Origin of the sequence: Pseudomonas sp. GM102 (assembly GCF_000282555.1) — a bacterium.
Classification (GTDB): domain Bacteria; phylum Pseudomonadota; class Gammaproteobacteria; order Pseudomonadales; family Pseudomonadaceae; genus Aquipseudomonas.
The window spans coordinates 1-54,005 of sequence record NZ_AKJB01000054.1 but is presented as its reverse complement, the minus strand read 5'-3'; the positions used below and the strand labels follow the sequence as shown (position 1 = coordinate 54,005).

53 protein-coding genes, 1 tRNA gene and 1 pseudogene are annotated in these 54,005 nt (G+C 59.8%); 9 read left to right on the top strand and 46 right to left on the bottom strand.

Translation table 11 applies throughout. The features are described from left to right. Window positions 1–84: 84 nt before the first annotated feature. The 3 genes from PMI18_RS17125 to PMI18_RS17135 form a co-directional block, all read right to left on the bottom strand. The gene (locus tag PMI18_RS17125) at window positions 85–1,017 is read right to left on the bottom strand and encodes a sigma 54-interacting transcriptional regulator (protein WP_007899652.1); all 933 of its coding nucleotides are present in this window, start codon (window positions 1,015–1,017) and stop codon (window positions 85–87) included. 59 nt (window positions 1,018–1,076) lie between these two features. Further along, complete coding sequence (locus PMI18_RS17130) at window positions 1,077–1,658, bottom strand: alpha/beta hydrolase (protein ID WP_007899650.1); 582 nt, start codon at window positions 1,656–1,658, stop codon at window positions 1,077–1,079. Between the two features lie 453 nt (window positions 1,659–2,111). After that, entirely contained in the window at window positions 2,112–3,185 is a 1,074-nt protein-coding gene (locus PMI18_RS17135) for a fatty acid desaturase (RefSeq protein ID WP_007899649.1), read from the bottom strand. A 100-nt stretch (window positions 3,186–3,285) separates the two neighbouring features. On the opposite strand from PMI18_RS17135, the gene PMI18_RS17140 reads away from it, so the two are divergent. Next, window positions 3,286–4,290, top strand: a complete 1,005-nt coding sequence (locus tag PMI18_RS17140; RefSeq protein WP_007899648.1) for an AraC family transcriptional regulator — start codon at window positions 3,286–3,288, stop codon at window positions 4,288–4,290. 119 nt (window positions 4,291–4,409) lie between these two features. Here the strand turns inward: PMI18_RS17140 and PMI18_RS17145 are convergent, their stop codons facing one another. The 4 genes from PMI18_RS17145 to PMI18_RS17160 all read right to left on the bottom strand — a co-directional run bounded on the left by PMI18_RS17145 (window position 4,410) and on the right by PMI18_RS17160 (window position 7,111). Then, window positions 4,410–5,642 carry a type II toxin-antitoxin system HipA family toxin gene (locus tag PMI18_RS17145; protein ID WP_007899647.1) on the bottom strand — a complete coding sequence of 411 codons (1,233 nt, stop codon included), beginning with the start codon at window positions 5,640–5,642 and terminating at the stop codon, window positions 4,410–4,412. Continuing rightward, window positions 5,635–5,883: a helix-turn-helix domain-containing protein gene (locus tag PMI18_RS17150; RefSeq protein WP_007899646.1), complete on the bottom strand. Its 249-nt coding sequence runs from the start codon at window positions 5,881–5,883 to the stop codon at window positions 5,635–5,637. Before PMI18_RS17150 ends, PMI18_RS17145 begins: the two co-directional genes overlap by 8 nt. Window positions 5,884–5,994: 111 nt before the next feature. Further along, window positions 5,995–6,360, bottom strand: coding sequence for a response regulator (locus tag PMI18_RS17155; protein ID WP_007899645.1), 366 nt, complete (start codon window positions 6,358–6,360; stop codon window positions 5,995–5,997). 64 nt (window positions 6,361–6,424) lie between these two features. Further along, window positions 6,425–7,111 carry a Crp/Fnr family transcriptional regulator gene (locus tag PMI18_RS17160; protein ID WP_007899643.1) on the bottom strand — a complete coding sequence of 229 codons (687 nt, stop codon included), beginning with the start codon at window positions 7,109–7,111 and terminating at the stop codon, window positions 6,425–6,427. 85 nt (window positions 7,112–7,196) lie between these two features. Between PMI18_RS17160 and PMI18_RS17165 the strand changes: the two genes are divergently transcribed. Beyond that, complete coding sequence (locus tag PMI18_RS17165) at window positions 7,197–7,715, top strand: Mpo1 family 2-hydroxy fatty acid dioxygenase (protein ID WP_007899642.1); 519 nt, start codon at window positions 7,197–7,199, stop codon at window positions 7,713–7,715. Between the two features lie 90 nt (window positions 7,716–7,805). Here the strand turns inward: PMI18_RS17165 and PMI18_RS17170 are convergent, their stop codons facing one another. The 6 genes from PMI18_RS17170 to dibA form a co-directional block, all read right to left on the bottom strand. Beyond that, a complete protein-coding gene (locus PMI18_RS17170) occupies window positions 7,806–8,795 on the bottom strand; it encodes a sulfate/molybdate ABC transporter ATP-binding protein (protein WP_007899637.1) in 990 nt (329 codons plus the stop codon). A 3-nt stretch (window positions 8,796–8,798) separates the two neighbouring features. Continuing rightward, a complete protein-coding gene (gene cysW, locus PMI18_RS17175) occupies window positions 8,799–9,668 on the bottom strand; it encodes a sulfate ABC transporter permease subunit CysW (RefSeq protein ID WP_007899636.1) in 870 nt (289 codons plus the stop codon). 12 nt (window positions 9,669–9,680) lie between these two features. Then, complete coding sequence (gene cysT / locus PMI18_RS17180) at window positions 9,681–10,499, bottom strand: sulfate ABC transporter permease subunit CysT (protein ID WP_007899634.1); 819 nt, start codon at window positions 10,497–10,499, stop codon at window positions 9,681–9,683. Window positions 10,500–10,723: 224 nt separating this feature from the next. Then, the gene (locus PMI18_RS17185; protein WP_007899632.1) at window positions 10,724–11,737 is read right to left on the bottom strand and encodes a sulfate ABC transporter substrate-binding protein; all 1,014 of its coding nucleotides are present in this window, start codon (window positions 11,735–11,737) and stop codon (window positions 10,724–10,726) included. A gap of 140 nt (window positions 11,738–11,877) precedes the next feature. Beyond that, window positions 11,878–12,060 carry a sulfur starvation response protein OscA gene (gene oscA / locus PMI18_RS17190; protein ID WP_007899630.1) on the bottom strand — a complete coding sequence of 61 codons (183 nt, stop codon included), beginning with the start codon at window positions 12,058–12,060 and terminating at the stop codon, window positions 11,878–11,880. Window positions 12,061–12,307: 247 nt separating this feature from the next. After that, window positions 12,308–14,227, bottom strand: a complete 1,920-nt coding sequence (dibA, locus tag PMI18_RS17195) for a phosphodiesterase DibA (protein ID WP_007899629.1) — start codon at window positions 14,225–14,227, stop codon at window positions 12,308–12,310. A 147-nt stretch (window positions 14,228–14,374) separates the two neighbouring features. Here dibA and desA point away from each other — a divergent pair, with 147 nt between their 5' ends. Further along, complete coding sequence (desA, locus tag PMI18_RS17200) at window positions 14,375–15,559, top strand: delta-9 fatty acid desaturase DesA (RefSeq protein WP_007899628.1); 1,185 nt, start codon at window positions 14,375–14,377, stop codon at window positions 15,557–15,559. Window positions 15,560–15,867: 308 nt separating this feature from the next. After that, window positions 15,868–16,857, top strand: coding sequence for a GGDEF domain-containing protein (locus PMI18_RS17205; RefSeq protein WP_007899627.1), 990 nt, complete (start codon window positions 15,868–15,870; stop codon window positions 16,855–16,857). A gap of 113 nt (window positions 16,858–16,970) precedes the next feature. Here PMI18_RS17205 and PMI18_RS17210 read toward each other — a convergent pair whose 3' ends face one another. The 3 genes from PMI18_RS17210 to gabD form a co-directional block, all read right to left on the bottom strand. Then, a complete protein-coding gene (locus PMI18_RS17210) occupies window positions 16,971–18,185 on the bottom strand; it encodes a response regulator (protein ID WP_007899626.1) in 1,215 nt (404 codons plus the stop codon). A gap of 149 nt (window positions 18,186–18,334) precedes the next feature. Further along, complete coding sequence (gabT, locus tag PMI18_RS17215) at window positions 18,335–19,612, bottom strand: 4-aminobutyrate--2-oxoglutarate transaminase (RefSeq protein ID WP_007899625.1); 1,278 nt, start codon at window positions 19,610–19,612, stop codon at window positions 18,335–18,337. A gap of 179 nt (window positions 19,613–19,791) precedes the next feature. Beyond that, window positions 19,792–21,234 (bottom strand): NADP-dependent succinate-semialdehyde dehydrogenase, encoded by a 1,443-nt coding sequence (gene gabD / locus PMI18_RS17220; RefSeq protein WP_007899623.1) that lies wholly within the window; start codon window positions 21,232–21,234, stop codon window positions 19,792–19,794. A gap of 347 nt (window positions 21,235–21,581) precedes the next feature. Here gabD and PMI18_RS17225 point away from each other — a divergent pair. Beyond that, a tRNA-Arg gene (locus PMI18_RS17225) sits at window positions 21,582–21,658 on the top strand. Window positions 21,659–21,732: 74 nt separating this feature from the next. On the opposite strand, the gene PMI18_RS30240 is transcribed toward PMI18_RS17225, so the two are convergent. The 3 genes from PMI18_RS30240 to PMI18_RS31050 form a co-directional block, all read right to left on the bottom strand. Beyond that, on the bottom strand, window positions 21,733–22,041 hold the full coding sequence (locus tag PMI18_RS30240; RefSeq protein ID WP_081499842.1) for a type II toxin-antitoxin system RelE/ParE family toxin: 309 nt from the start codon (window positions 22,039–22,041) through the stop codon (window positions 21,733–21,735). Then, complete coding sequence (locus tag PMI18_RS17230; protein WP_007899614.1) at window positions 22,038–22,337, bottom strand: type II toxin-antitoxin system prevent-host-death family antitoxin; 300 nt, start codon at window positions 22,335–22,337, stop codon at window positions 22,038–22,040. The genes PMI18_RS30240 and PMI18_RS17230 overlap by 4 nt, the downstream gene beginning before the upstream one ends. Before the next feature lie 107 nt (window positions 22,338–22,444). Continuing rightward, on the bottom strand, window positions 22,445–22,762 hold the full coding sequence (locus tag PMI18_RS31050; RefSeq protein ID WP_157221670.1) for a hypothetical protein: 318 nt from the start codon (window positions 22,760–22,762) through the stop codon (window positions 22,445–22,447). A 275-nt stretch (window positions 22,763–23,037) separates the two neighbouring features. Here PMI18_RS31050 and PMI18_RS17235 point away from each other — a divergent pair, with 275 nt between their 5' ends. Then, a complete protein-coding gene (locus tag PMI18_RS17235; RefSeq protein ID WP_007899610.1) occupies window positions 23,038–23,331 on the top strand; it encodes a DUF3077 domain-containing protein in 294 nt (97 codons plus the stop codon). A gap of 157 nt (window positions 23,332–23,488) precedes the next feature. On the opposite strand, the pseudogene PMI18_RS17240 reads toward PMI18_RS17235, so the two are convergent. The 7 genes and pseudogenes from PMI18_RS17240 to PMI18_RS17265 form a co-directional block, all read right to left on the bottom strand. Next, window positions 23,489–23,671 (bottom strand): annotated as a pseudogene (locus PMI18_RS17240) (type II toxin-antitoxin system HicB family antitoxin); the annotation flags it as partial. Window positions 23,672–23,852: 181 nt separating this feature from the next. Further along, window positions 23,853–24,224, bottom strand: coding sequence for a hypothetical protein (locus PMI18_RS0129485; RefSeq protein WP_033036316.1), 372 nt, complete (start codon window positions 24,222–24,224; stop codon window positions 23,853–23,855). Beyond that, window positions 24,221–24,490, bottom strand: a complete 270-nt coding sequence (locus PMI18_RS17245) for a hypothetical protein (RefSeq protein WP_238542600.1) — start codon at window positions 24,488–24,490, stop codon at window positions 24,221–24,223. Before PMI18_RS17245 ends, PMI18_RS0129485 begins: the two co-directional genes overlap by 4 nt. A gap of 21 nt (window positions 24,491–24,511) precedes the next feature. Further along, window positions 24,512–25,150: a hypothetical protein gene (locus tag PMI18_RS17250; RefSeq protein WP_007899607.1), complete on the bottom strand. Its 639-nt coding sequence runs from the start codon at window positions 25,148–25,150 to the stop codon at window positions 24,512–24,514. Beyond that, on the bottom strand, window positions 25,147–25,728 hold the full coding sequence (locus PMI18_RS17255) for an RNA polymerase sigma factor (protein ID WP_007899606.1): 582 nt from the start codon (window positions 25,726–25,728) through the stop codon (window positions 25,147–25,149). The genes PMI18_RS17250 and PMI18_RS17255 overlap by 4 nt, the downstream gene beginning before the upstream one ends. Before the next feature lie 17 nt (window positions 25,729–25,745). Next, window positions 25,746–27,482 carry a vWA domain-containing protein gene (locus PMI18_RS17260; RefSeq protein ID WP_007899605.1) on the bottom strand — a complete coding sequence of 579 codons (1,737 nt, stop codon included), beginning with the start codon at window positions 27,480–27,482 and terminating at the stop codon, window positions 25,746–25,748. A gap of 87 nt (window positions 27,483–27,569) precedes the next feature. After that, window positions 27,570–28,130, bottom strand: coding sequence for a YbhB/YbcL family Raf kinase inhibitor-like protein (locus tag PMI18_RS17265; RefSeq protein WP_007899603.1), 561 nt, complete (start codon window positions 28,128–28,130; stop codon window positions 27,570–27,572). A gap of 138 nt (window positions 28,131–28,268) precedes the next feature. Between PMI18_RS17265 and PMI18_RS17270 the strand changes: the two genes are divergently transcribed. Further along, the gene (locus PMI18_RS17270; protein ID WP_007899598.1) at window positions 28,269–29,798 is read left to right on the top strand and encodes an apoptosis inducing factor family protein; all 1,530 of its coding nucleotides are present in this window, start codon (window positions 28,269–28,271) and stop codon (window positions 29,796–29,798) included. 177 nt (window positions 29,799–29,975) lie between these two features. Here the strand turns inward: PMI18_RS17270 and pgaD are convergent, their stop codons facing one another. From pgaD to PMI18_RS17345, 15 genes are all read right to left on the bottom strand, one after another. Then, window positions 29,976–30,503, bottom strand: a complete 528-nt coding sequence (gene pgaD / locus PMI18_RS17275) for a poly-beta-1,6-N-acetyl-D-glucosamine biosynthesis protein PgaD (protein ID WP_007899597.1) — start codon at window positions 30,501–30,503, stop codon at window positions 29,976–29,978. Continuing rightward, window positions 30,500–31,855 carry a poly-beta-1,6-N-acetyl-D-glucosamine synthase gene (gene pgaC, locus PMI18_RS17280; RefSeq protein WP_007899596.1) on the bottom strand — a complete coding sequence of 452 codons (1,356 nt, stop codon included), beginning with the start codon at window positions 31,853–31,855 and terminating at the stop codon, window positions 30,500–30,502. The genes pgaD and pgaC overlap by 4 nt, the downstream gene beginning before the upstream one ends. Window position 31,856: 1 nt before the next feature. Further along, on the bottom strand, window positions 31,857–33,854 hold the full coding sequence (gene pgaB / locus PMI18_RS17285; RefSeq protein WP_007899594.1) for a poly-beta-1,6-N-acetyl-D-glucosamine N-deacetylase PgaB: 1,998 nt from the start codon (window positions 33,852–33,854) through the stop codon (window positions 31,857–31,859). A 12-nt stretch (window positions 33,855–33,866) separates the two neighbouring features. Further along, complete coding sequence (gene pgaA, locus PMI18_RS17290) at window positions 33,867–36,347, bottom strand: poly-beta-1,6 N-acetyl-D-glucosamine export porin PgaA (RefSeq protein WP_007899592.1); 2,481 nt, start codon at window positions 36,345–36,347, stop codon at window positions 33,867–33,869. A 414-nt stretch (window positions 36,348–36,761) separates the two neighbouring features. Continuing rightward, window positions 36,762–38,273 carry a YdgA family protein gene (locus PMI18_RS17295; protein WP_033036313.1) on the bottom strand — a complete coding sequence of 504 codons (1,512 nt, stop codon included), beginning with the start codon at window positions 38,271–38,273 and terminating at the stop codon, window positions 36,762–36,764. A gap of 308 nt (window positions 38,274–38,581) precedes the next feature. Then, window positions 38,582–39,217: a hypothetical protein gene (locus PMI18_RS17300; RefSeq protein ID WP_007899588.1), complete on the bottom strand. Its 636-nt coding sequence runs from the start codon at window positions 39,215–39,217 to the stop codon at window positions 38,582–38,584. Window positions 39,218–39,298: 81 nt separating this feature from the next. Further along, window positions 39,299–40,747 (bottom strand): efflux transporter outer membrane subunit, encoded by a 1,449-nt coding sequence (locus PMI18_RS17305; RefSeq protein WP_007899586.1) that lies wholly within the window; start codon window positions 40,745–40,747, stop codon window positions 39,299–39,301. Continuing rightward, a complete protein-coding gene (locus PMI18_RS17310; RefSeq protein ID WP_007899584.1) occupies window positions 40,744–41,631 on the bottom strand; it encodes an efflux RND transporter periplasmic adaptor subunit in 888 nt (295 codons plus the stop codon). Before PMI18_RS17310 ends, PMI18_RS17305 begins: the two co-directional genes overlap by 4 nt. Continuing rightward, the gene (locus PMI18_RS17315; protein ID WP_007899582.1) at window positions 41,628–41,837 is read right to left on the bottom strand and encodes a DUF1656 domain-containing protein; all 210 of its coding nucleotides are present in this window, start codon (window positions 41,835–41,837) and stop codon (window positions 41,628–41,630) included. Before PMI18_RS17315 ends, PMI18_RS17310 begins: the two co-directional genes overlap by 4 nt. Then, window positions 41,834–43,906, bottom strand: coding sequence for an FUSC family protein (locus tag PMI18_RS17320; RefSeq protein WP_007899580.1), 2,073 nt, complete (start codon window positions 43,904–43,906; stop codon window positions 41,834–41,836). The genes PMI18_RS17315 and PMI18_RS17320 overlap by 4 nt, the downstream gene beginning before the upstream one ends. Further along, entirely contained in the window at window positions 43,903–44,331 is a 429-nt protein-coding gene (locus PMI18_RS17325) for a MarR family winged helix-turn-helix transcriptional regulator (protein WP_007899573.1), read from the bottom strand. Before PMI18_RS17325 ends, PMI18_RS17320 begins: the two co-directional genes overlap by 4 nt. Window positions 44,332–44,724: 393 nt before the next feature. After that, the gene (locus PMI18_RS17330; protein ID WP_007899567.1) at window positions 44,725–45,006 is read right to left on the bottom strand and encodes a type II toxin-antitoxin system RelE family toxin; all 282 of its coding nucleotides are present in this window, start codon (window positions 45,004–45,006) and stop codon (window positions 44,725–44,727) included. Beyond that, window positions 44,996–45,241 (bottom strand): type II toxin-antitoxin system Phd/YefM family antitoxin, encoded by a 246-nt coding sequence (locus tag PMI18_RS17335; protein ID WP_007899564.1) that lies wholly within the window; start codon window positions 45,239–45,241, stop codon window positions 44,996–44,998. Before PMI18_RS17335 ends, PMI18_RS17330 begins: the two co-directional genes overlap by 11 nt. Window positions 45,242–45,386: 145 nt before the next feature. Continuing rightward, window positions 45,387–45,632, bottom strand: coding sequence for a DUF2789 domain-containing protein (locus PMI18_RS17340; RefSeq protein ID WP_007899563.1), 246 nt, complete (start codon window positions 45,630–45,632; stop codon window positions 45,387–45,389). Between the two features lie 110 nt (window positions 45,633–45,742). Beyond that, window positions 45,743–46,210, bottom strand: coding sequence for an aminoacyl-tRNA deacylase (locus PMI18_RS17345; protein WP_007899556.1), 468 nt, complete (start codon window positions 46,208–46,210; stop codon window positions 45,743–45,745). A gap of 210 nt (window positions 46,211–46,420) precedes the next feature. Here PMI18_RS17345 and PMI18_RS17350 point away from each other — a divergent pair, with 210 nt between their 5' ends. Together PMI18_RS17350 and PMI18_RS17355 are read left to right on the top strand one after the other, a co-directional pair. After that, complete coding sequence (locus PMI18_RS17350; RefSeq protein WP_007899549.1) at window positions 46,421–46,948, top strand: NfeD family protein; 528 nt, start codon at window positions 46,421–46,423, stop codon at window positions 46,946–46,948. A 22-nt stretch (window positions 46,949–46,970) separates the two neighbouring features. Next, complete coding sequence (locus PMI18_RS17355) at window positions 46,971–47,729, top strand: slipin family protein (protein WP_007899545.1); 759 nt, start codon at window positions 46,971–46,973, stop codon at window positions 47,727–47,729. A gap of 120 nt (window positions 47,730–47,849) precedes the next feature. On the opposite strand, the gene PMI18_RS17360 is transcribed toward PMI18_RS17355, so the two are convergent. The 5 genes from PMI18_RS17360 to PMI18_RS17380 all read right to left on the bottom strand — a co-directional run. Continuing rightward, complete coding sequence (locus PMI18_RS17360; RefSeq protein WP_007899543.1) at window positions 47,850–48,794, bottom strand: sulfotransferase family protein; 945 nt, start codon at window positions 48,792–48,794, stop codon at window positions 47,850–47,852. Beyond that, on the bottom strand, window positions 48,782–49,567 hold the full coding sequence (locus PMI18_RS17365) for an aspartyl/asparaginyl beta-hydroxylase domain-containing protein (protein ID WP_007899540.1): 786 nt from the start codon (window positions 49,565–49,567) through the stop codon (window positions 48,782–48,784). Before PMI18_RS17365 ends, PMI18_RS17360 begins: the two co-directional genes overlap by 13 nt. Then, window positions 49,564–50,169 carry an adenylyl-sulfate kinase gene (gene cysC, locus PMI18_RS17370; RefSeq protein WP_007899535.1) on the bottom strand — a complete coding sequence of 202 codons (606 nt, stop codon included), beginning with the start codon at window positions 50,167–50,169 and terminating at the stop codon, window positions 49,564–49,566. Before cysC ends, PMI18_RS17365 begins: the two co-directional genes overlap by 4 nt. Then, window positions 50,153–51,667, bottom strand: coding sequence for a TolC family protein (locus PMI18_RS17375; RefSeq protein WP_007899531.1), 1,515 nt, complete (start codon window positions 51,665–51,667; stop codon window positions 50,153–50,155). The genes cysC and PMI18_RS17375 overlap by 17 nt, the downstream gene beginning before the upstream one ends. 40 nt (window positions 51,668–51,707) lie before the next feature. Continuing rightward, window positions 51,708–54,005 (bottom strand): Ig-like domain-containing protein (locus PMI18_RS17380; RefSeq protein ID WP_007899528.1); only part of this gene is annotated, 2,298 nt, incomplete at its 5' end.

Here is a 54,005-nt window from a genome sequence, read left to right as displayed (position 1 = left end):
ATGACCTCTGTAGGAGCGAGGCTTGCCCGCGAAGGCGTCCTCGCAGACAGACCGAGTCGTCTGCTTCGCGAGCAAGCTTCGCTCCTACAGAAGCCCGGTGGCTTTGAGCAGTTGTTTCAAGGCCTCTTTCTCGGCGGCGGAACCGTTGCCGAGGATTTTTTTGAGTTGCTGTTCGATCTGAAGCAGCGATACCGATGCCTCGGGCAAATTCAAATGCTCCGGCAAAATCTCATCACCCGTACTCACCAACAACGCAAAGTGGATGACGTTCTCCAACTCCCGCGTGTTGCCCGGCCAACTGTGCTGCTCCAGCAGCTGCTGCGCGGTTTCGCTGATCAATGGCACCGGCAGATCAAGGCGCTGGCTGTAGATGCCGAGGAAGTATTCGGCCAGCGACAAAATATCGCCCACCCGCTCACGCAAGGCCGGCAGTTCGAGCTGGCCTTCGCTGAGGTAGTGATAGAGCCGTTCATGGAATTTTCCGGCAGCCACGGCCTGAGCCAGATCGATGCTGGTGGCGGCCACCAGACGTACGTCCACCGGGCTTGGCTGCTGAGCACCAACGCGAGTGACTTCGTGGTTTTCCAGGGCTGCGAGCAGCTTGATCTGGATTGGCAACGGCAAGTCGCCGATCTCGTCCAGATAGAGCGTGCCGCCATTGGCCGAACCGAACCAGCCAGCGCGACTGCTGGCCGAACCGCTGTAGCTGCCGGCGGCATAGCCGAACAGTTCAGCGTCGGCGTAGGTCGGGCTGATCGCCCCGCAATTGACTGACACGAACAACCCGCCGCGGTCACTGGCACGATGGATGTGTCGCGCCAAAAGTTCTTTACCGCTGCCGGTTTCACCGCGGATCAACACCGAAATCGAACGTGGCGCCAGTTGTTCCAGCTCCTGGCGCAACTGCCGGGAACGCGGATCGACGAACACCAACGCCTTGGCGCGAATGCTCAGCGGGCTTTTTTCCGCATCGGGAAAGGTCAGCAGCGGCTGACCGAATGTTTCATGCAAGCTCATGGCAGACTCCCGCCCAAAACCGCCGGCAGACGGGGGCGTTTTTTAAAAAAATAAAGGGCTCAAGCGCGACGCAGGGCGTGTTGTTCCATGCGGTTTTGCAGACGATAGAGGTACGCAAAACCCTGCTCCCAACGCTGGTGACCCGACTTCACGTTGATGTGCCCGGCCCCCGATAAAATCCCCGCCTCGGCGCCCCAGTTACGTGCCAGTTCCAGAGCACGCGATGCACTCACGGCACTGTCGTTGTCGGAACTCACGACCTGACTCGGGAAGGGCAGCAAATGGCTCGGGATCGGTGCGAAGTTGCGCAGGGCCGGTGCGCAGGCCGGCCGTTCGACGTCCGCTGGCGCGACCAGCAAGGCGCCGCGCACCTGGCGTAGAAAATTCAGCGGTGCCGTGGCCGCCCAATGCGCAACCGTGATGCAGCCCAAGCTATGGGCGATCAGAATCACGGGCGTGCTGTCGGCGGCAATCGCCTCGGCCAGTGCCGCGACCCAGTCTTCGCGACGAGGCGTCAGCCAGTCGGCCTGCTCCACCCGCGCGCTGTTTGGCAGGCTGTTCTGCCAATGGGTTTGCCAATGATCTTCTGGCGATCCTTGCCAGCCCGGCACAATCAGGTAGCGAATTGATTCGTTGCGCATGGGGGAGCTCTCCTGCTGCGTGTCTGTTCCTGATCGAGTATAGGGAGGAGAGTTATATTCGTTAAGGAATAAGAAGCTATTTATTAAGACCTATAAAGAATATATAACAAATTCCCGTGGGAGCGGGCTTGCCCGCGATATCGGTGGATCAGTCCCCACAATGTTGGAGCTAATGACGCTATCGCGGGCAAGCCCGCTCCCACAGGGTTTGTATTGGCTCGGGATAAAAAAAGGGGCCGCACCCTGCCAAGGAGACGGCCCCGGAAACTCGAAATCTGTTAGCGCTGATCAACATCGCTGTGACGCGATAATTGGCTGAAACGGTTATCCGATAAAGGAATATTTAATTACTTTAATAGACCTTAATCGCATATGCGAATCACTGCTTGCGTCACACCGTATCGTCCCTTTGGGTCAAATTGATGACCAGCATTTGAGTTTCCGGTTACATCATCAAACCTGAGCGGCACGCACCTCCTGCGTCTCGGTGGTGTCCTTGCGCACAAACCGGTTCGCCCGCCCGAACGTCCCGAAATCATTGAACCGCACCCCCATCTCGCGCATCACCTTGTGCGCCACCGGGACGGTCATCTGCCGGATGTAAAACGGCTCCTTCACCACAAAATGATGGATCCCGTGGCTGCTGCCAAAGTTGAAGCAGAATGCTTGCAACGGCCACATCCACCAAGGGTTCAACACCTGAGTCTGCTGAATCACATTCCCCGGCTCCACGTCACCGTAGTAGTGCATGTTCGAGCTGACAAAGTGCAGGCAGAAGGTACGCAACACGTTCGGGCCGATGATCACTACGGCCGCGATGTCGATCACCTGCATCACCGACAAAGTAGTCGCTGACCATTCGATGGGCGCCCCCAGCAGATGTGCGATGCCGTTGGCGGTGTGAAAACCGAGGAACACGTACCACGCCCCCCAATGCACCAGCGCCAGTGGCGCATAAACTTTCAGAGAACGCTTGATGATGCTGAACTTGTGCGCCCGGGTCTTGGCCCGCAGCATGCGGATGAACGCCGACATCACGTTGTCGCCGACCATCAACAGCCGCGCGATCCCCCAGGGCTCACCGTTGGTGATCGCCCGCTCTTCCATGTCGCTTTCGGTGCCAGACACCTTGTGGTGATTGAGGTGCAAATGGCGGCGAATCCAGGGGTTGATGGTGCTCGGCCGCGCCAGCCAAACCAGGCCCATCATCAGGTGGTGCGGCACCCGCTGTTTGCGGAAATACATGCTGTGGATCAGGTCATGCTCCAGCTCGTGGGTCAGCGAGGCGAAAAATGCGTTGAGCAACAGGCATACCCACCAGGCCATGTACCCGGTGATGTACAGCGCTGCGGAACCGATCATCCCGGCCAACGCGAAGGCCAGAATGCCCGCGCCCAAGGCGTCCTGATGGTTGAGAATCGGGTAGCGCCGGCGCAATTCGACGCCTTTGGCCAATACCACCTCGCGAATATGCGCTGATCGCTGTGCTGCATTCAGTCGCTGGGGACTTGCAGAAGTACCGTCCATGCTTCCATCCTCTGGTTATTGATGTTCGCATCCTGCCCTGTGATGATTTACGGAGCGGTAGCCGTGAACGCCAACCTGTTGACCGGACGCGCCAATCAACATGACTGAACCGACCTCCCTCGCCAGCTGGACCCGCGCCCTGCGCAAGCAGCTCGATGCGCTGGGGCTCGACAGCACAGCCCTGTGCCAACAGGCGGGGCTCGACCCGCAGTTGATGGACGACCCGAACGCCCGTTACCCGTTGTCCGGCACCACGCGCCTGTGGCACATCGCGGTGCAGGTCAGCGGTGACCCGGCGATTGGCTTGCGGGTGTCGCGTTTCGTCAGCCCCACCACGTTTCATGCGCTGGGTTATGCGTTGGTGGCCAGCGGCAGCCTGCGGGAAGTCTTCGAGCGCATCGTGCGTTATCACCAAGTGGTCAGCAACGCGCTGGATCTGGAGTTGATCCGCGCTGAGGATCGTTACCGCTTCCACCTGAAAATCCCCCAAGGCAACCCCGCGCCAGCCTTCGAAGCCATCGATGCCTTCGCAGCGATTTACGTGCGCACCTGTCGCAATCGCCTGGGCCGTGACTACGCCCCGCTGGCGGTTTACCTGCGCCGCCCGGAACCGGCCGACCCGCATCAATGGCACAAAGTGTTCCGCTCGCCGGTGTATTTCAACGCCGATGAAGACCGACTGGAATTCGCCCTGGTGGATTTCGACAGCCACCTGGACGACGCCAACCCGGAACTGGCCGAACACAACGAAACCGTGCTCAAACGCACCCTGGCGCAACTCAAACCCCTGACCTGGGAGCGCAAGGTTCGCGACGCCATTGAAGAGCAATTGCCGGAGGGCGAACCGTCGGCCGAATGCATCGCCCAAGCGCTGCACTTGAGTCTGCGCAGCCTGCAACGGCACCTGGCGGACGAGGGTTGTCGGTTCGATACGCTGCTCAACGAAAGTCGAGAAAACCTGGCGCTGCTGCACCTGCGCGACCCGCTGTGCTCGTTGGGCGAAATCAGTTACCTGCTGGGTTTCGCCGACACCAGCAGCTTCAGTCGCGCATTCAAACGCTGGACCGGGATGACGCCAGGGCAGTTTCGGGATGGGTTGCAGTGACAGATCCGAGTGGTGTTTGGGGTGTTCCGGCCTCTTCGCGGGCAAGCCTCGCTCCTACGGGATTTATGTCGTTCTGACGGTCAGCCCGCGAAGGCATCCGTCGCAACGCCACACATATTTCAACCTTTAACCAGACTGCGCGCCTGGCCTGATTTCCACTGATCCATCATCGCATCGCCAACCTCGGCAAAACTGCTATTGGCCCTGATGTAGTGAGCCATCTCCCCCATCGCCACTTCCATCCCGTGAGCAACCTGTTGCAGCAGCTCATTGCAGCGCCCTTCTGTCAGGTTGCAGGCCGACCGACCAAAACGCATCAGCATTTTGTACTTGGGCCACGCCTTCGATCCGCCTAACAGCAACGCCATGCTGTCGGCCTTGATGTAGACCGAAGTCGTAACAATGTCATAGGCCGGAGCCAAACCGATTTGCGCATCAGCGCCACAATGTTCATACAGCACACCGAAGTTCTTGAGATGAGCATCGCCGTTCTTCAAACCGGACGAAAGAGCAACGATTTTGAAAAAAGACTCAAGCGCCTGGCTGAGTAATGAGGGGGAGACAAATTCCTTGATTTGCCTGGCAGCACCTTCGTACGAACCGTCGTATTTGGCCTTCGAAGGCCAGGCATTGAGTACGCAGAAATCCTCAAAACCCAGATAGCCTTTGTCATTCAGATCGAAGCGCTCGACGATCAGAAATTTACCCCGTTCGCTGAGTTCGAACTTCGGCACCTCAAGCCCCGAATGGAGTGCGGCTCGCATGCAGAAGTACTCGTTGGCGGCCAGCTCCGGGTATTCCTCTGCACGGAAGGACTTGACCAGATGCGTTGCCCCTCGATGGGTCAGGCGGTCAATGATTGTCGCACTGTCGCGCACAAGCACCTTTGGCTGAACCCCCGAAACGCCTGAGTACTGACCATAGGTGTGCAACAGGTCATCGAACAGCCCTTGAGCACCGTCATGAACCAGAAGATCCGCAAGGCTGGTTTCGGGGGGCGGCTCGTTAGCACTTAGCGTATTTGCGATTCCCACGCGTCCCAGCTGATGCGGACCAACGATCGCCAGCATTGCGAAGTCGTCGAATCCTCGCACCGCTTTGCTGAAGCGCCGAACCAATTCATCGCGCAGAGGACCTTCTGGCAGATTCATTTCAAAAACCGGCGGTACACCTCGCTCCCACGTGTAGCTCTCAAGGCGAGCGGGCATGGTCAGCGAGACGGCATTTTCTTCCAGTGCTTCCTGCGCATAGGTAAACACTGAATCGACACCAGACTGTCCGCGCCCCAAGGCCCCTACCGTGGTGCCGGAAACACTGACGTGCAGCCTGTCCACAACACTCCCCTCAGCCATGGAAGTTAACCTTTTTCAGGGTGTCCAGCGTCGGACGCTTCGACTCCCTGGGTACAGCAGTCAGTTCGTATCCAAAGCCGTTCAAGATCGCTTCAACCTTGCGGATACCGATTTCAGAAACGGTGTTGTTCTCGATACCAGAAATCGTGGCACGGCTCATTCCGTACTGCTTTGCCAGATCCTGTTGAGACATCTTTCGCTCTTTGCGCAGTATTTTGATCAGTTTTCCAAGGCTTTCCATTCGAACCGCTCGCATCGTATACAGTGCAAAATTGGTTAATAGCACATATATGCATCGTATTTAATGCATAACTAGATCGAAGTCTAGCTCATTTCTTGGCCAGTCTCGCTCTCAACGCCCGCGATCACGCCGCAACAACTTGCGCACCCGCTTCACCAGCTCACTGACGGCAAACGGCTTGAGCAGGTAATCATCCTCATGCAACTCCAGCCCGCGCAGGCGATCTTCGATACCGTCCGTGGTGGTGAGGAGCAGCACCGGCGTGTCGCCGAGCTTGCGGATTTGTTGCAGCAACTGCCAGCCGTTAAGCCCCGGCAGCATCACGTCGAGGATGATCAGTTCGTATTCGCCGGATTCGATAAAGCGCCGGCCGTCCATGCCATTGAGCGCCACATCCACCGCGTAACTCGCCTCGCTCAGGCCTTTGGCCAGGAGACTGGCGGTCTCGGGTTCGTCTTCCACTAGCAACACACGCATGGCACACCTCGATTGTCGTCGTCACAGGCTAGGCGCGTTCGCCAACAAAGCCTACCTATAGGTTTTAAAAGATCGCCAACGCCCGCAACCGCTCGGCGTCCAGAATCTCGATCTCGCCATACTTGAGATCCAGAATCCCTTGCCCCTGCAAATCCTTGAGGAGCTGGTTGGTGGTCTGGCGCGACAGCGACAGCATCGACGCCAGTTGCTCCTGAGGCAGTTGCAGAACACGGCGCGGCGGGTCGATTTCACCGTAACCCTCGGCGATCATCAGCAAGCGATGAGCCAAGCGTGCCGGGGCTGGCATCAGGCTCAGCTGTTCGAGGTTGATGAAGGTCAGGCGCAGTTTATGACTCATCAGTAACGCCAGTTGCCGCCAGTAAAGCGGTTGTTGGTCGAGCAACTTCAACAGCGTCGCCTGCGCAATGTGCAACAGGATGCACTGGCCAACGGCATAGGCATCGTGGGTTCGCGGCTGGCCATCGAACAGGCAGATTTCGCCGAACCAGTGCGGTGCTTCCACCAGGCTCAGCAGCGCTTCCTTACCCTGCTCGCTCACCGCGCCAATGCGCACCGAACCTTCGAGCACCGCATACAGCCCGCACGGCGGATCACCGCGTTTGAATAGCAGTTGCCCCGACGGCAGACGCCGAACCCGGGCCGCAGCCAGCAAACTATCCTGTAAGGGAACAGGTAAACGACTGAACCACTGCCCCGTATCCAGGCGCGAACGCCAAACCTGCATGTCCATGAAAACTCCTGGAGATTGTCGCCTGGCTGACAGAGCGAGAGATGAAACCCGGGGCATCATCCATCACCCTACAGGAGGAATAACAATGAAAAGCCTCGTTGACCATCTCAGTCAATACGCCGCCTACCACCGTGACCCGCGCAACATTGCCAGCCACTTCGTGGGTATTCCGCTGATCGTCGTGGCGGTCGCGGTGCTGCTGTCACGGCCGCAATGGGGCGCAGGCTGGATTTCGCCGGCGGTGCTGGTCGCGATGGCGTCGGCGTGGTTTTACCTGCGTCTGGAGATTCGTCTTGGGGTGTTGATGACCGTGTTGCTCGGTCTGTGCATTTGGGCAGGTCAGGTTCTCGCGCAGCAAAGTACGCTGGTCTGGCTCGCCAGCGGCATCGGGATGTTTGTGGTGGGGTGGGCGATTCAGTTTGTCGGGCACCATTACGAAGGGCGCAAACCGGCGTTTGTCGATGATGTGACGGGGTTGATTGTCGGGCCGTTGTTTGTGGTGGTTGAGTTGGCGTTTTTGCTCGGGATGCGGCATGAGCTGAAAGAGCAGATCGAGGCGCGAGTGGGTACTGTGCGTTTGCGTCAGAAAAACGCAGCGACGTAAGACGCCATCGCGAGCAGGCTCGCTCCCACAGGGGATTTGTGAACGACACAAATCACTGTGGGAGCGAGCTTGCCCGCGATGCTTTTGCCCTTAAATGTTGGCGACTTTCTGCCAGACCTTGGGCTTGAAGAACAGCGTCTCGCCCTTGGCCAATCCGACCAGGCTGTCGTGGTCTTTCACCACTTCAGCCTCGATCAGCTCGCTCTGGCCTTCTACCTTCAGCGTCACCCGCGTAGTCGCGCCCAGTGGACGAATATCGCGCACTTCAGCGGCGTGGTGGTCTTCCAGTTCATGACGCGACAGCGACACTTCGTGAGGACGGAACAGCACGTGCCGGTCTTCGCCCAAATGCAGACGGTTCGAGTCGCCAAGGAAGTGATAGACAAAATCGCTGGCCGGGTTTTCGTAGACGTCACCCGGTGAGCCGATCTGCTCGATCACGCCCTTGTTCATCACCACGATACGATCGGCGACTTCCATCGCCTCTTCCTGGTCGTGGGTCACGAACACCGAGGTCAGGTTGATGTCTTCGTGCAGCCGTGCGAGCCAGCGACGCAGCTCTTTACGGACCTTGGCATCCAGCGCACCGAAGGGTTCGTCGAGCAGCAAAACTTTCGGTTCCACCGCCAAGGCACGAGCCAACGCAATGCGTTGACGCTGGCCGCCGGAGAGTTGTTCCGGGTAGCGATCGGCCAACCAATCCAGCTGCACCATGTTCAGCAGTTCGTGGACTTTTACCGCGATCTGGCTTTCATTCGGGCGCTGGTTTTTCGGCTTCATGCGCAGGCCGAACGCGACGTTGTCGAACACCGTCATGTGGCGGAACAAGGCGTAGTGCTGGAACACGAAACCGACATTGCGATCACGCACGTCGTGGCCGGAGACGTCTTCGCCATGGAACACGATGTTGCCCTGGTCCGGGGTTTCCAGGCCGGCGATGATTCGCAACAGTGTGGTCTTGCCGCAGCCGGACGGGCCGAGCAGCGCCACCAGCTCGCCGCTTTGAATGTCCAGGCTGATGTTGTCCAGCGCCTTGAACGCGTGGAAGTTCTTGCTGACGTTACGCACTTCGATCGACATGACTTATTCCTCCGCGGCGCTGGCGCGCAGGCGGTTAATACGGTTTTCGCTCCACTGCTTGAGCAGCAGGATGAAGAGCGCCAGGATCAGCAACAGGCTCGCCACGGCGAACGCGGCCACGTGGTTGTATTCGTTGTAGAGGATCTCGACGTGCAACGGCAGGGTGTTGGTCACCCCGCGAATGTGCCCGGAAACCACCGACACCGCACCGAACTCACCCATGGCCCGGGCCGTACACAGCACCACGCCATAGATCAGGCCCCATTTGATATTGGGCACGGTGACGTGCCAGAACATCTGCCAGCCATTGGCGCCGAGCAGGCGCGCGGCCTCTTCCTCCTGAGTGCCTTGTTCCTGCATCAGCGGGATCAGTTCACGGGCCACGAACGGCACGGTGACGAAAATCGTCGCCAACACGATGCCCGGCAAGGCGAAGACGATCTGGATGTCGTGATCCTGCAACCACGGGCCGAACAGGCCCTGGGCGCCGAACATCAATACATAGACCAGACCGGCAATCACCGGCGACACCGAGAACGGCAGGTCGATCAGGGTCACCAGCATGCTCTTGCCACGGAACGAGTATTTGCTCACGCACCACGCCGCGCTGACACCGAACACCAGGTTCAGCGGCACCGAAATCAGCACCGCGATCACGGTGAGTTTCAACGCCGACAAGGCGTCTGGCTCGAAGATCGCGGTGAAGAACGCACCGATTCCGAGCTTCAGGCCCTGAGACACCACGATCACCAGCGGCAGCAACAGGAACAGGGCGAACACCAGCCAGCCAAGGCCGATCAGGATTCGCCGCGATGAAGCACTGCCACGGCGGGCGGCGTTCGAGGAAGCAGCAGCAATAGACGATTGGGACATTTTTGCGCCTCCTTATGGGGTTTCGATGCGTCGTTGCAGCAAGTTGATCAGCAGCAACAGGACGAAGGAAACCACCAGCATCAGTACACCAATGGACGTGGCGCCGGTGTAATCGTACTGGTCGAGTTTGACCATGATCAGCAGCGGCAGGATCTCGGTTTTCATCGGCATGTTGCCGGCGATGAAAATCACCGAACCGTACTCGCCGACCCCGCGGGCAAAGGCCAACGCGAAACCGGTCAACCACGCGGGCAGCAGCGCGGGCACCAGAATATGGCGGAAAACCTGTAGCGGTTTTGCACCGAGGCACGCCGCCGCTTCTTCCACTTCACGCGGGATATCGGCCAATACTGGCTGTACGGTACGTACTACGAATGGAAGTGTCACAAAAGTGAGGGCAAGGGTGATGCCGAGGGGGGTATACGCGATCTTGAAACCCAGGTCCGCTGCAAACTGACCCACCCAACCATTGGGCGCGTATAGCGCGGTCAGCGCGATACCGGCCACGGCGGTGGGCAATGCGAAGGGTAAGTCGATCATTGCATCGATGACTTTGCGCCCAGGGAAGGTATAGCGCACCAGCACCCAGGCCAGCAGCGTGCCGATGATGCCGTTGATGATTGCGGCATAGAGCGCGGTGCCGAAGCTGAGCTTCAACGCCGCCAGCACCCGTGGCGCCGAGATAATCGCCCAGAACTGGTCCCAGGTGAGTTGAGCGGCATGCACGAACATCGCCGCCAGTGGAATGAGCACAATCAAGCTGAGGTACACCAAGGTGTAGCCCAGCGTCAGCCCGAAGCCGGGTATGACGGGGGAGATACGACGCGACATAAAAGTCCTTGGTTGAGAACGCGCTAAGCCCCGACGGTGAAATCGGGGCCTGTTAGCCAATATCAGCCAGTTAAGGATTTGGACACTGCAGCCCCTGTGGGAGCGAGCCTGCTCGCGATAGCGGCGGGTCAGCCAACATTTATGCTGAATGTACCGCCGTCATCGCGAGCAGGCTCGCTCCCACAAGTTGCCTCCTCACTGACCGTTGGCAGATCTATTTCAGGTTACTGCGCCTGATAAATCTGGTCGAACACGCCACCGTCATTGAAGAATTTCGGTTGCGCGGTTTTCCAGCCGCCAAAGTCCTTGTCGATGGTCACCAGCTCCAGTGTCGGGAACTGTTTGGCGTACTTGGCGGCCACCTCTTTGTCACGTGGACGATAGAAGTTTTTCGCCGCGATTTCCTGGCCGGCCGGGCTGTACAGGTGCTTGAGATACGCCTCAGCAATATCGGTGTTGCCCTTTTTCTCGGCGTTCTTGTCGACCACGGCCACCGGTGGTTCGGCAAGGATCGACAGCGACGGTACAACGATGTCGAACTTGTCGGCGCCGCCGTCTTCTTTCAACGCCAGGAAGGCCTCGTTTTCCCAGGCCAGCAACACGTCGCCCTGACCGTTGTTGACGAAGGTGATGGTCGAGCCGCGAGCACCGGTGTCCAGCACAGGCACGTGTTTGAACAGGGTCTGCACGTACTCTTTGGCCTTGGCTTCGTTACCACCGTTGGCTTTCAGGCCATAAGCCCAGGCCGCGAGGAAGTTCCAGCGTGCGCCGCCGGAGGTTTTCGGGTTCGGGGTGATGACTTCCACGCCGTTTTTGGTCAGGTCGCCCCAGTCCTTGATGCCTTTCGGGTTGCCCTTGCGCACCAGGAACACGATGGTCGAGGTGTAAGGCGTGCTCGCTTCCGGAAGGCGCTTCTGCCAGTCGGCCGGCAGGCTCTTGCCGAGCTTGGCGATTTCGTCGATATCACCGGCCAGGGCCAGGGTCACCACGTCGGCCCGCAGACCGTCGATCACCGCTCGGCCCTGCTTGCCCGAGCCACCGTGGGACTGCTGGATTTTCACGTTGTCGCCAGCGTGGTCCTTTTTCCAGAAGTTGATGAACTCGGCGTTGTACTCCTGGTACAGCTCACGGGTCGGGTCATACGACACGTTGAGCAGCTCGTAATCCTTGGCAACCGCGGAACCAGCAAAAAGGGCACTGGCCAGGGCGGCCAAAGCAAAATGACGAATCGACGACATGGTGAAAGCTCCTGGAATTCTTGATGTGTTGGCTTTTTCTTATGGTCTGGAACGGGTTGCCTGTTCGAAGATCGCAGCCTTCGGCGGCGCCCACAGGCGCGTAGGAGCTGCCGAAGGCTGCGATCTTTTGATCTTTCGTTTTAGCTCGGTTTATTGCCCGGGCTCTGCAAACGGAATTTCTCTTTGCGTTCGATCTGAACCACCTGGGCGTTATGCACGGTGATTTCCACCGCGCCAAAGCGCAGATCGCGCAAGGCGCTTTGGATCTCACGCAAAATGGTGGCTTCGTCCTGCCCGTCAACACTACGTAGGGATGCGCTCATGGTGCTGCTCCTTTAATGAGATATGCCTGGCAGTGGCGGGCACTGCTTACGGCGTAGGGGCAATAGTAGATAGGCGCGGATATTCTTAAAAAGACTATTTAAGAATGTTTATATAACTAGAAGACTGATCATTCCCATGCTCCGCGTGGGAATGCCGCCCGGGACGCTCTGCGTCCCTGATCGAGAGGTGACGCAGAGCGTCACTGGATGCATTACCACGCAGAGCGTGGGAACGATCATCAGGCGCTCATCCAATCGTTGGCGCCCGAGCCCAATCCAATGACGCCGCCGGCACTGGCCGCCCAAACCAGTACCCCTGCCCCAAATCGCAGTCATGCTCGAACAGGAAACTCGCCTGCTCGACCTGCTCGATCCCCTCGGCATGCACTTGCATCCCCATGCTCTGCGCCAGCGCAATGATTACCCGCGCGATCGCCGCGTCATCCTCATCACCCGGCAAGCCTGCGACAAACCCCTGATCGATCTTGAGCTTTTGCACCGGCAAACGCTTGAGCCGCAGCAACGATGAATAGCCCGTGCCGAAATCATCGATGGCCAGCCGCACGCCCAACTCGCGCAAGCGATGCATCTGCTCCAGCGCCACTTCCGGGTCTTCCATCACCGCGCTTTCGGTGACTTCCAGCTCCAGATACGCCGGATCCAGCCCGGTGTCGTGCAGCACCTGAGCCACCTGCTGATATAACTCGCGTCGGGCGAACAGGCGAGAAGAAACGTTCACCGCGACAAACGACAACACCACGCCCGCCGCTTGCCACTGGCACATCTGCTGGCAGGCCTGACGCATGATCCAGGCATCGATCTCGGCAATCAGCCCGGTGCGTTCGGCGATGGGGATGAATTCAGCCGGCGACACCAACCCACGTTGCGGATGCTCCCAGCGCACCAGAGCCTCGACGCCGATCAGGCGACTGGTTTTGAGGTCATGCACGGGCTGGTAATAAACCCGCAATTGCTGTTGCTCCAGCGCTCGGCGCAATTGGAATGCGATCTCGACGCGCTGCTGAGCGTGCGCGGTCAATTCTTCGGTGTAGAGGGCATAGCCGTCGCGGCCAGCGCTCTTGGCCTTGAACAGCGCCGAGTCGGCGTTGCGCAACAGTTGCTCGGCACTCAAGGCATCGCTTGGAAACAGGCTGATGCCGATGCTGGCGTTGATAAATAGCGGATGCCCGTCGATCTGGAACGGTTCCTTAAGGCCATCGATGACTCGCTGAGCCAGCGCCGCGGCATGTCCCGGTTGCGGGCAGTTTTCAGTCAGTACCGCAAATTCGTCGCCGCTGAGCCGCGCCAGTGTGTTGCCCGGGCCGAACAACGCATTCAGGCGCTCAGCCACAGCCTTGAGCAGTTGGTCACCGACACTGTGACCGAGACTGTCATTGATCAACTTGAAATGATCGAGGTCGATCATCAGCAACGCGCAACCGCTCTTGTGGACCTGCGCCGAGGCCACGGCCTGCCCGGCACGGTCGGTTAGTAGAAGGCGATTGGGCAGATCGGTCAACGGATCGTGATGGGCCAGATGCGTCAATTCATACTCGGAGTTCTTGATCGCGCTGATGTCGGAAAACACCGCAACGTACTGGCTAAGCCGCCCCTGATCGTCGCGAATGACGCGGATCGTCTGCCATTGCGGGTAGATCTCGCCGTTTTTACGGCGATTCCAGATTTCCCCGCTCCACTCACCAAGGCTATCGAGTGCCGCGAACATCGCCTGGTAGAAACCCGGCGAGTGATGACCCGACTTGAACATGTTCGGTCGCTGCCCCAGCACTTCCTCGCGCTGGTAGCCGGTGATTTCCATGAACGCCCGGTTCACATGGACGATCAACCCATTGCTATTAGTGACCAGCACCCCTTCACAGGTGCAATCGAACACCGCTGCCGCCTGACGCAAACGTTCCCTGTCTGCATTGCGCTCGCGCAATTTGGCGCCGACACCCAGGCAGCGAAACAATCGCGCCCGCGCTATGAAGATCAGCCCGGCACTGAACGCCACCCAGGCATAACCGTTGATCAGCTGCCAGCGCAGCAGGTCGGTGGAACTATCGAAGAACCTGTTCAATAAATAACCACTAAACTGGAGCCAGGCTACGGAAAGCACCAGATAGAGCAGCGCTGCACGCAAAGCATCGCGATAGGTGGCTGACATTAGAGCGTCCATGTCCCTACAAAAAGGCTGGAATTATAGATTAAAGACACATCCAGCCACTCTTATCTGAAAGGGCGACTGGTTTTATCTGTGGGCTAAGTGATAATGCAACGGCTGTTTTTTTCTTTATCGAGGGTCCTATAGGCTATGTGGTACGAAGGTTTTCTTGGCTTATCGCCCTGGTCACTGGTGGCAGTCACCCTACTGATGACCCACGTGACGATCGTCGGCGTCACGGTTTATCTGCATCGCTATTCAGCCCATCGCTCGCTTGAGCTCAATGCTGGCCTGAAACATTTTTTCCGCTTCTGGCTGTGGTTGACCACGGCGCAGAACACCCGCGAGTGGACCGCCATCCACCGCAAGCATCACGCCAAATGCGAAACCGTCGATGACCCGCACAGCCCGGTCATCAAGGGTCTGTCCACCGTTCTGCGCAAAGGCGCCGAGCTGTACCGCGCCGAAGCGGAAAACCCTGAGACCCTGCGCATCTACGGCAAGAACTGCCCCGAAGACTGGATCGAACGCAACCTTTACAGCCGCTTTCCGCTATTGGGCGTGGCGATCATGGGCGTCATCGACCTGCTGCTGTTCGGCACCATTGGCATCACCATCTGGGCCATCCAGATGATGTGGATCCCGGTGTGGGCCGCAGGCGTGGTCAATGGCCTGGGCCATGCCATCGGCTACCGCAACTTCGAATGCCGCGATGCGGCCACTAATCTGGTGCCCTGGGGCATCCTGATCGGCGGCGAAGAACTGCATAACAACCATCACACCTACCCTAACTCCGCCAAACTGTCGGTGAAGAAATGGGAGTTCGACCTCGGCTGGGCCTGGATCCAGGTCTTCAGCTTCCTGCGTCTGGCCAAGGTCCAGCGGGTTGCACCCATCGCCCACCGCGTTGAAGGCAAAGGCAGCCTGGACATGGACACCGCCATGGCGATCCTCAACAACCGCTTCCAGATCATGGCCCAGTACCGCAAGCTGGTGATCGCGCCGCTGGTCAAGCAAGAGCTGGAAAAAGTCGATCACTCGGTCCGCCACCAGTTCCACCGGGCCAAGCGTTTGCTCTCGCGGGAAACCAGCCTGCTGGACGACAAACACCATATGCGCATCCAGACCATGCTCGAGCACAGCCAGGCGCTGAAGGTAATTTACGAAAAACGCCTGGCCTTGCAGCAGATCTGGGTCAAGACCAGCTCAAATGGTCACGACATGCTGGCCGCCATCAAGGATTGGGTACACGAGGCCGAGGCCAGCGGAATTCAATCCCTGCGCGACTTCGCCGACCAGTTGAAAACCTACTCCCTGCGCCCTGCCAACGCCTGATCCTCCACAGAAGAGGCTTTTCGTAGGAGCCAGGCTTGCCGGCGAAGGCGCTCTTAAAGACGCCTTTGCCGGCAAGCCTGGCTCCTACGTATCCGATCCGCCCTCCGGGCTTGCCCCCCCACCCGCTTGACGGCGAAGCCATCGCAAACCAGCGACGTGTTTTAACCGCCCGGCGGGAGCATGCTCTCTCGCCACCCAAGGCGGGAACTTCGCTCCAAATCCCCTATCTCAAAGACACTTCGCCATCCAGGCGGGCTTTGTTCTTGGCCGCTGTCGACATAGCGGCACGCCCTTTGAGATTTGTGCCGATGGTTAATAAAAGCCTACAAGACACATCCCTTCCACAGTGGCCCGAGGCCGCGCAAACCCTGATGGCGCTGATGCATGCCCAGGGCGAAGTGGCACGCCTGAGCGAACGCGAACAGCTGTTCAGCTCGCTGCTGGTCAGCGTCAACGCCGTGCTTTGGGCATTCAACTGGGAAACCCGTCAGGTGCTCTACGTCAGCCCGGCCTATGAGCGGATTTTCGGCCGCCCCGCCGGCCTGTTGCTGTCCGACTACAACCACTGGCGCGACAGCGTCTATCCCGACGATCTGGACTACGCCGAGCGCAGCCTGGCGCAAGTACTGGTCAAAGGCGCCGTTGAAGACCGCGAGTACCGCATCATCGCCGCCGACGGCCAAATGCGTTGGCTCAGCGACAAGTGCTTCATCAACCGTCAGGCCGAGCCGGGCCAACCGGTAATCATCGTCGGCATTGCCGAAGACATCACCGAAAAAAAGCAGATGCAAGCCCAGCTGCAACATCTGGCCAGCACCGACGCATTGACCCAAAGCAGCAACCGCCGGCACTTCTTCGAATGCGCCCATCGCGAATTCGAGGAGGCGCGGTTGAACGGTGCGCCAATGGCGTTCCTGCTGCTGGACATCGATGACTTCAAAGTGGTCAATGACACCTACGGCCATCAGGAAGGCGACAAGGTGCTGCAACGCATCGCCGAGAGCGGTCGCGCGGCCCTGCGGCGTGGTGATCTGTTCGGACGGATCGGCGGTGAGGAATTCGCGGCGGTGTTTCCCGGTTGTGCACCGGACATGGCCATGCAGGTGGCCGAGCGCCTGCAACGGGAAATTCAGCGGTTAAGCTTCAGCCACGACGACCAGACGTTCGGCATCACCGTCAGCCAGGGCCTGACCAGCCTCACGCCCGAGGATGAAAGCATCGACAGCCTGTTCGCCCGCGCCGATGCTGCGATGTACCAGGCCAAGCGCCAGGGCAAGAACCGCATCATTTCTGGCTGATTTTATTTTTGTAGGAGCGAGGCTTGCCCGCGAAGGGGTCACCGCGGTTTTACTGACCCACCGTGGTGACTTCTTCGCGGGCAAGCCTCGCTCCTACAGGTTTTGCATAAAGCTTATTTTTTGCGCAAACGCATCAATTCCGGCAATCCGATCTTGAGCAACCGCGCTGTGCGGCTCTTGGACAACGCTTCGATCCCCTCATGCTCGGTCAAGCGCGCCAACTGGGCGGCCATGTTCATCACCAGCGCTTCGCGGGAGTAAACCCCGCCACCGAGCTGGTAAACCGCCGCAATCAGCTCTCGTAGTTCCAGGGGCAGACGCCAGCGGGTCCGTAGCGCCGAACCATAGGCCGCGCCGAATTCGGCCAGGGCATCGCCGACTTCCTCCCATTCATCCAGCTCACCGCCGGCCTGCTTCCACTCCTGCAAACAGCGCAGCAAGGCCAGATCGCCGAGGCGATGCAGCATGCCCGCGCAATAACAGCGCTCCTGATCCAGATCCAGCAAGCGCGCCAGCGTCCGCGCGTATTCGGCGGTGTGCAGCGACAACTCCCAATAACGCTCGGCATAGTCCGCCAGCTGCGGATCGCTGAGCCGGGCACTGCGCTTGAGGGCGAGGCCCAGGATCAGGTTCATGCTTTGCCCGGTGCCAAGACGATGCAGCGCCTGGGCCAGGGTTTGCACGGCGGCGCCATGATGCTGGGCCGCGCTGTTGGCGGCGGCGATCAAGACAGCGGTGATTTGCGGATCGGTGCGAATCTCGTCTTCCAGCCGTGTCAGATCAAGGCCATTGGGGTTGAGGCTACGCTTGATCGCCACCTGCACGTCAGTCATCAACGGCGCACCGTCCGCCAGTTCGCGACGCCGCTCCAGGTACACCGACAAGGTCATGCCCGGCGCCAGCGACGGCACCTCGCACGACACCTGTTCATCGGCGTTCAGCAACAAATCCTGCAGGCGCTGGGTCAGGTTTTCCATGTTCAAGGGTTTGGTCAGGTACGCCGTGGGCGCCAAGGGCAAGACTTCATGCACGCTGGTGCTGTCGTTGCGGCTGCTCATCAGAATGAAGGGCTGCGGCGGATTACGTTTGCGCTGACGGACACTGCGCAAGACGTTCAGGCCATCGACGCCAGGCAACTCCCAGTCAACGATCACCAGATCGTAAGGATTTTCCGCCAACAGGTTCAGTGCCTCCTGGCCATCGGCACACAGGTCCAGCCGCGCGTCGCAGCGCACATTCAACAACACCTGCTTGAGCAGATCGCGAGACCAAGGGTCGGCCTCGGCAATCAGCACACACGGTACAGCGGGTAACACCACAGCAGTCATCGCACACTCCAACGGCAATGCTTGCACCTTAGTCAATGATGGCTATTCGATACAGTTCAATTGCCCCTGATGTGTTTCAAGCGGCATCAAAAAACCCGCCGAAGCGGGTTTTTTGTCGATCAGATCACAAATGAATCAGAGCACTCGGATCACAGCTCAGAGAAGCACTCTTCGATGATCGCCAAGCCTTTGTCCAGTTGCTCGTCCGGCGAGGTCAGCGGTACCAGTACGCGCAGAACGTTGCCGTAGGTGCCGCACGACAGCAGGATCAGGCCCTTGTCACGCGCCTTGGCTACAACCGATGCCACAGCAGCAGCGTTCGGCTTGTGGCTGTCGCCGTCGACGAACAGCTCGACCGCGATCATCGCGCCCAGGGCACGCACTTCGCCGATGACCGGGTACTTGGCCTGGATGGCTTTCAGGCCAGTCACCAGACGCTCGCCAACCGCTTTGCAGCGATCCAGCAGGTGCTCTTCTTCGAACACTTCCATCACGGCCAGGGCCGCGGCGCAAGCGATCGGGCTACCGGCGTAAGTGCCGCCCAAGCCGCCTGGAGCGATAGCGTCCATGTATTCGGCCTTGCCGCACACACCGGCCAGCGGGAAACCGCCAGCGATGGATTTGGCGAAGGTGGTCAGGTCGGCAGCAACGCCCATCTGTTCCATGGCGAAGAAAGTGCCGGTACGGCCAGCGCCAGTCTGCACTTCGTCAGCGATCAACAGAATGCCGTGCTGGTCGCACAGGGCGCGCAGACGCTTCATGAACTCTTTAGGCGCAACGTAGAAACCGCCTTCACCCTGAACCGGCTCGATGATGATGGCAGCGATGTCACGCGGCTCAGCGTCGTTCTTGAAGATGCGTTCGATGCTGGCGATCGAATCGTCGATGCTCACACCGTGCAATTCGTTCGGGTACAGCGCGCGGAAGATGCCGCCTGGCATCAGGCCCATGCCGGCCGAGTAAGGCACGACTTTACCGGTCAGGCCCAGGGTCATCATGGTGCGACCGTGGTAAGCGCCGGTGAACGCGATCACACCGGCACGGCCAGTGGCGGCGCGGGCGATCTTGATGGAGTTTTCCACGGCTTCGGAGCCGGTGGTTACCAGCAGGGTTTTCTTGGCGAAATCACCCGGCACCTTGGCGTTGATTTTTTCGCACACTTCCACGTACGGCTCGTAAGCCAGTACCTGGAAGCAGGTGTGGGTCAGCTTGTTCAGCTGCTCGGTCACGGCGGCGATGATTTTCGGGTGCACGTGACCGGTGTTCAGCACGGCGATACCGCCGGCGAAGTCGATGAACTCGCGACCTTCAACGTCGGTCACGGTGGCGTTCTTCGCGGACTCGGCGAAGATCGGGTGAATCTGGCCAACACCGCGCGGTACAGCAGCTTCGCGGCGTTTCATCAGGGATGCGTTAGTCTTGCTCATAGTGTCCTCATTCACCGCTCATCGGGCGGCGTGGTTCAAGGAAAATGCGGCGGGGAGGCAACTACGGCAGCATGCGATGATCGACTGCCACAGCTTTCCCGGCCACAGAGAAAATTCCGTTTGAAGCGCGCAAAGGGACAGCGCTCTCGTGCCCTTTGCGCTTGAAGCAATGCCTTGCCTTAGATGCCCAGGCAGAGGTATTTGATTTCCAGGTAATCTTCAATGCCGTACTTGGAGCCTTCACGGCCCAGGCCCGACGCCTTGATGCCGCCGAACGGCGCGACTTCGTTGGAGATCAACCCGGTGTTGACGCCGACCATGCCGTATTCCAGGGCTTCAGCCACACGGAACACACGGCCCAGGTCACGAGCATAGAAGTACGAGGCCAGACCGAACTCGGTGTCGTTGGACATCGCGATCACATCGGCTTCGTCTTTGAAGCGGAACAGTGGCGCCAATGGACCGAAGGTTTCTTCCTTGGCCACGGCAGCGTTGTTCGGCACGTTGGTCAGGATGGTCGGCTCGAAGAAGTTGCCTTGCATGCTCTTGCCACCCGCCAACACGGTAGCGCCTTTGCCGACGGCGTCAGCAATGTGCTCTTGCACCTTGGCCACGGCTTTTTCGTCGATCAGCGGACCAGTGGTGGTGCCGTCTTCCAGACCGTTACCGATCTTGAGCTTGGCCACGGCCACTTTCAGTTTTTCGGCGAACGCGTCGTAGACCGAATCCTGAATGTACAGACGGTTGGCGCAGACGCAGGTCTGGCCATTGTTGCGGTACTTGGAAATGATCGCGCCTTCGACGGCCTTATCCAGGTCCGCGTCGTCGAACACGATGAACGGAGCGTTGCCGCCCAATTCCAGAGAGACTTTCTTGATGTCCTTGGCGCACTCGGTCATCAACTGACGGCCGATTTCGGTCGAACCGGTGAACGACAGTTTGCGCACGATCGGGTTGCCGGTCAGCTCGCTGCCGATATCGCCAGCACTGCCGGTCACCACACTGAACACACCGTTCGGAATACCGGCACGTTGGGCCAGTTCAGCCAGGGCGAACGCCGAGAAAGGCGTTTGCGAAGCCGGCTTGAGCACCATGGTGCAACCGGCGGCCAGGGCCGGGCCGGCTTTACGGGTGATCATCGCGGCCGGGAAGTTCCACGGAGTAATCGCAGCGGTCACGCCGATCGGCTGCTTGATCACGATCAGGCGCTTGTCTGGCTGGTGGCCCGGAATCACATCACCGTAGACACGCTTGGCTTCTTCAGCGAACCACTCGATAAAGGAAGCGGCGTAAACGATCTCGCCCTTGGCTTCAGCCAATGGCTTGCCTTGCTCCAGAGTCATCAGGCGAGCCAGGTCGTCCTGGTTCTCGATGATCAGCTCGAACCAACGACGCAACTTGTTCGCGCGCTCCTTGGCGGTCAGGCCACGCCAGGCCGGCAGCGCTCTGTCAGCGGCTTCGATCGCACGGCGGGTTTCGGCAGCGCCCATTTTCGGCACTGTGCCCAGAATTTCGCCCGTTGCCGGGTTATTGACCTTGATCGTCTGACCGTTGTCCGCATCGACCCAAGCGCCATCGATAAAGGCTTGCTGGCGGAACAACTGGGTGTCTTTAAGCTGCATGTCGGCTTTCCTTAACAGCACCGCGCGAGGCGGAGCGAATTATGATTGTAGAAAGGCGCCTTATAGGCTGCCGTCAGGGAAATCATTCACCGGGCTGAAGCACATAAATAGCGCACAAATCGAACTCGTGCGGTTCAGCACCCAGACAAGAGCGTTTGAAATCTCAAACGAATCCTAGGATCAAAGGGGGTAAAGGACAATAGGCTGTTCGAAAAAAAGAACGAAAACGCCGCATTTGCCTATTTTTTCAGATCAGCGTAGCAAACGCAGGTTACGCTTTTGAAAAAGGCAGACGATTCAGCAGCATGGACGCCCGCAGCGCATATGAGTATCATGGCGCCCGCATCGCACCAGTAGCTCAGCTGGATAGAGTACTGCCCTCCGAAGGCAGGGGTCGTGGGTTCGAATCCCGCCTGGTGCACCATATGTAGAAACGAGAAAGCCTCAGATCTTAGGGTCTGGGGCTTTTTTGTGGGTCAGCATTTTTAATGTTTGGGTCTAGTGATCAGTGCTGACTGATTCAAACAAGCGCCCAATGTCTCTAGCGGTATGCAGGACACGCTCAATCTGAACATCGCCCTCTAAAAGACTGTAAAAGATCAAATATCGGCCGTGGGAAATCATTCGCAACCCTCTGGCACAGTCATCTCGGGAAATACCTTGATTTGGCTGATCAACCAGCCGTGCACAGCACACTCGCAACTCACCAACAAAAGTCCGAGCTCGGCCGGGATTGTCACGGGCAATGTAGCGGGCGATTTGCTGCAGATCCTCTCGTGCCAGTGCGGAGAAAAGCAGTTGTCTCATGGGCGTTTCTGCTCCGCTTCGACCTCATCAATGAGCGCATCAAGCTCAGCAAACACCGTATCGGCTGCAATAGCCGGGCGTGGGTCATTGCGGCTGGCTGCAATAGCTTCACGTATTTCTGCGGCTTGTAATCGATCAAGTAGCTGTTGATAAGTGGCGTGCGGTAAAAGGTAGGCCGCAGGGCGATTGTGGTTGAGAACGGCAACTGGCTCTGAGCCTGCTTGCTCAATCACAGTACTCGGGCTGCGTTTCAGCTCGGTAATACTAACCGACCGACTCGCGAGTAATTGCTCCATGAGGCCTCCAAAGGTACACAAAATAGTACCTTATAGTGTTCGATTAACTGAGCAACGGTCAACATGCAACTGACCGGAGCCATGTGTTCCACAATAAAACGGAATTTCTATTCTGTCGTTAAATCCAGATAGCCAGTCAAATGACCGGCAAATGAACGGCGCGAGTAAAGGCGACTGAAATCGCGCCTTGGCCAGTTGATGCCTGCTCCCAGTGCCTTCTTCAAGCAAATGACCGTCAAATGACGATCATACCCAGTCGGGTGCGTCGCGATTGGCCTTGGATCATCGATGTTATTTTCTTCCGACCGATTCAGCAGAAAATCCTTACGACTTTCGAAGGTTGCAGGAGATAAGCCTGCACGATACCCTTCCGCCGTCGCTGCCAATTCAGCGACCGGGCTTGGTAACCCGAGAGTTAAGCGCAACAGCGCCCTCATTCAGATTTGCAGGCGTTTTTTTATGCCCGCAATTTTGAGTTATGGCGGCTGTGCGTGGGACGTCTTCGGGCGTGCCGGATTCCTTGACTCCCGGTTTACCAACCTGCGCACAGCTGCCACCCATTCGCTTGGTAACGAAAAAGTGGCAGTTCCTCGTCAAGGAGCTAGACCATGCGCAATATAAATCCGTACGAAATTAGGCTTATCCCTCACCGCGATTTCGAATCGCGCCCCCACCGCACCTCCGTCAATGGAGGTGGCAAATGACTGAACACTCAGAAGCAAAAACCATCGGCTACACGCCCTGCCTCTACTGTGCAGACGATCCGCTGTTTCATGTCAGCGCTGGGGTGCCTATTAGCAAAGCATTGGCGCAGGCGTCCGACCTGTTGTTCTTGGCCAAGTCGTTTGCTGAGGATGCTGCTTACGCGAAAGACACCGACCGCCACGCGTGGGCCGCGCATTATCTGACTGCGATGGGTAAGGCAGTGATTGATGATGTGGTGAAAGTTTTGACGCAACCACCGCAGGCGGCGACGCCACAAACCGCAGAGTAGCGGCAACTCACCCTTGAAATGCGCCCCGATTTTTCGGGGCCTCCAAAACTGCCAGATGTGAGCGGAGGCGTGTTGATGCTGAGCTCTGGCGCCTACCTCTCATGCAACTGCATAGCCGTGCAATAGCAGTGGTCAAGCATGCGCCCGGTGTTAGTCAGAGCTTGGCGCAAGTATCCAGATAATCAGTAACGGCCTCTTCAAAAGCATTTCGAAGCTCCTGTACTGACTCGCCATGAAACCCAACGACATCTCTAATACCAGCGATATGGCCGACAAACAGGCCATCTTCCTCGCTGTATTCAATTCGAGCGGCATAGCCTTTGTAATTCATTACGTTCATGCCGTGACTCCTGCTTGTTCAGGGAAAGCCCGCGCATCACGAACCTGGTAGGGCTTTGCTTTCTTGTCCGGGTGTGATCGGTGAAAGAGGCCGACACACCGTTCAGCTCAAAGCGTACCCCGGACCCGCCACGATTGGTAAGGCGGAAAAATTCCAGGCAACAAAAAACCCCTGAGCAGTCTCAGCACCGAAGCGCATCAACCGACAGGGGCCGTGTTGTGGGCGATTCTAAGGGTTGAGGACTTCTCGTCAACCGCCGGTAGGCACTGGTGGTCCAGTCAAGGAAGAGGCAACCGTCAAGGAAAACTTGACAGTTAAAATCACTGCCTCGCGTCAGGTCAGCTGCATCACTACCAATGATCATCGCCGTAACAAACCATTTCTTGGGTAGTTTCTTGGGTAGTTCTTGGGTAGCTTCTTGGGTAGTCGGCGACATTGCTGCTAGCGCTCCCCCTAAACCTGTTGCGTAAAACACGCATAAACGCACCTTGATGGACTCCAGATCAAACCGCGTTTCTTTAATGGCAAAAAACCGCCAAAGCGGTTTTTTCATTCTGTCGTCCAGTCAAACTCGTCGTAGTCATCATCGTCTTCTTCGTCCTCGACCACTTCATCATCAAGAACGTCTTCCTCAAGCGCTTCTTCTGCCTGCTTCGCCAGCAGAAACTCCTTACGACTCTCAGTCACTGCCCGCCGCAATTCCTCCCCCTTCACCGGGCAGTTGAGCATTTGGGCGATGCGGTCGATTTTTTGTGCCACGGCATCCTCCAACGCATCGGCTATGGGCCGATAGTGCGCGCTTTCGGGTGTCGATGCCAAATTTGCCGACCGCTGTTCACCTCATTTCTTCTGCAAATCCTTGAGTTTTTCCGCAAGATTTTCCTTGGGAAAGCGCTTGTGCAGTGTCGTCATCAGCGCCTCGGCGGTTTGTGTCTGACCGGCTTCTTGCAGGCGTATCACTTCACGTAATTGATCATCCAATGACTTGGCCGGCGCGGCGGCGCGTTTGCTGACTTTGGCTTCGTCAGCCATTTCGCTGTTGATCGACTCGCGCTGCAACGGCGCAGAAAATTCCGCCATTGGCGCAGCCGGTGCGGGCATGGACATTGCGCCGGCCGGTGCAGCCTGGGAGCGAGCAACGGGTTCATCCACTTCAGCGGCTTCCTGTTTGGAGAGCGGTGCGGACGCTTTGGGCGCGGGGGCGAAGTCATAACTCGGCAGTTGTTCCGGCGTGCGCTGTACCAGCGCCAGCATCAGGGCCACGCCAACGAGGCTGGCGAATGCCACTTGCCAACGGGGTTGCTGGCAAGCGCGAAGCCAGCGCTGCCACAGGTTCGGCTTCGGCGCGGGGGCTTCGCGATGGGCCGTGGCGAGGATGAAGGCGTCGAGATGCGCCGGTGGTTCGCCGCTGCTGTGATCGCGAAAATGCTTGAGCACTTCATCGTCGGGCGATGGCGGTGTTTGTCGGGCGTCAGTCATGTCAGTACCTCCTCGGCCAGCAGCCGACGCAGTTTTTGCTGGGCGTAGCGCAAGCGGCTTTTAACGGTTTCCAGCGGTGTTTCGGTAAGGGTGGCGATCTGCGGCAGGTCGAGGTCGCCGTGGGCGCGCAGCAGGAACACTTCGCGCTGGTCGGCGGGCAGGGTTTGCAGGGCGGTTTCGAGGCGTTGACCGTCGCGGCTCAGGCTTAGCAGTTGTTCGGGGTCCGCCGCGTCATCGATCAGTGCATGGGTTTGCTCGTCATAGCTGTCGTGCAAGGGGTTGTGGATTCCGTGCTTGCGCCAGTGATCGATCAGTCGGTTGCGGGCAATCTGGTAGAGCCAGGTACGAAAGTTCGCCCGACCTTGTGGCTGACTGGTGCTGCGGATCAGGCTCATCCAGGTTTCCTGATACACCTCTTCGGCCAGTTCGGGCTTGCCGCTGAGGCCGAGGAGGAATCTATAAAGGCCCTGGCGATGGCGGGCGTACAAAACTTCGAACGCCGGCCCGTCGCCCGAGCGGTAGCGCGCCAGCAGCGATTCGTCGCTGCTGGCGGCTGAGCTGATTTCAGAATCGGACATGTCAGCGCTGGCCTCTTTCACTCTATCCGGTTGTCATTGGGCTGTTGATTCGAGGCGGTCGGGGTTCGCAGACTCTGCGCCAACTCCACCAATTGCACGAATTCACTGCGCAGGCCGAATTGATCATCGCCTCGTGCGCCACGGGCCAGGGCTTCGGTGTCCTTCAGGCTGAACTCACCGGTATAACGCCCGTCCTTGAGTTGTTGGGAAAAGGCAGCGACGGCGGCGGCAAAGCGCAGGTCATCGCTGGCGGCCGAGAGTTTGCCGGCCTCACCCTTCAGGATTGGCCGCTCGATCAAGCGACTATTCCCACCTTCCGGCAACTGATAACGCACTCGCAACATCGCCATTTCCCCGGTTTTTGCGGAAACATCGGCCGCAGGATTGCCATAGCGCAGCGGTTCCAGCCAGCCCTTCTCGCCCTTGGGGACAATTTCATACAACGCCGTCACCGTATGCCCTGCGCCGATTTCTCCGGCGTCGACTTTGTCGTTGCTGAAATCCTCACGCTTCAAGGCGCGATTCTCATAACCCAACAGCCGATATTCGCTGACCTGCGTAGGGTTGAACTCCACCTGCAGCTTCACGTTTTTCGCCACCACCGCCAAAGTCGAACCGAGCTGATCCACCAGCACTTTGCGCGCCTCGCGCAGGTTGTCGATGTAGGCGTAGTTGCCGTCGCCAGCGTCGGCCAGTTGTTCCATCAGGTGTTCATTGTAGTTATCCACACCAAAACCCAGGGTGGTCAGGGACACGCCGGTCTTGCGTTTATCCACAGCCATTTGCTTGAGGCTGTCGAAGTCGCTGATGCCGACGTTGAAGTCACCGTCGGTGGCCAGCAGGATGCGGTTGATGCCTTTGGGGATAAACGCTTGTTGGGCCATTTGATAAGCCAGTTCGATACCCGACGCGCCAGCGGTCGAGCCGCCCGCAGTCAATTGATCGATGGCGGTACGAATTTTCGCTTTTTCCCGTCCGGAAGTCGGCTCCAGCACCACGCGAGATTCTCCGGCATACACCACCAGTGAAACCCGGTCCTGCTCGCGCAGTTGATCGACCAGCAATTTCAGCGTGCTTTTGACCATGGGCAAGCCTTCGCGACGGTCCATGGAGCCGGACACGTCCACCAGAAACACCAGGTTCGCCGGGGCCAGTTGCGCCACCGCGCGATCGGATGCCTTGATGCCGATGCGCAGCAATCGGGTATGCGGGTTCCAGGGTGACGGCGCCAGCTCGGTGGTCACGCCGAACGGCGAGCCATCGGTGGGCAAGGCGTAGTCGTAGGGGAAGTAATTGACCATTTCTTCCAGCCGTACCGCCCCTTCGGGAGGCAAACGCCCCTGATTGAGCAAGCGCCGGACATTGGCATAAGCGCCGGTATCGACATCGGCACTGAAGGTCGAGACCGGTGCTTCGGTCACGCTGTGAATCGGGTTATCGGCCAGCGCCTGATATTGCTCCCGCTGCTCATCCCGATAGCCCTGTGGATAAGCCTCACCGGCCGGCATGGGCGCGAACGCGACTAAAGGTGCCGGTCGCGCGCGGCGCTTGGCCATCGAGGTGTCCGCCATGACTGCTTCGCGGCGCACCAACGCTTCAGTTTTCGGCGCCTCTTGAATCGGTGGCGCGACCGCTGCGGGGCTGTTCGTCTCAGAGTCTGGCGTGGATGAAACGCCGCAACCGGCAACGGCCAGCAACAACCCGGCGGCGAAACCCTGGGCGGCCGGGCGGAGGAAATGCAGAGGGAGGGACATGGGGGCTGACCTCAGGAGGAAATTGACTCATTCATCCTCTGAGACGGACAGCCCGATCAGTTCGGGTTAAGCCGAAGTGAAAAATCTTCAGCGGTGATAACGTCGCACCACGCTGCTGTTTTTCAGCACATGGCCTTTGATCTGTTCCAGCAGCTGCGCGCGGGTGAGGCCGGCAGGCAAGGCGTCTGGCGCCAGGTCCAGGGCGTAGAGCTGAATGAGGTAGTGATGGGAGCTGTCGCCGACGGGCGGGCAAGGGCCAATGTAACCGGTGGAGCCTTTGCTGTTGTTGCCGCTTACGCCTTCCAGGGCGTTTTTGGCACCGACACCGGCCGGGATCTGACGTGTCGAGGCCTTGATCCCGTAATGAATCCAGTGATCGACACCCAGGCCTTTCTGGCCGTCCGGGTCGTGCATGACGATGGCGTAGCTGAGGGTGCCCGGGGGGCCGGCGTTCCAGCTCAGGGCCGGGGACTGGTTTTTGCCGCCACAACCGTTGGCATCGCTGGCCGCCGCCGACGTGAACAGGCGATTGTCCGAAACACCGGGAATGCTGAGGGTGAAACGCTCCTGGGCCTGCGCCGGAAACTGCACGCAAAGGGCGACTGCAACGGCCGCCAGCCAAGGGTTCAAAGAGGTCAATCGGGTCATACCGGAGCACCTTGTGCGGGTGGGGCCGTCGTCGGCTCGCAAACTATAGCCGGACCGTTCGTGCGGTGGCAGCAGAATTGGCTGAACCTGGGAATAAGCGCCAAACTCCTAAGTGAAACACCTGCCTGGAGAGCGATCATGGCACTGCACCGCGTCGCCCGTTTCGCCGATGTGCCCCAAGACCGTGGCCTTGAAGTCCGGATCGACAAGACGAAAATCGTCTTGCTGCGGGTCGGCGATCAATTGCGCGCCTATCAAGGCAAATGTCCCCACGCCGGGGCACCGCTGGCCAAAGGTGCGCTGTGTGAGGGACGGCTGATCTGCCCATGGCACAAGGCGGCTTACCGGCTCGAAGACGGTGCGTTGTGCGAGCCGCCGTCCCTGGACAGCCTGCGACGCTATCCGCTGGAAATCCGCGACGATGAGGTCTGGGTCGACGACCAGCCGATGCCCACCGCGAGCACCCCACCGGCGGACGATAAGCGAACCTTTGTGATCATCGGTGCCGGTGCTGCAGGTACAGCCTGTGCGGCGGCGCTGCGGGAGAAAGGTTTCGGCGGCCGGGTATTGCTGATCGACCGTGAGCCCGAGGCGGGCTACGACCGTACGGTGTTGAGCAAATTCGTGATTGCAGGCGAGATGCCGCCAGATGAAGTCCCGCCTCTGCGCGATGAAAGTTTTTATCAAGAACAGCGCATTGAACGGATAAACAGCGATGTGATGGGCCTCGATGCATCGGACCGGACTCTGCGCCTGGCCGATGGTCAATCGTTGAGCTATGACGCCGCCGTGATTGCCACCGGTGGCATACCCAAAACCCTGTCGCTGCCTGGCGCCGATCTGCCGCAGGTATTCGTGCTGCGCTCGAAGGCCCAGGCGCAGCGGATTCTGACGAGTGCAAAACCCGGTCAACGGGCAGTGATCGTTGGCGACAGTTTCATTGCTCTGGAATCCGCTTCATCCCTGCGCCAGTACGGCCTGGATGTCACTGTCCTGGCCCGCCATGCCATCCCGTTCGAGGCGCACTTCGGCGATGCCGTCGGCAAAGCGATTCGTGCCCTGCACGAGGCCAACGGCGTGGTGTTTCATACCGATGGCGAAGCGGCCCGGATCGAAGGCGCAGGCAAAGTCGAAGCGGTGCTGCTGGACAATGGTCAGCGCTTGCCGGCGGATCTGGTGTTGGTCGGCATCGGCGTCACCCCGGCAACAACCCCGTTTGCCGATTTGCCCAAAGAAAAGGATCTGTCGTTGAAGGTCGACGGCGGGATGCGCGTGACCGACGGGCTCTGGGCCGTCGGCGATATCGCGACCTTTCCGCTCAACGGCCAGCCCCAACGGATCGAGCATTGGCGCCTGGCCCAGCAACAGGCGCGGATTGCGGCGGCGAACATGCTCGGCGGCGACGAACGCTACCTCGACGTACCGTATTTCTGGACCTGGCACTTCGGCAAAAACTACGACTACCTCGGTCACGCCCAGGCCTGGGACGAGGTCGAGTTCAAGGGTGATCCTGACCATCCACCATTTATTGGCCTGTTCGGCAAGAACGGCGTGGTGGCGGCGGCCGTGGCCTGCGATGAAGAGCGGGCGATGGCGATGCTCGCTGAACGGATGAAACAGCCGTTGTCGGTGGACGAGGCGTGGCGCTTGGTTCGGGACATGAATTGACGGCTGTTCCTCCCCGCCGACTACCGTAAACTTCTGTGGCGAGGGAGCTTGCTCCCGTTCGTCTGCGCAGCAGACGCAAAATCAGCAACGGTGCTCTATCAGGTAAAGCGCCGTGCGAGAAGTGGGAGTCCTTCGGCCTCCAGCGGGAGCAAGCCCCCTCGCCACGGGGAATGCGATCTAGACGTGGCTCAGCGGCTCGCGGTTGTCGTCATCTTCGGCTGACAGACGGATCACCAGCGGATGCTCCAGCGGCGCCAAAGGCGGCGGTAGGTCAGCCGGGGCGACCGGGAAGAAGTGCGTAACGACATGGCTGACATCGCCATCCTGATCGTTATGAATGGTCATCGAACCCGGCGTACGCAGTTTCGCCAGCCGGTCGCCGCTCAGCTTGAAGCTTTTGCTGAGCCCCTGATCATCCACCACCGGCGCCGGCAAACGGCGCTGGGCGAAGCTCTTGCTTTTGCGCTGTTGATAACGCGCCCACGAGATCAGGATCACCGCGTTCAACAACGCCACCCACAGGTAAATCTGCAGCGTGCCGAGGGCGTCGAAAAATGACGCATCGATGCGCGGGCCGTCATGGGTATCGAACAACGGCCACACCCCCCGCGCCAGTAAATACAGCAGACCGACCCAGGCGAGCACGGTGAGAAAAACATCGATCACGACCAGAAAGGGCCGCTGCCGGGTTCTGATGATTTTCATTTGATGACCTCCTCTTCATCGTCATTCAGCGGCTTGATGCCCCGGTCCGGACTGACCCAGCGCGCGCGCTTCTGATGTTGGCCGAACAGCACTTTGGGGAAACTGACCAGAGTGGTGAGCAGGCTGACGAACCAGAACACCAGCGGATACCAGACCACCCAGAACATGGTCTTGCCGAGGCCCTTCTCATAACGGCGGTCGATCAGGATGCTGACCGCGAATTGCACCAGGCAGACCACTGCCAATAGCAGCCCGGTAAACGCCGGTGGCATGAGGTGATCGACGGCAATGGCTGCCGGCATTTCAACGAATTTGCCGACGCCCCAGAAAATCACCGACAGCAGGAACGTGAAGGCCCAACCAGTGGACAGGCAATATTCGAACAGCAGCGGCCAGAGGTAACGATGGCGGTATTGCCAGATGCCACGGATGTTCTTGAACAGCACCTCGGCGCCGCCCTGGGCCCAGCGCAGACGCTGCTTCCACAGGCCGCCGAGGGTTTCCGGCATCAGAATCCAGCACAACGCGCGGGGCTCGTAGAAAATGCTCCAGTGATCCAGTTGCAGCTTCCAACTGATGTCGATGTCTTCGGTGATCATGTCCGGGCTCCAGTAGCCGACCCGGTTCAGCGCCGTGCGACGGAAGGCGACGATCACCCCGGAGACGGTAAAGATCCGCCCGAATACCCGTTGGGTGCGCTTGATCAGGCCGATGATCGACGAGAACTCGCCGACCTGTACGCGGCCGATCAAGGTCGAACGGGTGCGGATTCGCGGGTTGCCTGTCACGGCGCCCAGTCGTGCATTGTCGAGCATCGGCGCCACCAGATACGCCGCGGTGTTCGGCGCCAGCAATGCGTCGCCGTCGATGCACACCAGATACTCGCTGCGCGCCGCGATGGCGCCCATGCGCAGGGCCACGGCCTTGCCCTGGTTCTCCGCCAGGTGCAGCACCCGCAGACGCGGATCCTGCGCCGCCAGTGCATCGAGCACCGCGGCGGTGCTGTCCTTGGAGCCGTCGTTGATCGCGATCACTTCGATGTTCGGGTAATGCTGGGCCAGCGCCGCATGGATGGTATCGGCGGCGTTGTCGCCTTCGTTGTAGCAAGGGATCAGGATCGAGATCAGCGGTTCGCCGGCCAGCGGTGGCGGCAAAGTGTCGTCCTGCCACGGCCAGTGCCGCTCCCAGTGCAGCCAGAAATACAGGCCGCCGGCGATCCACAGTCCCGACATGAACAGTGGATAGAAGAACACGAAGTCCATCAGGAACTGTCCGGTGAGCAGAAAGATCAGCCCGAGGGGAACCCCAAGGACGATCGCCAGAACCAGCAGGGCTAGAAGTCTGTCCAGCATGTTATGGATTCCACTTGTTGGAGAGCGCGGGCCGCACGGTTTTCAGGTCCGGCTGGTTCTCAAGGAAGTTGTCCGGGTAGTAGCCGAAACTGGTGGCGCCCTGACGCTTGAGGCGGCCCATCCAGTCAGCCAACTGTTCGCCGTCGATGTCGGCGTCGGTTTTTTTCGTCCAGTCACGGGCCTGCAATTCGAACACCGTGCGCTCGAGTGCGCCGGGGCGCGATTTGACCGTTGCCACCAGCGTTTCGAGCCAAGGGCCGGATTGCTGGCGGCTCTGTTTTTCCATGAGTGGCATGGCCATTGGCGCCGTCCAGTCGTAGGCGCCCAGGAAGTCGTCGAGGTTCTGCGCGAACCACGCTTCACTCTCGGGGTTGAGCATTGGCTCGGCGAAAATATTGCGCGCCGTTCTTACTTGCGGGCCACGAATGGCGCGGACCTTGGCGGTCAGTTCGTGAGTGAAATCGATCAGGTAGCGGCTCTTGAATCGCGTCCAGCGTTGCAGGGTGGCCGGATCCGCACGCAGGGTGGCAATCGAACCTGGCAGACCGTTGGCGGCATAAACCTTCAGGGCTTCAGGCCCGGCGTCTTCGAAGTCCGACAGCACCGCGTCATCGTGATAGAGGACGCCGTCGACCGAGGTCAGGCGCGCCATGTCTTCGTAGATTTCACCGATGATGCGCCGCACGTTCGGATCGAATGGCGACAAGCGCTTGTACTGGTCCTGATCGATCGAGGTGGTAGCGGTTTCCGGGTCCCAGCGAGTGACTCGCGGCAGCTTCGAATCCAGGGCAAAACTCAGCACCGGCATCCACGCGAAGACCTTGACGTTAGCCCGAGTACGCAACTGCCAGGCCACGCGGTCGAAGAGGTCGGCGCGCACCGGCAGGTGACGGTTGGGGAAGTACAGCGAATGTACCAGGCCATCGCCCACAGGGTCGGCGAAGGCTTGCAGGAACACCGTGTTGGCGCCCATGTCGGCCATGCGCTGGATCAGTTTGCCGAGGTTGATTTCCTGTTGGGCCGGGTCCGCGTCGTAGACGTTGTCCAGGTCCACATGCACCACGCGCATCGGCGATTCAGTCTGCACCGAGACGATGCTGTTGGCGAAGTGTTCGCCATCCGGGTCCGAGGCTACCAAAAAGCGCGGGCTGCTCATCAGGTTGTCGAGGGCATCAAGGCCGTCTTCCAGAGTCAGGGCCATCTGATAACCCTGCTCGTTGACCACTTGCAGCGAGGTGCCGTCCGCCGCGCCGTATGGCCAGACCCAGACACGCGGTTTGTAACCGGTGACCTTGCGGATCTTCTCCGAGATGGCCGCCACGTCGGCGCGCATCCGGGCCTGGAATTGGGCTTCGGTTTCATAGCGACCGGTAGCGGCGTCATAGCGCCGGGTTGCGGCCGCCGGTTGCAGGTTGCCTTGCGGGTTGGCCAACACGCCTTTGTGGCTGGCGTCGGTATGGGCGGCGATTTCCACCAGGCCGGATCGGGAAATCTCGCGGATCTGCTCCCAGGTCAAGAAGTCCGAACGCTTGCGCGGTGTACCGGCGAAATCCACCGGCTGGTTCAGCGGCGTATCGATCCACACCCCGACCGGCGCCAGCAAGGCATGCCAGTTATAGGCGCGCAGCACTGGCAACACGCGGGTGTAGAAGCTCGAATAACCATCGTCGAAACTCAGCACGATCGCCCGTGGCGGTAGCTCGGGGCCACCGTTGCGAGCGGCCATGATCTGGTCGATGGTGACCGGTTTGTAGTTGTTCTCCCGCAGCCACGCCAGTTGCTCGAGCAGACGCTCGGTGCGCACGGCCACTACCGCCTGATCGGGGTCACGGTCTTCGACATCGTGGTAAGCGATCCCGAGTACGTGGTTTTTCGGCCACGGCTTTTCATTGGCCGACACCGGGCGCTCGGACGGCGGTGCGAAGGCCGGGGCTTGCTGGGCGCAGGCGCTGATCAACAGCGCTCCCAGCAGAAGGATGAAACGCGAAATAAAAGGCATCTTCAAACTCTTCTAGAAGCGGTAAGTGAGGTCTACGAGCAGGCGCAGATCGGTTTCGCGGTCGCCGTCATAGGGCCGGTTGATCACGCTCAGCAGGCCGCCCACCTCGAATACGTCGTTCCAGCTGTAGCGCTGGCCGTAACCCAACAGGCCGACGCCGCCGGTCCCGTGATCGCGCTGGCTATAGGTGCCCGCACCGGCCTGGAACTGCTGGCTCCAGGAAGTTTCATAGCGGTGATAGAGCACGTGGTTGACGTTCACCGTCGGCAGCACGCTGAAGTCGGATTTGGGGTTGAAATACGGCACGTCGTCGGACTTGGAGTTATGGCTGGTGCCGACCTCCAGGCCGAGGTCGACTTGCAACCCCGGCGCGCGGTAAACACCCTCGCGACCGGTGAGCAAGGCTTCGACACGGTTGTTGCCGTCACTGAAGTGCGAGGGGCTGACCGCCAGCCTCCACTCACGGCTCTCATTGGCGCGCCAACGGATGAAACCGCTGCCCCCGTTGGCGGTGATGTCGCTGTTCAAGGCCCGCAACGGCGTTTGCGCCGACAGGTATTCGAGGCTGCCGCCGTACTGCCAGTGATCGTCGATGTCTCGGGCAATCGCCAGGCGCGCACCCTGTTTGTCACCGAAGCCGTAGGAATGGTTGGAGACTTCCGCCTCCAGGGTCATGTCGCGGGTCCGGCGCTCTAGCCCGACGCGCTGAAAACGATGGTGGCCGGTGCCTTCCTGGAAGTCGCCGGTGGCGTAACCGGCACCGGCGAATACGCGCCAGTCTTCATCGATGGGCGGGCTGTACAGCGTGGTTTCGATGCCAAAATCGCGACTGCCGTTAACCGCCCCGACATCGCCGTCGCCACCGCCATAACTCTTGCCGCCGTAGGCCTCCACCCGCAGCTCGGCCATGTCGTGGACTGCACGCTGACGCTGCAAACGCTGGACCTGACGGTTGTCCGTAAAACGCGCGACCACATCGTCGGTCAGCGCATCCATCTGCCGCCATTCCTGTAGATCCATGGCGGTGTGGCCTTGCGCAACTTCCAGGCCGATGTCCCGTGGCGCCATGCTCTCGGTTTCCTTGAGCTGATTTTCGGCGCGCCGTGGCCAGTCCCGAGCCAGGTACAGATCGGCCTGGGCCAGACGCAGGCCGAGGTTGCCCGGGGCCTGATCCACCAGTGTCTGCAAACGCTGCTCGCCCGACGGCAGATCAGCGCCGTAAGTGCCGGCCTGGGCGGCCAGTTGCTGCGCGTCCATCCATTCATCGTTGGGATTACCCACCGGCAAGCCCTTGAGCTCGATTCGCGGTTTCTGGGTCTTGGCCACGTCTTCGGCGACCTGACGTGCTTTATCAGCTTTGTCGCTTTCGAGCAAGGCGTAATAGAGCGCGGTGCTGTCTTCCAGGCGGTCGCCGACATCGGCATCCGGCGCCACCAGCACCTGACGATACAAATCGGTGGCGATTTCTGGCTGATGCTGGTCCAGATAGGACGACGCCACCCAGCGCAGGGCATAGGTCGGAATCTTCACACCTTCGGCGAGCAATTTCTGGTATTCGCCGATCACATCAGCGGTGCGGGCACGGGCCTTGAGGGCGCCCATGCGATCGATTCGCCAGCGAATGACGTCATCGTGGGCCTGAGCGTCCGGCGTCCAGGTCGTCAACAACTGGTCGTAATCGGCCAGAGCCCGATCAGCGATCACATAACGTTCTGTTTCGCTGCGCGTGGCCAGCTCGGCCAGGCGCACGCGTTCTGCGGCCAGGTCACCTTCGAGGCGTCGCAGCGTAACCGGATCCAGCAACCCCGGTCGCTGACGGGCCAGGCGCAAGGCCGGTTCTGGCAGACGGGCGCGTTGCAGGGCAATCACGTATTCCCGAGCGACGTCGGGCTTGCTGCCGGCGCGGATGAAAGCCTGGTCGTATTCAAACAATGCGTCGTAGGTGGCACCGGCGCGGGTCAAGGCGTAGGCCAGGGCCAAGCGGCGGGAAGGATCATCCGGTTTCGCCGCCACCAGCGCCCTGGCGCGGGCAACCGCCTCGTCAGGCTTACCGGCGTCGGCCTGGGTCATCGCCAACCCCAGCTGCAGGTCGGGATGTTGCGGTTCAAGGGCCAAGGCCTTGTTGTACACCTGGGTCGCCGAGTCCCAACGCTTTAGGTTGCGATAGGCACGCGCGGTGGCGGTCAGGGCCTGAACCGGCAGCGCCCGATTATGCCCCTGGGTTTCATAGACCTGGACCACTTCGGCGTCCAGACCGGCCCAGCTGGCGATCTGCAAGTGATCGCTGATCTGGCCGGTGGTGGCCTGGTTGACTGGCACCTGACGCAATACCGTCAGCGCAGGCGTGTAGTTGCCGGCCCGTGCATCGCGAACCATTTGGTCGTAGGGGGTGTCGGCGAACGCCTGCATCGGCCACAACAACTGGCCGCACAGCGCAACGCGAAACAGGGGGCGCAACCCACGATGAATAAAGGGACCAGCAATACACGGCATTCGTCAGCATCCTTACATGGCCAGCCGGGTCACAATGTCCCTTGCCCATTCGTAGCGGAAAGCCGGGTCGAAAGACCCCAGCCAAGCTTTATCGAAGCAGTCTTGCATGCAAGCGTAGTCGACGATGCAGCGCACAATAATTATTCAGATTCGTGACGCTCGGGCCTTCTCTCAATGCCAGTCAGTCAAGATGCAGAACCTGTGGGAGCGGGCTTGCCCGCGATGAGGTCGTGTCAGTCGATAAAGATGTTGACTGATAGATCGCTATCGCGGGCAAGCCCGCTCCCACAGGTTCCGTGCCTTGACTGACTGGCATTGGAACCTCCTCCCGCTCCCCGTTTCGAAACCCCAGACAGCAAAACGCCCGGCGTCTGCGTGTTGCAGAGGCCGGGCGTTGCGTTGAAGCCTGCGGTTTTACTGGATGGTGACGTTGCCAGTGCCACCGAGTTTGCTCATCACGAAGCCGACAAATTCTTCGAGGGTCATTTTCTGGCCGTTGAAGTCCACCTGATTGTTGGCGTAGTGCAGCTTGGTGACGACATTGTTACCGTCCAGTTTCGCCAATTGTGTGCCGACCGCCATGCTGCTGAACATGTCGGCGGTTGCGCTGGCCTGATCGGCAATGAGCTTGGCGTCGGTCTGGCCATCGATTTGCGACTGCACGGTGAGCACGTCAACCAGCATTGGCTTGGACACCAGTACGTTGAAATCCAGCAGCGCGATCAATTGCTTGACCAACTGGTCTGGCGGCAGGTCCATGGATTGCGGTTTGGTCAGGTCCAGCACCAGGTTGGCGCGGCTTTCACCGTTGCTGGTGTTGAACGACAGGTTTTCCAGGGCTACCTGCGGGCCGGCAGCCAGCAGTTTCTCCAGGCCGGACTTGACCTGTGCCTCTTCGGCCGGGGTCAGGTTCAGCTCCGGCGCCGGTTCACCGGCGGCAGCGGCTTCAGCGGCGGCCCTTTCGTAGGGTTGCAGTTTGGTCTGGTAGATCTGCATCAGCGACATCGTTGACGGGATGTCGAGGTTTTTCAGGCTCATGGCCATCTTCGCAGAGCCGATAACCTTGCCGTTCAAGGACACTTCACCGACTTTGTAATCGGCACGCCCCGAAGCGTTGGTACCCGTTTCCTCGGTCTGGTTCTTCATTTCAAAGCTCTTGACGCCAAGTACCGATTGCTTGGCGCCGAAGGTGGTTTTGCTGCTGGTCAGCACGACGGTGTTTTCGCCGGTGTAATAACCGTAGGTGCTTTTGTTCAGGTTACTGGCCACGGTCAAGCCATTGAGCTCGACCTGCACCGGAGTCTGATCTTCAGCCACGGTGGTCAGTTTCAGGCTGTCCATGTAACCGTCGGCCTTGACCTTTTGCGCCTGGGCGCTGGCGGCCACGTCGAGTTTCAACCCGGAGAATGTCAGGTTGGACTTGTCATCCAGCGCTGCTTCCAGCGGCAGAAACTCGAGGGTGCCCTTGGTGGAGTTGTCGTAGCCGATGTTGACCACGCCTTTGACCGGGGATTTGTCCTTGGCGGCGGCGAACCACTTTTCGGTCAGCGGGGTCTTTTCCAGTTCGTAGTGACTGGTGGCCAGGACCGGCAGCCACTTCAGCGATACCAGACGCGAGAACGGCAGCGGGCCGTGTTCGATGCGGTCGGCGAACAGCAGCTCGACCGGCGCTTCACCAAACATCTCGCCTTCGCCCTTGAGGCGATAGTGCGCGGTGCTGCTGAACACATGGCGGTCCAGCGACACCAGCTCCAGCGACGCCGTACCGTTGGAACCAGCCAGCGCGGCTTGCAGCTCTTTGTTGGCGTCGGCGATCGAAGTGTTCAGCACCCCGTCGAGTTTGCTGCCGGTGTACCACGCACCGCCAGCGCTGATTGCACCGATGGCCACAACAATTCCTAGAAGCACGCCTGCTGATTTATTCATGAAGTACCCGTTCAATGTCCGTTGTTGAAAGTGTGGTCGTCTTCCCTGAACCCATGACGGGTTGCGGTCACGACTGCGCTGAAAGTGGGATGGAGATTAGCATTTGCGCCGCAAAGCGGCCCAATGATTAAAGGTGAAAGAGTGTCTATGGCTCGCGCATGGGGTCGAGAGTTTCAGTGGTCATGAGATCGCCTTCGCGGGCAAGCCTCGCTCCTACAGGATTTGTGTCGTGCGCAAATTTCGCAAATGACACAAATCCTGTAGGAGCGAGGCTTGCCCGCGAAGGCATCAGTCCAGCCAACATCATTTCAGGAATACTGAACCTCAATCTCATCCAGTTGATGATCAAAGCTCTTGAGCCGCGCAGTCCACGTATACACCAGCACTTCAAAATCCCGATTGATCACCGCCCCGCCGGTCACTTCCGCGCGCGGGTCGCAGAAGTCCAGTTGATAGCGCTCGCGGGCCATGGCGTTGGCGACATCCGATAGCTCTCGCGCATTGTTGAGCCAGTGCCACCCCTCGTCGGCCACTTGCTTGTCCAGCGCCAGGCATTGCTTTTTCAAGGTTTCGAGGCTTTTTTCCAGCGGCGTGCCGGTGAGTTCGCCCATGACTTCCTGGAAGGTGCGTCCCGGTTGCCAGTAACTGCCCCAGAAATACCGGTCGAACACCGTTTCGACGCGACGCAAAGCCACCTTGGTGTCCCAGATCAGCACCAGGGTCTTGCCTTGTTCGAGTTGTCGTTTCTTGATGCGCTGGCCCTGGAGTGAAGCCCAGGCGACCACCACGATAGCCATCACGGCGATCAACGCCGCCGCGCTGTCGAGGAATATCAGCGCCGTGTCGAGCTGGTGGGCCAGCATGACGCCGTAGAAATAGGTGGCCGACAGCAAAACCAATGCCGCAATGGCGCACCAGAAGCCGGGAGCGTAAGGGTTTTTCATTATTAGATCCCCATGATCAACGCAAGCCTTGATCGACGGGTTCGCCGCGCGCCCCCATCAAATCAAAGCATAGCAACGGCCTCAGGGTTTGCCGGGTTGTGAGCCTTGCGTTCGTCCGCTTTCCCAGCCGCCGCCCAAAGCGAGGAACAAATCGATCTGGCTCATGGCGACTTGGGTGTTGGCCGAGGCCAGTTGCGCCCGTACATCGGTGTAGGTGCGGGTGGCTTGCAGGTCCGCCAAAAACGACGCGCGACCGGCCTGGAAGAAGCGGTGGGTCTGGTCTGCCGCCAGTTGCGCCGACTGTTCGGCGTCGGCCAACGCATCGCGGCGCTGAAGTTGGGCGGCATATTGCGCCAGGCCGGTTTGAGTCTCGCGAATGGCGTTGAGCACCACGCCATCGAAATGCGCCAGCGCGCCTTGGGTCGCGGCTTCGGCCTCACGGATCCGCGCGCGGGAACCGTTGGATGGCACGGTCCAGCTCAGCAACGGGCCAAAGCCCCAGCGATTGGTCGACGGTTTGCCGAGGTTTTCCAGAATGCCGACCGTGCCAATGCTCGCGCCGATGCTGATGTCCGGGTACAACTCGCCGGTGGCAATGCCGATCCCGGCGGTTGCGGCCGCCAATCTGCGCTCGGCCTGCCGTATGTCGGGCCGGCGCTTGAGCAAGGTTGCACCGTCACCCACCGGCAACAATTGCGTAATTTTTGGCAACTCGGCGCAGTCGCTGGTGCCCGCCGGCAATTGCTCGACCGGTTTGGCCAGCAGCATCGACAAGCGGAACAGTCCGGCCTGACGTGCGGCTTCATAACGCGGCATATCGGCGCGCAAGGATTTGAATTGGGTTTGCGAACGGGTGACCTGGGTTTCATCGCCGCGCCCGGCATCGCGCAAACGCTGGGTCAGCGTGGTGCTCTGGGCTTGCAGGTCGAGAGAATGCTGAGCGATTTCCCGTTCTTCATTGGCCGCACAAACCTGGGTGTAGGCCCGCACCACATCGGCCACCAACGTGATCCGCGCGGTGTCCGCTGCCGCCTGAGTCGCATCGGCATTGGCTTTGGCCGCTTCGATACCGCGCTGCAACGTGCCGAACAGGTCGAACTGATACGAGGTGGTGATGCCGATGTCACCAACGTTGGCCACCGGCACTTTCTCCGGTAGCAAGAACGCTTCGCCGGACTCCTGTAAACGCTGGGCACCGACTTTCACACCGCCGCTCCAACCGCCCGCCGCCTGTGCTTCGTCGACCTGAGCGCGAGCCCGCGAAAGATTCGCCGCCGCCACCCGCAAATCGGTGTTGGAGGCCATGGCCTGCTGCACCAATTGGTCCAGACGCGGATCCTGATACAGGCGCCACCAATCGGCGGGCACCGGTGCCGAGACGACATTTTTACCGTTCACCGCCAGATCGCCCTGCAAATCTTCACGGTGCACGACAGCCTCGTCCGGCAAATGATAATCCGGCCCGACCACCTGACAGGCCGACAGCAGCAAGCCTAATCCGGCCACCGCCAAACCCGAAGCCCTGCTCATTTCGCCGGCTCCCGGGTTTGCTCGTCAATGATCGACACCGTGGCCGTACGGCCGGCAATCATGCGGAAATCTTCCGGCACCTCATCAAAAGCGATTCGCACTGGAATTCGCTGGGCCAGCCGCACCCAGCTGAACGCCGGATTGACGTTGGGCAACAGATTGCTGCCACTGCTGCGGTCGCGGTCTTCGATGCCGGCGACGATGCTTTCAACATGCCCGCGCAAGCGAGCACGGTCGCCGACCACCCGAATGTCGACGCCTTGGCCGACATGAATGCCATCCAGTTTGGTTTCTTCGAAATAGCCGTCGATGTGGAAGGAATTGCTGTCCACCACCGACAACACCGGCCGCCCGGCGGTGACGAACTCCTGGGAACGCGGCGCCCGGTCGTTGACGTAGCCGTCCACCGGGCTACGAATCACTGAACGGTCGAGGTTGAGCTGAGCGCTGTCCACCGTTACCTGCGCCTCCATTAACGCCACTTCGGCGCGGGCGACACGGGACTGGCTTTCTTCCAGTTGTTCAGCCGGGACCAGATTGCCGAGGCCACGGTTACGCTTGGCCTCGCGCTGGGCCTGGGCCAGGGTTTCCTGGCGGTCGGCGACGGCCGCTTTTGCCTGGCGCAGCGCCAGTTTGAAACGGTCCTGATCAATGCTGAACAGCACCTGGCCACGTTTCACCCACTGGTTATCGCGCACCTCCACTTGCTGGATCAGCCCCGACACGTCCGGGGCGATCTGCACGATGTCGGCGCGGATGTGCCCGTCTCGGGTCCAGGGCGCGAACATGTAATACATGACCATGCGCCAGACCACGACAACGGCAAAGGTCACGATCAACAGCGTCAGGATCACGCGGCCGAGGGTCAAAAAAGGTTTTTTCATGTCATCAGGTATCGACTGAGTGAGTCCACGGCGCCGAGCAGCACAGCGTAGAGAGCCACGTTGAACAATGCCCGGTGCCAGACCAGACGGTAAAAGTGCAGGCGCGTCAGCAACCCGTGCACCAACAGGTACAACACGTAGGTAATGCCCATCAGCACCAGCAGCGTGGGCAGGAACACCCCACTGATATCCAGATCACCGATCATAAAGGCGCTCCATCGATGCCATGGGGAAGCGGTTCTTCACGTTCGCCCGTGCCGACAAATTCAACCCCCGGCAACAGGGCCAGACGCAGGCCACTCAAGGCGTGCAGCAGGTGCAGACGGGTTTGGTCATCACTTTGGCCGCCGAGGGCGCGACGGGTGCGATCGAGGGTCATCAGCAACGGGCCGGGCGCCGGCAGACGCTCGCCAGCCTTGAGACAGGCCTTGAAATACTCGCCGACTTCGGCCACCACTTGCTGCAACAACACCTGCGGCACGCCAACCACACGCGGCGTATAAGCCAGCAGGTCGAGCAGATTCAACGCCACGCGCACTTCCCGCAGGGCGATCCCGGTGTCCTGGCCGGTCATGGCCAGCCGCGGCAAGTGCTGCATCAGGCGATCGAGGATCTGCACGCCCAATTGCCGGTGTTCGGCCAACGAAGCCGGCTCGGTGAGGCTCACAATGTCGCGCCAGCTGAAACGGGTCAGGCGTTTGGCCGCCAGTTCCGCACCGAATGGCCGGGCGATCAGGGTCCAGATGAAAGCGAACAGTAAACCCATGGGCCCGGCCAGGTTGGAGTTGGCGAAGCTGAGGAAATCCGCGTCGTAGGCACCTTGAATGCTGATGAAAGACGAGGTGTTGACGATGGTCAGCAGCATGCCCAGATAAAAACGCGGCTGCACCGTCAGGGTACCGACGCAGATGAACGGGATGGCGAACACCAGCACCAGCATCGGGAAGTCATGCAGGTTCGGCAGGATCAGAAACAGATACAGGCTGGCGAACAGCACCGACATCGCGGTCCAGAAAAAAAACCGGTAGATCTGCGGCGCCGGGTCGTCCATCGACGCGAAGAAACTGCACGCCACCGCCGCCAGGATCACCGCGCTGCCGCCGTCAGTCCAGCCGAGCAGAATCCACAGCACCGAGGCGACAATAATGGCGGTGACCGTAGACGCCGCAGAATAGAGCATCAACCCACGATCGAGAAACGGCGACAGCCGACCGAGGCGCCAGTGCCGATACACCGCGCGCCAACTGTCCTGGCTCTCGCACTGAATGGCGTATTGCAGGCTGCGGCAGTCTTGCCACACATCGATCCATTCGCCGAGGCGATACAGGGCGTTGGAGAACAACAACTGCTTGCGGTCGTCCAGCGCCTCGGCACTCGGTTGCAGCGCTTCGAGCCGGTTTTTCAGGGCCTGCCAGCGTTCGAGGTCAGCGTCTTTGTGATCGAGCCATTCGGTGGTCGCGGCCAGCAGCGGCGCGAACTTATCCACAAGCTCCGGCGTGCGCCGCTCGAGGGCGTAAAGCGCATCGTCGAGGTCGTCGATTACCGGCAGCAAATGGATCATTCGCCCGCGCAGCTCCTTGGTATTACGCACCGTTTGCGGTCGCGCGCCCTCGTGGGGCAATTGACCGATCATCAATTCCAGACTGTTGAAATTCGCCACCATCGATGAACGCAGGGCGCTGACTTCGTCCGGCTGCACATTGCGACTGAGGAAGCGCAGGCTGTAGATCGAGGCATCGGCGAACCATTTACTCACCGAATCGTTGAACACCGGCGCCAGCCGCCGTGGCCAGAACATGGCGCCGACCACTGCTGCCACGGCAATGCCGAGGAAGATCTCTTCGGTCCGCGCCTCGGCCACGTCCCACACTGCCAGCGGGTTATCCACCACCGGCAATGCGATCAGCGGCAAGGTGTAACCGGCGAGCATCAAGGCGTAGCTGTTGGCGGTGCGCAAATGCAAGGACAGGAACAGCAAAATCCCGGTCCACAGCGCGATGACCAGCACCAGCACATAAGGGCTCTGCACAAACATCGGCACGAAAAAAACCGCCGCCGCCGCACCGAGCAAAGTGCCAACGGCGCGGTACAACGCCTTGGAGCTGGTAGGGCCGACGAACGGACTGGAAACGATATACACCGTGGCCATCGCCCAATACGGACGGGGCATTTGCATGAGCATGGCGATGTACAGCGCGATCATCGATGCCGCGAACGTGCGCACACCGTAGAACCAGTCCCGCGCCGGGGGTACGCCGGTGAAAAATCCGCTCAAGGCTGAGCCACCGCTGGATGATTGGCCGCTTCGAAGGCTCTCAGTACTCGCAGCGCCGCTTCCAGATCACCCTGGTCGATCCCTTCGAGCACTTCATGACGCAAGCGCACCAACTCGATTTCGACCGCCTGCACCAGCTCGCGACCGGTCTCGGTCAGGCTCAGGCACTTGGCGCGGCGGTCATGGGCGTCTTCGGTACGGCAGACGTAACCGGCCTGGCACAACTGATCCAGCAAACGCACCAGTGACGGACTCTCCATCCCCGCCGCCTGCGCCACCGTCACCTGCCGCACACCCTCGCCCAAACGCCCGATCATCAACAACGGCACGGCGCAGGCTTCGGAGATTCCATAGTTGACCAGCGTGGTCTGGCAGATCTTGCGCCAATGCCTGGCGGCCACCACCATGGAGCTGCTGATGTTCATCTGGAGAGCGGCGAGGTTCGGCACGAGGGAATACACACACTGTTAGTTTGCTAACTATCAATATGGCATTCGAGGGGAAAGTTGGTCAAGTTTTGTAACAAATTGGCGAGCAATGGTCAGACGCGGGGTTCAACAGGAATCGCTGTCGGGTTTGAAATCTGTGTAACGTTCACTATCCGAACCGAGAATCAAACGATGTCTGGCAGTGATACAACAGAAACTGGAAATATCTTCGATTTTGGAGGGCCGGATCGTTACCACAATTTCCTGCAAAGGAAAGTGGACGTGGCACGACTCTCGCGACACGGTGGACAGTGTCGCAGTCATGAAGAGATCGAAATTGAATTTGCCGCTAAGCGGGCGCAAGCGGCAGAAATGGACAGCTAGGAATTATCAGCGCTTCTTGGCTCGGTCATATACATCACTGCGTTCGCGCTTACCAACCGCCACCACAGAAACGACTACACGCTCGTCAAAAACTTGATACACAAGCCTGTATCCCGATGACTTCAACTTGATTTTGTAGCAATCAGGCATCCCATGCAGTGAGTCGGAAGGGATTCGAGGCAATTCGAGTCGCTCCGCCAGTTTCTTTTTGAACTGCTCACGCAACGTATGCCCAAGCTTGTCCCACTCCTTGCGTGCGGACGGCAGGAATTCAAGCTTATAGGTCATCCAGGCTTACCGGGACCGGCGTTTCATTTCTACGAGAGCGAACAATTTCCGCCAGCTCGAAGTCATCGAGGCGCTCCATCATTTGCTCGAAAACATCGGCCGGAACCATGTATCCCATAACCCGGTTGTGGTTCAACACTGCCACAGGCCCACCGTGAGCACCGCTTAGAACTGCAGATGGGTTTTTCTTCAACTCGGACACGCTAACCGCCATGTCGGCCAGAACACTTTGCATAATTAAGACCTCAATTCAGGTCTTTATTCTGGTCTATTGTCTGTTTCTGAGCAACCTGGAAAAAGCTAACAAATTAAGCTTCTGCTCAGATTTTTTTACCACTCACCAGTTTTTTTTACATTTCGCCATTTTTCTCCAGATTTTTTTACACCCCCCGCCCTTTCCTCAACATCACATCCAGCTGATCCACCACCTCAGCCCAATCGGCATCATCCAGAATCTCCTCACGCAGCAGTTCTGCCTGGCTCTCGCTCCAGAAGAACGCGTCGGCCAGGTGCAGTTCGGGCTTGAGTGGTGAATGGGTGGCGATGAATTTATCGATGCTTTCGGCGTCATCCGGCAGGCCGAGTTGTTTGAAGAGCGATGGGAGGCTGTGGGTGGGGGATTCCATGTCGGGCTCCTTCGTAATCGCGTAATTGACGGGTGACTGCGGCGCGGCCATTCGCGGGCAAGCCTCGCTCCTACAGGAACGAGGCTTGCCCGCGATGACGGTAGTTATGTCTACGCCGAAAGACTCAACTCGCACACTTCGGCATGCGGCACCATTTTCAAGAATTCCGGCACGCTCATGTGTACCAGGTTGTTGTGGTTGCCGGCTTCGAGGTAGATGTCTTTCTGCCGGGTCAGCTGTGGGTCGATGACCATGTCCATCCCGTAGGATTCACCCAGTGCAGGCACGGCACCGCGTTCGCAATCATCGAACAGGTGCGGCAAGTTGCTTTCCCGGGTGACTTGCCATTCGCTGCTGCCACGGACTTTGCTCAGGTCCAGGTGACGGCTGGCGGGTAGCACGGCCATCAAGTAATGCCCGTGGCGGTCGTCGAGGATCACCGATTTGGCGACCCGTTCGGCAGGGATGCCCGCGAGCCGAGCCGTTTCAAGGCTGCTGGCCGAGTGCGGGTGGGAAACGATGTCATATTCGCAGTGGGCCTTGTCCAGGCTGTTCTGCACGGTTTTTGCCATACGCATGATGCACCTCGGTGTCCGCAGCAACGAATCGCGGACGATGGTTAATTTTTGTCTCCCTTAAAAGTCTAGGCCCGCTGGTGGGATCCGGCCGGAAATCCGCCCGTCGGACGCTGTCGGCACTGGTCAAAATTCATACCACTACAGGCTCAACTAGACTTGTATACAGAGTCATGAACGGCTCGCGGACGGATGACTCTCCCGGAGGGTCAAGTGAACACTCGTTGCTGGGCAATTGCGCTGCTGCTGGCCTTGAGCGGATCGGTTTTCGCGGCGGACACTCTCGTGGTGCTGGTTCCCGATCCCATCGGGCTCTGGCTGATCACGTTCGGCATTGCGTTTCTGATCGCCGAGGCAGCCTTGCCCAATTACGGCGTGGTCGGTCTGGGCGGTCTTGTGATGTTCGTGATTGGGGCGGTGATTCTGACCAATGCCGAAGTCCCCGTTCCCTTGATGATCGGCTTGGGGCTGATTAGCGCACTGCTGCTGACGTTCCTGCTGATCCGCGCCTTGAAAACCCGACCGCGCCGTAACGTCAGCGGCGACGACGAATTACTGGGCAGCGTGACGCCGATAACGTCGTTGCAGGCCGGTAATGCGTATTTCGGCTGGGTGCACCTGCAAGGCGAGCAATGGCAAGTAATGAGCGAAACACCGCTGCAACCCGGCCAGCAGGTCCGGGTGGTGGCGCGCAAGGGTTTACTGCTGGAAGTGGTCGCGGCTGACGCGGCGCCCGCATGAACAATGATGGCGGAGAATAGTCATGGGTCTGCAACTGGGTTTTGCCGCGCTCCTGTTATTGCTGATTGCACTGGCGGGGTCGACCTTCCGCATCCTGCGCGAATACGAACGCGGCGTGGTGTTCCAGCTCGGACGCTTCTGGCAGGTCAAGGGCCCTGGCCTGATTCTGCTGATTCCGGTGGTCCAGCAAATGGTTCGCGTCGACCTGCGTACCGTGGTGCTCGACGTACCGCCTCAAGACGTGATCACCCGGGACAACGTTTCGGTCAAGGTCAATGCGGTGCTGTATTTCCGCGTGCTCGATCCGCAACGGGCGATCATTCAGGTCGAAGACTTTCTCATGGCCACCAGCCAACTGGCCCAGACCACATTGCGAGCGGTGCTCGGTAAACATGAACTCGATGAATTGCTGGCCGAACGGGAACGGCTGAACGTCGACATCCAGCAAGTACTCGATGCGCAGACCGATGCCTGGGGCATCAAGGTGGCCAACGTCGAGATCAAACACGTGGACCTCAACGAATCGATGATTCGCGCCATCGCCAAGCAGGCCGAGGCCGAACGGGAACGTCGGGCCAAGGTGATCCACGCCGAAGGTGAGTTGCAGGCCTCGGAAAAACTCATGCAGGCCGCCGAAATGCTCGGTCGCCAGCCGGGGGCCATGCAGCTGCGTTACATGCAGACGCTGAGTTCGATCGCCGGGGACAAGAGTTCGACCATCGTCTTTCCGCTGCCGATCGAATTGCTCAAGGGGATGGCGGATTTGTCGTCCAAGTCTTGATGCACCGATGACCTGTGGCGAGGGAGCTTGCTCCCGCTGGGTCGCGTAGCGGCCCTAAAACCTGCGACTGCTTCGCAGCCGAGCGGGAGCAAGCTCCCTCGCCACAAAAAGCCATTCCAATCATATTTTGCGCATTTTCTCCAAAGCCTTATAAGGCTCTAGCGCCCATTGTTGTATGCGTTCGTTGAGAAGCACCGAGGCTTCACGACGCTTGTCATCGCTGTCACCAACAAACACCTGCGACGGCTGCTTGGCATGTTGCCCCACCGCCGCAAAGACTTGCCTGCGCTGCTCGAGATCCAACGCAAAGAGCGCTGCCAGCCGCCCCGCCATGGCCTGCGGCAGTTCGCTGTAGTTCACCGCCAGGCCGCCAAACGCCCGGCATTGCGCCAACCCCGACGCCAGCAACCGCCCCACCCGCCGTGCGATGTAATCCTCGCGACTATCGAACGGCAATTCGTCGTCCAGCCCGCTCGCCCCGATCATTCCCGGCACCATGTGCATGCCCGCACGACGCAGATGCGAAACGGCGATTTCCAGCGGATCGCGGTACACAAACAACCAAGGCGTTTCGGGAAAACACTCGCGCAACACAGGCAATTCAGTGATGTTCCAGGCATCGAGTTTAATCACCAGTCGTTGCTCCGAACCGAGCCGACGCTGACCGTAGGAAGACAGCAACCCTTTGATCGCGGCACGGCGCTCAACGGTAGGCAAATCACAGCGCAGCAACGCATCCAGCGGCGGCGCTTCGCTGATGACAATGTGGTTGTCGAGTTGGGCGAGCATCTGGCTGATCAGCGTCGAGCCGCAGCGCGAGGCATGAAAGATAAAGGCACTCGGGGCCAGTCCGGGCCTGCAAACCTGCCAGTCGGCGAGGGTCGACAATGCAGTTGTGCGGCGAAACGCCTGATTGAACGGCAGCCGCAACGCATCCTCTACGGCATCACGAAAAAACGGCTGATGCAGCCGCGTGTCACCGAACCAGCACCAGTCGACTTGCCATTGTCCGGCCTCTTGCCAGACACGAATCGGCAACCAGCCTTCGAGGTTCAGGCGCTCCATTGTTCATTCCATTGGCGGCGACCGTCGCGCATCGCTGCGCGCAGTTCTTCGCGGGTGAACAGCAAGCCTCGCCCAGCCGCCAGTTCCAAAGTGCGGGTGATAAAAGCGTCGGTGTCCGGCAAGCCCTGCAACGTCTTCGAAAGCTGCGAATCGCTGGCCACTAAACGCTGAAACTGTAGCAAAGCCCCATCATCGACACCGGGCGGCGGCGTGGTCGATACACCGTCGATGATCGCCTGCTCCAGCCAGGCACCGGGCCGGCAATCGAGTACCAGATGAACCCGTGCCTGGGTATCGCGATTATCCACGCGATGCGGCCGCGACAAATCGAGATACCAGCATTCGCCTGCGGCCATCGGCATGCGTTGGCCATCCAGCAGAAAGTCCACCCGAGGTGGGCTGAGCAGCGGGATATGTACACGCAAATCAGCGTCCGGCTCGCCCAGGTCATAGTCGCGATGCTCATGGATGCGCCCGCCCGGGCCGAGCCGCAACAGGCGCGCGCAGACGATCTGCAGCGGCAGATCCCGCAGCCCTTGCTGCCATCGAGCATCTTGCCGCCAGGGCTCACGCAAAAGCGTTTCGCCGCGACCGGGCGACAGCTCAGTCAAGGCATCGGCTGCGGAAATCAGCGCCACGCCACTCCAGTCGCCCGCGTAATAAGCGCTATTGAAGTGGCTGCGCCAGTCGTCCTCGCCAATCGCCCCCAGCGCCTGCAACAGCAACGGCAAATCCACCGTTACCGGCAAGCGGGAGAAGGCCGGCCGACTCATTGTTTCGGCAGCACCGCGCACTCGCCGAGCCAGGTTAGCAAACGGTCGAGACAGGCTTCGACCGACTGCGCACCCGTGTCGAGCACCAGCGACGCGCACGGCGGTGGTTCATACGGCGCCGAAATACCGGTAAACCCCGCCAACTCACCCCGTCGAGCCCGGGCGTAATGACCTTTGGGATCGCGCTGTTCACACACCGCCAACGAGGCGCTGCACCAGACTTCGCGGTAGTCCTCGCCCAACCGTTGGACGAACAATTCACGCAACTCCACCAAGGGCGCGATCATCGCGAGGATCACGATCTGCCCGTTGTCCACCAACAGCGCCGCGAGTTCGCTGGCACGGCGGATGTTTTCCAGGCGATCGCTGTCGCTGAACCCCAGGTCGCGATTGAGCCCGACCCGCAATCCGTCGCCATCGAGCACCACACTCTGCACGTCGTGTTCGAACAACTCGGCGTGCAGTGCCTGGGCCAATGTCGACTTGCCCGCGGCCGGTAAACCGGTCAGCAGAATCGCTGCGCCACGATGGCCGTTGCGGGTCTCCCGTTGGGCGCGGCTGATGCTCGCCGTCGGCGCCAACAGGTTATTGGACCGGGGCATGGGCCACCGGCACTGAGATGTTGCCCGCCGCCCACGCCTCTTCGCGAGTGGCCAGGGCGGTGGCGATGGACTGGACTTGCGTCGATTGCACCTCGTCCGGCAGCGGATCGAGACCGGCGCTGGCGAAGATTTGCCCGTAAGCGTTGCGCAAGTCAGCGTAAGACAGGTCGCGACGCAGATCGGCCTGCAACGTGTTCAGCTCGCCCTGGATCAGATCCAGTTCGCCCAGCCCGGCCGCCTGATAGCGATTGCGCAGTTGGCCGACGATTTGCCCATCGATGTCCGACAGTTGCTGATTGGTCTTGAACTGCCGCATCGCCTCGCGATAGTTGGCGTTGGCCACGTAAAGCTGCGCCAGTACGGCAATCGACATCGCCTGCCGGCGCGCCGTGGCGACTTCTTCACCGGCCTTGGCAACGTCGATCGCGGCGGGTGCGGAAATCACATTGAACAGGTTCCAGGTGACTTTCACCCCGTAATCCGCCCAGCCCTGCTCCACCAAAAACGAGTTGCTGTCGTAATGCCCACCGGCGGAAAACTCCAGCCCCGGCAGCAGGCGCAGCATGGCTTTGCGGGTTTCGGCGGCGCTGATGCGGGTCTGGTAATCCTGCTCACGCAACTCCGGCCGACTGGTCAGGGCTTCCTGTTCCAGGCTGGCGAGGTCGACTTTGAGTTCCGGAATGACGTAGTCGTCCTGGGTCGCCAGCGTCAGCTCGGTGCTCGGAGGCAGGTTGATCAGGGTCGCCAGTTCGGTTTTCGCCAGCGACAGCGCGCGGCGTTGCTCTTCCAGTTGCCGAGTGGCTTCGATCAGCGAGCGCTGATAACCCAATGCCTGAATCGGATCGCCGATACGCTGTTCGCTCATGCTCTGGCTATTGTTGCGGGCGGTTTCGACCCGGGCCATCAGGCTGTCGATTTGCTTGAGCAAACGCTCGGCGGCCATGGCTCGCCAATAGGCCGAGCGTACGTCCTGAACGATGGTGTTGATCACCTTGCGCCGACGCTCCTGCACGATCAGCCGCTGATCGCCCTGCTGCTTGGCACTGATGTAACTGACGCCGAAGTCGAGCACGTTCCAGACCATGGTCAGGTCCGCCACTTCACGGTCGCGGTCCTGGGAGGTCGACGGTTCCAGGGACTGGGTGCCGGTTTCCACGCTCTGACTGCTGGAAGCGTTGACGTTGTTACGCCCCACGTAACCGGCATCCAGCGCCATGCGTGGCAGCATGTCGAAACTGGCGAGGTCGAGTTGGCGCTTGGCCAGGGCCTCTTCCATGATCTTGAGCCGGCCTTCGAGGTTGTACTTCACCGCGCGGGCCATGGCCTGGTGCATGGTCAGTGGGCCGCTGAGGGGCTCCTGACCCGTGTACATCTTTTGCAGATCGCTTTTGGCGCGCTGTTGGCTGACGCTGCGTTCGATCGGTTCACTGGTGACTGCACATCCGCTGATCGCCAGCGCCAGCAGGCTGGCGCCGAACAACTTCTGACTTCTCTTCATCCTTGGAGCCCCCGGGTGCCTCACTGCTTTAATGTTTTTTTCAGGCCTGCATTTCGCTGATGCCGACCTGTTGCAAAGCTGCGGCCAGGCTTTCGACCTGCCGCTGCTCGGTGTCTTTGAGCTGTTGCAATTGCTGGCCAAGAGTCGGTGCGCCAAACACGCCACGCAACCCTTGGGAAGCATCCCCCGCCCTGATTGACTGACTACCGAAGGTGTTCAGCGAATCCCCCTCGCTACTGGTGTCCTGATTGAACAGACTCGACAGCGTGCTGCTGCCGAAGACCCCGCCATCGCCCCCGCCAAAGCCCAGGAAGCCTTGGCCTGAGCCATCACCACCGCTCTCACTGCTGCTGAATACCTGCGCGATAAAACTTGGCGCCAGCGCCCCATGGTTCAGGAAAATATCGCCCAGAGGCCGAATGCCATTACCTAACACCCGTTGTTCAAACAGCGGGGCAAAGGTCAGCGGCGAGCCAAGATCGCCAGTGGGTGGAGTGAAGATGATCGGTTGCAATGGCACGTTCGGTAGATCGACTACGACCACCGGTGTCAAAACCAAGGGAGGCGCCGGTGCGGTATCGATCGCGTAGTTATTGGATACCGCGACGCTGGCGCCCACGTTGCCCGCCAGGTCCGTCACATTGCTGGTGTCCAGCGCAATGAAGTTGCTCGGGTCGGTGATGTTCGCGGTGGGTGTGAAGGTCCCGGTCCAGGTCTTGCCGCCGTCGCTGCTGGCCAGGTTGGTCAGCTCGCCATTGGTGACGCTCAGGTCCGACAAATCGAAGTCGCTGACCGCCTCGCTGAAGGTGAAAGTCACCAGTGTCGTCTGACCAATGCTCAGGTTCGGGTTGGCAACCACGATGTTGACGGTCGGGTGGGTCGCATCCAGCGCGTAGTTGTTGGAGATGGCGATGCTGGCGCCGGCATTGCCGGCGGCGTCGAGCACATTACCGGTGTCGAGTATGATCAGGTTGGTCGCATCATTAAGGCTCGCGGTCGGCGTGAGCGTGGCGGTCCAGGTCACACCGCCGTTGCTGCTGGCAAGGTTGGATAGCACGCCATTGGCCACGCTGAGGTCCGACAGGTCGAAACCGGACACCGCTTCGCTGAAGGTAATGGTCACCGTGGTGGTCTCGCCGATGCCCAGTTTATTGTCCGCAACCACAATGGTCGCGGTCGGGCGAGCGGTGTCGATCGCGTAGTTGTTGGAATTGGTCACGCCGACGCCACTGTTACCCGAGGCGTTGGTTACACCACTGTTGTCCAGGCTGATCAGGTTAGTGGTGTCCGTCACACTGACCGTAGGCGTGAAGGTCGCGGTCCAGGTCACGCCGCCATCACTGGACGAAACATTACTGAGGGTGCCGTTGGCAACGGTCAGGTCGGCGTTGCTGAAACCGCTGACTGCTTCGCTGAAAGTGATAGTGACCAGCGAGGTTTCACCGGCCTTGAGGGCATTGTCGGCAACCACGATGGTGGCGGTCGGCACCTCGGTTTCCACCACATAATTGGCCGAGTTGGTGGTGCCTGCCCCGGTATTGCCGGCCAGGTCCGAGACGCCGCTGTTGTTCAGCGTGATGATGTTGCTGGTGTCGGTAATCCCGATAGTCGGGGTGAAGGTCCCGGTCCAGGTGATGCCACCGTCGCTGCTGCTGACCGCGCTCAAGGTGCCATTGGCGATGCTCAAATCACTGTTGTCAAAACCTGTCACCGCTTCACTGAAGGTGATGGTCACCAGCGACGTCTCCCCTGGTTTCAGGGTCGTGTCGCTCAACACGATGGTGGCGGTCGGCCGTTGGCTGTCGATCGCGTAGTTATTCGAATCCGTGGTGCCGGCACCCGCGTTTCCGGCCACATCCAGGACCCCGGTGTTGTCCAGAATAATCAGGTTGGTCGAATCGGTGATGCTCGCTGTCGGCGTCAGGGTGGCGGTCCAGGTGATGTTATCGCTGGTGCTCAGACTGCTCAGGGTACCGTTGCTCACCGTCAGGTCGGCCGTGGTAAAACCGGTCACCGCCTCGGAGAACGTGATGGTCACCACCGATGTTTGCCCTACCCCCAGCGCCGCGTCCGCAACCACGATGGTTGCCGTAGGCCGCACGGTGTCGATCGCGTAGTTGTTGGAATCGGTAGTGCCGCTGCCGGCATTGCCCGAAGCGTTTTGCACCCCGCTGTTATCCAGGGTGATCAGGTTGGTGGTGTCGGTGATGGCATTGGTCGGCGTGAAGGTCGCGGTCCAGGTGACGCCGCCGTCACTGCTGCTCGCCACCGCAGTCAGTGTGCCGTTGGCGATGGTCAGGTCGGCGTTGCTGAAACCGCTGACCGCTTCGCTGAAGGT

Bases quoted from the DNA above. Each gene is read 5' to 3' on its own strand.
- PMI18_RS17300 (WP_007899588.1), bottom strand. From the start codon at position 39,217: ATGAAAAACCCTTACGCTCCCGGCTTCTGGTGCGCCATTGCGGCATTG.
- desA (WP_007899628.1), top strand. From the start codon at position 14,375: ATGTGGTACGAAGGTTTTCTTGGCTTATCGCCCTGGTCACTGGTGGCA.
- PMI18_RS17210 (WP_007899626.1), bottom strand. From the start codon at position 18,185: ATGACTGCTGTGGTGTTACCCGCTGTACCGTGTGTGCTGATTGCCGAG.
- PMI18_RS17230 (WP_007899614.1), bottom strand. From the start codon at position 22,337: ATGGAGCAATTACTCGCGAGTCGGTCGGTTAGTATTACCGAGCTGAAA.
- PMI18_RS17345 (WP_007899556.1), bottom strand. From the start codon at position 46,210: ATGCGTATGGCAAAAACCGTGCAGAACAGCCTGGACAAGGCCCACTGC.
- PMI18_RS17355 (WP_007899545.1), top strand. From the start codon at position 46,971: ATGGGTCTGCAACTGGGTTTTGCCGCGCTCCTGTTATTGCTGATTGCA.
- PMI18_RS17165 (WP_007899642.1), top strand. From the start codon at position 7,197: ATGAAAAGCCTCGTTGACCATCTCAGTCAATACGCCGCCTACCACCGT.
- PMI18_RS17130 (WP_007899650.1), bottom strand. From the start codon at position 1,658: ATGCGCAACGAATCAATTCGCTACCTGATTGTGCCGGGCTGGCAAGGA.
- PMI18_RS17375 (WP_007899531.1), bottom strand. From the start codon at position 51,667: ATGAAGAGAAGTCAGAAGTTGTTCGGCGCCAGCCTGCTGGCGCTGGCG.
- oscA (WP_007899630.1), bottom strand. From the start codon at position 12,060: ATGAGCGCATCCCTACGTAGTGTTGACGGGCAGGACGAAGCCACCATT.
- PMI18_RS17255 (WP_007899606.1), bottom strand. From the start codon at position 25,728: ATGTCCGATTCTGAAATCAGCTCAGCCGCCAGCAGCGACGAATCGCTG.
- PMI18_RS17235 (WP_007899610.1), top strand. From the start codon at position 23,038: ATGACTGAACACTCAGAAGCAAAAACCATCGGCTACACGCCCTGCCTC.
- PMI18_RS17315 (WP_007899582.1), bottom strand. From the start codon at position 41,837: ATGATCGGTGATCTGGATATCAGTGGGGTGTTCCTGCCCACGCTGCTG.
- PMI18_RS17205 (WP_007899627.1), top strand. From the start codon at position 15,868: ATGGTTAATAAAAGCCTACAAGACACATCCCTTCCACAGTGGCCCGAG.
- PMI18_RS17265 (WP_007899603.1), bottom strand. From the start codon at position 28,130: ATGACCCGATTGACCTCTTTGAACCCTTGGCTGGCGGCCGTTGCAGTC.
- gabT (WP_007899625.1), bottom strand. From the start codon at position 19,612: ATGAGCAAGACTAACGCATCCCTGATGAAACGCCGCGAAGCTGCTGTA.
- PMI18_RS17310 (WP_007899584.1), bottom strand. From the start codon at position 41,631: ATGAAAAAACCTTTTTTGACCCTCGGCCGCGTGATCCTGACGCTGTTG.
- cysW (WP_007899636.1), bottom strand. From the start codon at position 9,668: ATGTCCCAATCGTCTATTGCTGCTGCTTCCTCGAACGCCGCCCGCCGT.
- PMI18_RS17170 (WP_007899637.1), bottom strand. From the start codon at position 8,795: ATGTCGATCGAAGTGCGTAACGTCAGCAAGAACTTCCACGCGTTCAAG.
- PMI18_RS17155 (WP_007899645.1), bottom strand. From the start codon at position 6,360: ATGCGTGTGTTGCTAGTGGAAGACGAACCCGAGACCGCCAGTCTCCTG.
- pgaA (WP_007899592.1), bottom strand. From the start codon at position 36,347: ATGCCGTGTATTGCTGGTCCCTTTATTCATCGTGGGTTGCGCCCCCTG.
- cysT (WP_007899634.1), bottom strand. From the start codon at position 10,499: ATGTCGCGTCGTATCTCCCCCGTCATACCCGGCTTCGGGCTGACGCTG.
- PMI18_RS17135 (WP_007899649.1), bottom strand. From the start codon at position 3,185: ATGGACGGTACTTCTGCAAGTCCCCAGCGACTGAATGCAGCACAGCGA.
- PMI18_RS17250 (WP_007899607.1), bottom strand. From the start codon at position 25,150: ATGACTGACGCCCGACAAACACCGCCATCGCCCGACGATGAAGTGCTC.
- PMI18_RS17325 (WP_007899573.1), bottom strand. From the start codon at position 44,331: ATGAACATCAGCAGCTCCATGGTGGTGGCCGCCAGGCATTGGCGCAAG.
- PMI18_RS17340 (WP_007899563.1), bottom strand. From the start codon at position 45,632: ATGGAATCCCCCACCCACAGCCTCCCATCGCTCTTCAAACAACTCGGC.
- PMI18_RS17140 (WP_007899648.1), top strand. From the start codon at position 3,286: ATGACTGAACCGACCTCCCTCGCCAGCTGGACCCGCGCCCTGCGCAAG.
- PMI18_RS17160 (WP_007899643.1), bottom strand. From the start codon at position 7,111: ATGGACATGCAGGTTTGGCGTTCGCGCCTGGATACGGGGCAGTGGTTC.
- pgaC (WP_007899596.1), bottom strand. From the start codon at position 31,855: ATGCTGGACAGACTTCTAGCCCTGCTGGTTCTGGCGATCGTCCTTGGG.
- pgaB (WP_007899594.1), bottom strand. From the start codon at position 33,854: ATGCCTTTTATTTCGCGTTTCATCCTTCTGCTGGGAGCGCTGTTGATC.
- dibA (WP_007899629.1), bottom strand. From the start codon at position 14,227: ATGTCAGCCACCTATCGCGATGCTTTGCGTGCAGCGCTGCTCTATCTG.
- PMI18_RS17125 (WP_007899652.1), bottom strand. From the start codon at position 1,017: ATGAGCTTGCATGAAACATTCGGTCAGCCGCTGCTGACCTTTCCCGAT.
- PMI18_RS17305 (WP_007899586.1), bottom strand. From the start codon at position 40,747: ATGAGCAGGGCTTCGGGTTTGGCGGTGGCCGGATTAGGCTTGCTGCTG.
- gabD (WP_007899623.1), bottom strand. From the start codon at position 21,234: ATGCAGCTTAAAGACACCCAGTTGTTCCGCCAGCAAGCCTTTATCGAT.
- cysC (WP_007899535.1), bottom strand. From the start codon at position 50,169: ATGCCCCGGTCCAATAACCTGTTGGCGCCGACGGCGAGCATCAGCCGC.
- PMI18_RS17295 (WP_033036313.1), bottom strand. From the start codon at position 38,273: ATGAATAAATCAGCAGGCGTGCTTCTAGGAATTGTTGTGGCCATCGGT.
- PMI18_RS17185 (WP_007899632.1), bottom strand. From the start codon at position 11,737: ATGTCGTCGATTCGTCATTTTGCTTTGGCCGCCCTGGCCAGTGCCCTT.
- PMI18_RS17330 (WP_007899567.1), bottom strand. From the start codon at position 45,006: ATGACCTATAAGCTTGAATTCCTGCCGTCCGCACGCAAGGAGTGGGAC.
- PMI18_RS17335 (WP_007899564.1), bottom strand. From the start codon at position 45,241: ATGCAAAGTGTTCTGGCCGACATGGCGGTTAGCGTGTCCGAGTTGAAG.
- PMI18_RS17150 (WP_007899646.1), bottom strand. From the start codon at position 5,883: ATGGAAAGCCTTGGAAAACTGATCAAAATACTGCGCAAAGAGCGAAAG.
- PMI18_RS17145 (WP_007899647.1), bottom strand. From the start codon at position 5,642: ATGGCTGAGGGGAGTGTTGTGGACAGGCTGCACGTCAGTGTTTCCGGC.
- PMI18_RS17270 (WP_007899598.1), top strand. From the start codon at position 28,269: ATGGCACTGCACCGCGTCGCCCGTTTCGCCGATGTGCCCCAAGACCGT.
- pgaD (WP_007899597.1), bottom strand. From the start codon at position 30,503: ATGAAAATCATCAGAACCCGGCAGCGGCCCTTTCTGGTCGTGATCGAT.
- PMI18_RS17360 (WP_007899543.1), bottom strand. From the start codon at position 48,794: ATGGAGCGCCTGAACCTCGAAGGCTGGTTGCCGATTCGTGTCTGGCAA.
- PMI18_RS17260 (WP_007899605.1), bottom strand. From the start codon at position 27,482: ATGTCCCTCCCTCTGCATTTCCTCCGCCCGGCCGCCCAGGGTTTCGCC.
- PMI18_RS0129485 (WP_033036316.1), bottom strand. From the start codon at position 24,224: ATGAAAAAACCGCTTTGGCGGTTTTTTGCCATTAAAGAAACGCGGTTT.
- PMI18_RS17365 (WP_007899540.1), bottom strand. From the start codon at position 49,567: ATGAGTCGGCCGGCCTTCTCCCGCTTGCCGGTAACGGTGGATTTGCCG.
- PMI18_RS30240 (WP_081499842.1), bottom strand. From the start codon at position 22,041: ATGAGACAACTGCTTTTCTCCGCACTGGCACGAGAGGATCTGCAGCAA.